The sequence below is a fragment of the Enterobacter cloacae complex sp. P47BA genome (assembly GCF_014930485.1).
In the GTDB taxonomy this organism is placed as follows: domain Bacteria; phylum Pseudomonadota; class Gammaproteobacteria; order Enterobacterales; family Enterobacteriaceae; genus Enterobacter; species Enterobacter bugandensis.
On sequence record NZ_JADBRF010000002.1, the window covers coordinates 229,922 to 277,595 of the forward strand.

The window sequence follows — 47,674 nt, forward strand, 5'->3', positions numbered from 1 at the left end:
CGTGAAATCGGCCATCGCGCGCCACGGCTATGAGCCGGTGGTGAGCCGCGATCCGGACATTGTATTGCGCGCTGACAAGCTTTTCCTGCCGGGCGTTGGCACCGCACAGGCGGCGATGGACCAGATTCGCGAACGCGATTTGGTCGATTTGATCAAAGCCTGTACCCAGCCGGTGCTGGGGATTTGCCTGGGCATGCAGCTTTTTGGCCGCCGCAGCGAAGAGAGCAACGGCGTTGACCTGCTGGGCATTATCGACGAAGACGTACCGAAAATGACCGACCACGGCCTGCCTCTGCCTCATATGGGCTGGAACCGAGTTTACGCCAAAGCGGGTGACCGGCTGTTTCGCGGCATCGAAGACGGCGCGTACTTTTACTTCGTGCACAGTTACGCTATGCCGGTGAACGTCAATACCATCGCCCAGTGCACTTACGGCGAGGCGTTTACCGCGGCGGTTCAGAAAGAAAATTTCTTCGGCGTACAGTTCCACCCGGAACGCTCAGGCGCCGCGGGCGCGCAGCTGCTGAAAAACTTCCTGGAGATGTGATGATTATTCCCGCTTTAGATTTAATTGACGGCACGGTTGTCCGTCTCCACCAGGGCGATTACGGCCAGCAGCGCGACTACGGAAAGGACCCGCTACCGCGCCTGCAGGATTATGCCGCCCAGGGTGCACAGGTGCTGCATCTGGTGGATTTAACGGGCGCGAAAGATCCGGCGAAGCGCCAGATCCCGCTGCTGAAAAAACTGGTTGCTGGTGTGGACGTGTCCGTGCAGGTTGGCGGCGGCGTACGCACCGAAGACGATGTGGCGGCTCTGCTGGATGCGGGTGTGGCGCGCGTGGTGGTCGGTTCAACCGCCGTGAAAGAGCCTGAGACGGTGAAGGGCTGGTTCCGCCGCTTTGGCGCCGACGCCCTGGTACTGGCGCTGGACGTGCGCATTGACGAGCAGGGTAATAAGCAGGTGGCGGTCAGCGGCTGGCAGGAAAATTCCGGCGTGACGCTGGAAGCGCTGGTCGAGACGTATCTCCCTGTGGGCCTGAAGCACGTGCTGTGCACGGACATCTCGCGCGACGGCACGCTGGCGGGTTCCAACGTTTCTTTATATGAAGAAGTTTGCGCCCGTTATCCGCAGGTGGCATTCCAGTCATCTGGCGGCATCGGTGACTTAGCCGATATCGCCGCGCTGCGCGGAACGGGGGTACAGGGCGTGATTGTGGGCCGGGCCCTGCTGGAAGGTAAATTTACGGTGACGGAGGCGATTCAATGCTGGCAAAACGGATAATTCCTTGTCTTGACGTGCGCGATGGTCAGGTTGTGAAAGGCGTGCAGTTCCGCAACCACGAGATCATTGGCGATATCGTCCCGCTGGCAAAACGCTATGCCGACGAAGGCGCTGACGAACTGGTCTTCTATGATATCACCGCCTCCAGCGATGGCCGCGTGGTCGATAAAAGCTGGGTCGCCCGCGTGGCGGAAGTGATTGATATTCCGTTCTGCGTGGCGGGCGGGATTAAGTCTGCTGATGACGCCGCCAAAATTCTCTCTTTTGGCGCCGACAAGATTTCCATCAACTCCCCTGCTCTGGCCGAGCCGGAACTGATTACCCGCCTGGCCGATCGCTTTGGCGTGCAGTGCATAGTGGTAGGGATTGATACCTGGTTCGACGCCGCGACCGGCAAATATCACGTAAACCAATATACTGGCGATGAAAGCCGGACGCGCGTGACGCAGTGGGAAACGCTCGACTGGGTGCAGGAAGTGCAGAAGCGCGGCGCAGGTGAGATCGTGCTGAACATGATGAACCAGGACGGCGTGCGTAACGGTTACGATCTCGAGCAGCTGAAGAAAGTTCGCGCGGTGTGCCACGTTCCGCTGATTGCCTCCGGCGGCGCGGGCACCATGGAACACTTCCTGGAAGCCTTCCGCGATGCGAACGTGGACGGCGCGCTGGCCGCGTCCGTGTTCCACAAACAGATTATCAATATTGGCGAGTTAAAAACGTACCTGGCCGACCAGGGCGTGGAGATCAGGGTATGTTAACAGAGCAACAACAGGCGCAACTGGACTGGGAAAAAACTGACGGATTATTGCCGGTGGTTGTACAGCATGCCGTCTCAGGCGAAGTTCTGATGCTGGGGTATATGAACCAGGACGCGCTGGCAAAAACGACCGACAGCGGCAAAGTGACGTTTTTCTCGCGCACCAAGCAGCGCCTGTGGACCAAAGGGGAAACCTCGGGGCACTTCCTGAACGTGGTCAGCATGACGCCAGACTGCGATAACGACACCCTGCTGGTGCTGGTGAACCCAATCGGCCCAACCTGCCATAAAGGCACCAGCAGCTGCTTCGGCGAGGCGAGTCACCAGTGGCTGTTCCTGTATCAGCTTGAGCAACTCCTGGCGGAGCGTAAATCTGCGGATCCTGAGAGCTCCTATACCGCGAAGCTGTATGCCAGCGGGACTAAGCGTATTGCGCAGAAGGTGGGTGAAGAAGGCGTTGAGACGGCGCTGGCCGCGACCGTACACGACCGGGAAGAGTTGACGAATGAAGCGTCGGATTTGATGTATCACCTGCTGGTGCTGCTGCAGGATCAGGAACTGGATTTGACGGCGGTGATTGAGAATCTACGAAAGCGTCATAAATAAAAAAACCGGGGATTTTCCCCGGTTTTTTTTAATCTGCAAATCAGGCTTTTGGCTTATAGTTGCGTAATGCGTTACGCCCTAATACCACACCGGAACCAATCATTCCGCCCAGCAGCACGGCAAGAATCAGCACAATGGCTTTTTTCGGGCTATCGCGACGAACGGGCAGATCCGGCTTCATGACGTAACGGTAGACGTGTATTGTGTCCGGCTTAACGTTCAGGTTTTGGATGTCCAGCAGGTTTTGCCTGGTCTGATAGTATGCAGCAGAAAAGACCAGGGGACGAGAGGCTTCGTTTTCAATCATCGATTTCAGCCCTACGCTTCCCAGGAGGAACATAGTTTCCTGGGTCACATCCTGAGTTTGTTGAATCTGTGGCGAGGAGATTTTCGCCGCCTCAGCGTTTTTCAGCGCTTCGGTAATTTGTTTAATACGCAGGTCTTTCTGCTCCTGAGCGACCTTCTCCTGGTTTACCAGAGAATCGTTCAGGGTTTTAATCTGCTCTTTGATGCTGTTTTGCAGGTCAACCGTGAGCTCTTTGGAAGTTTGCTCATCAACCTGCTGGATATATTGCGCAAGCTGCTTCTGCGCCGCTTCTGCGGAAGTACTGGTATAGGAAACACTCAACGGGAGCGATTCCCCTTTAACAGCAGGCTCGATTGTCAGTTTTTCAGGTTCGTCCTGATTTTCCAGTGCCTGTGCCAATGCAGAGAAGGAAGAATTGAAACGACCAATAGCGCGTGTTTGAACATCAAGCATTGAGGGTGCAGCACTACCGTAGAGGATATTCAACGCATTAGAATATGTTGCAATTTGAGCGACATCAGGTTGCGCAATAATTGCGCTTGAGGTCCACTTTTCTTTCGCGAAAGTAAGATAACCGACAGCAAGTGCAATAAAAACAACAACAAACGTTGCTATCATCCACTTCCCACGCCACAGCTGCAGCACTAAATCAAGTAAATCAATTTGCTCAGGGTCATTGCTTCGGATGACCTGGCTATTGTTGTTGTGCGTCATACATTCCCTAACAGATGAAAAAGGGCAAACATAATTGTGTTTTCATAGTTTATCTATTGCTGGGGATTTTTCTATAAGAATCCGATGAGTTATATCGGAAAGATGCGTTATGTAACTCGCCCCCTTCGCGCTATCATAGTCACCATGTGATGCGTTATCGCATCTGTAAGCGTTGGGTATTTGAGGAAAGATATGAAATTTCTGGTAACGGGTGCAGCGGGTTTTATCGGTTCGAATGTCAGCAAACGCCTCATTGAGGGCGGTCATGAGGTTGTCGGTATTGATAACCTGAACGACTATTACGATGTTAATTTAAAGCTGGCACGTCTGGAACGGCTACAATCTGAGCGATTCACCTTCCACAAGATGGAATTAGCTGACCGGGAAGGTATGGCTGCGCTTTTCGCTGGCGAGAAGTTCGATCGCGTTATTCACCTGGCCGCACAGGCAGGCGTACGCTACTCCCTGGAAAACCCGCATGCGTACGCCGATGCCAACCTTATTGGCCACCTCAACGTGCTGGAAGGCTGCCGCCATAACCACGTTCAGCATTTGCTGTATGCCTCATCCAGCTCCGTATATGGCCTCAACCGTAAGATGCCCTTCTCCACTGACGATACCGTAGATCACCCGGTTTCACTCTATGCCGCGACCAAAAAAGCCAATGAGCTGATGTCGCACACCTATTCGCATCTCTACAACCTGCCGACCACCGGACTGCGCTTCTTTACCGTATACGGTCCGTGGGGACGCCCGGACATGGCGCTGTTTAAGTTTACTAAGGCGATGATTGAAGGCAAAAGCATCGATGTCTATAACTACGGCAAGATGAAACGCGATTTCACCTACATCGATGATATCGCTGAAGCAATTATCCGCCTGCAGGATGTTATTCCCCATCCTGACGCAAACTGGACCGTCGAGACTGGCTCACCGGCAACCAGTTCAGCACCTTACCGCGTTTACAACATCGGTAACAGTTCGCCAGTAGAACTGATGGACTACATCACCGCGCTGGAAGAGGCGCTGGGTAAGAAAGCCGAGAAAAATATGTTGCCACTCCAGCCGGGCGACGTCCTGGAAACCAGCGCCGACACGAAAGCGCTCTATGACGTGATCGGTTTCAAACCGCAAACCTCGGTTAAAGACGGCGTGAAGAACTTCGTTGACTGGTACCGCGAGTTTTACAAGGTCTGAAAATAAAAAACCCGGCAAATCAGCCGGGTTTTTTATTTTAACGTAAGAGAATTAGTCGCTACCGAACAGATCGCGGGTATAGACTTTGTCAGCGACGTCAGCCAGCTCTTCGGCCATGCGGTTCGAGATGATGACATCCGCTTCCTTCTTAAAAGCATCCAGATCGCGGATCACGCGGGAATTGAAGAACTGATCTTCCTGCATGGCCGGTTCATAAATAATAACCTCAACGCCTTTCGCCTTGATGCGCTTCATGATCCCCTGAATGGAAGAGGCGCGGAAGTTATCGGAACCGCTCTTCATGATCAGACGGTACACGCCGACCACTTTCGGCTGGCGCGCAAGAATAGAATCGGAGATGAAATCTTTACGCGTACGGTTAGCGTCAACAATCGCCGATATCAGGTTATTCGGCACAGCCTGGTAGTTTGCCAGCAGCTGCTTGGTATCTTTTGGCAGGCAATAGCCACCGTAGCCAAATGACGGGTTGTTGTAGTGGTTACCAATACGCGGGTCGAGGCAAACCCCTTCAATAATCTGGCGGGTATTCAATCCAAGACTTTCTGCGTAGCTGTCGAGCTCATTGAAGTACGCGACTCGCATTGCCAGATAGGTATTCGCGAAAAGCTTAATCGCCTCTGCTTCGGTGGAGTCTGTGAACAGCACCGGAATATCTTTCTTCACCGCGCCTTCCTGAAGCAGCGCAGCGAAACGTTCAGCGCGCTCAGAGCGTTCACCAATAACGATGCGGGAAGGATGCAGGTTATCATAAAGCGCTCTCCCCTCACGCAGGAACTCAGGCGAGAAGAAAATATTATCGATACCAAACTTTTCTTTGATGGATTTGGTAAAGCCGACAGGAATGGTTGATTTAATAACCATCACCGCATCAGGATTGACCGCAATAACATCTTTGATAACCGCTTCTACGGTTGAGGTGTTGAAGTAATTGGTTTTTGGATCGTAGTCAGTAGGCGTCGCAATGATGACGTAATCCGCATCGCGGTATGCATCTTCTTTATCTGTCGTGGCGCGGAAATTCAGCGGTTTGTTGCTGAGATAGTCCTGGATTTCTTTGTCGACAATCGGCGATTTCTTCTGATTGAGCATATCCACTTTGGCCTGCACGATATCCAGCGCAACCACTTCATGGTTCTGAGCAATCAGAATGCCGTTAGAAAGACCGACATACCCTGTTCCGGAAATTGTTATTTTCATTCGCTAATGACTTCTTTTAGTTAACTGTACTGATGGCCGGCAGACCATCGCGATAAACATAACTGATGGGCTTTGTACCTCCTGGCAAACAGCACTGTCAAGGCAAACCAGGAGTAATCACAACGAGGGGGATGAGATTCAGACTACTTCGAATAATGCGCGGCATTTTTTGCATAAAAAAACCCGGAGACAGGCTCCGGGTTTGATGAAAGCGAGTAAGTTAACTTATTCCATCCATTCGGTGTGGAACACGCCTTCTTTATCCGTGCGCTTGTAAGTATGCGCGCCGAAATAGTCACGCTGTGCCTGAATCAGGTTGGCAGGCAGAACGGCAGCGCGGTAGCTATCGTAATACGCCACCGCAGCCGAGAAGGTTGGAACCGGGATACCGTTCTGTACAGCGTAGGCAACCACGTCACGCAGCGCCTGCTGGTACTCGTCTGCAATCTTCTTAAAGTACGGTGCCAGCAGAAGGTTAGCGATACCTGCGTTTTCAGCATAGGCATCGGTGATTTTCTGCAGGAACTGCGCACGAATGATGCAACCCGCGCGGAAGATCTTCGCGATCTCGCCGTAGTTCAGGTCCCAGTTGTTCTCGTCTGACGCCGCACGCAGCTGTGAGAAGCCCTGCGCGTAGGAGACGATTTTACCCAGGTACAGGGCGCGACGAACTTTCTCGACGAACTCAGCTTTGTCACCGGCTGGTTTAGCCTGTGGGCCTGACAGCACTTTAGAAGCCGCAACGCGCTGCTCTTTCAGAGAAGAGATATAACGCGCAAAGACGGATTCGGTGATCAGAGACAGCGGCTCGCCCAGATCCAGAGAGCTCTGGCTGGTCCATTTACCGGTACCTTTGTTCGCTGCTTCATCCAGGATCACATCAACCAGGTATTTTCCTTCTTCATCTTTCTTCGTGAAGATATCTTTGGTGATGTCGATCAGGTAGCTGTTCAGCTCGCCTTTATTCCACTCGGTAAAGGTTTCAGCCAGCTCTTCGTTAGAGAGATTCAGGCCGCCTTTCAGCAGGGAGTATGCTTCTGCAATCAGCTGCATATCGCCGTATTCGATGCCGTTGTGCACCATTTTGACATAGTGACCCGCACCGTCCGGACCGATATAGGTCACACAAGGCTCGCCATCTTCAGCAACGGCTGCAATCTTAGTCAGAATTGGCGCAACCAGCTCGTACGCTTCTTTCTGGCCGCCAGGCATAATAGATGGACCTTTCAGCGCGCCCTCTTCACCACCGGAAACACCGGTACCGATGAAGTTGAAGCCTTCAGCGGACAATTCACGGTTACGACGAATGGTGTCCTGGAAGAAGGTGTTACCGCCATCAATGATGATGTCGCCTTTTTCGAGGTAAGGCTTCAGGGAGTCGATAGCTGCATCGGTACCTGCGCCCGCTTTCACCATTAGCAGGATTCGACGAGGCGTTTCCAGAGACTCAACAAATTCTTTTACCGTATAGAAAGGAACGAGTTTCTTGCCTGGGTTTTCGGCAATCACTTCTTCAGTCTTATCACGGGAGCGGTTGAAAACGGAGACGGTATAACCACGGCTTTCGATGTTGAGCGCCAGGTTGCGCCCCATCACTGCCATACCGACAACGCCGATCTGTTGCTTGGACATTACATACTCCTGTCAGGTGTGGTCACTGTCGGGTAACCCCGACAGATATAATTTGCAAGAATCTTAACTCATAAATCAGGGACAGAGGTAGGCATTTGTGGCCTTGATCACGCCAGACGACACAAAACGGGATATATTAAATCCCTACAAAGCATGTAAGTATATTTTATTTATAAATGAACAAAATCGCAGCAGATAACAAATTCTATTATTTATTATGTTTTTTATTGATTGCTTTTTGATAAAGTTCAACCGTTTTATTATACATTGCATTGAATGAGAAGTTTTCAAGGAAAAATTCATTTCCTGACTTGCCTAATTCAACACGTAAAGCACTATCACTAATTAAGTCAGCGAGTCTGTTTTTAATGGCATCAATATCTGCACGAGGAACGAGATATCCCGTTTTGCCATCAATGACAGATTCAGAAACGCCACCAACGTCTGATGCTAAAACAGGCAAGCCTGCACGCATAGCCTCGAGAATACTGATAGGGAAACCTTCCCAGTTAGAAATTAACAGGAAAATATCACTGTCTGCCAGCAAGGCATCAACGTCTAAACGTTCGCCTGTAAACAGTACATTCTCGCTAATTCCAAGATCCTGTGAAAGCTGTTTCATCTCATCTAACCTGGGGCCTTTTCCTACCAGCGTCAACGCCCAGTTTCTTGTTTCTAATCGACTCAACGCTTTCAATAAGCTTTCATGATCTTTTTGTTCTGAAAAACGAGCTACCGAAATTAACTTCACTACGTCATGAGTATGGTAAACATGAGGAGCAGCACTTTTTAACGGTACGCCATTATGGATCACCGTTTGCTGACTGGCAGACGCAACGTTATGTTCTATTGCAAGTTGTTTATCTTGCGCAGAGACTGTGATTATTTCATCGGTAATTTTACTGAATAATCGTTCAATAACAATGTACAAGCGACGTTTCTTATCATGAACACCATTTGCGAATGACCAACCGTGTACGGTGAAAACAACAGGAATTTTCAGGAAAAGAGCTGCCAATCTTCCTACAATTCCAGCTTTAGAAGAATGAAGTGCAATAACATCCGGAGAAAATTCTTTTATAATTTTGCGTATAATTAAAGCGCATTTAATATCTTTATAAGGCGATATTTCCCTTACCAGCTCAGGGATAATATGAACTTTCACATTTAATACGCGAACTTCATCAACCAGAGCGCCTTGCTCTCCAACGATTAACTCAACTTGATGACCATCCTTTACTAAACCAGATGTCATATCACGCAAATGAGTCTGAGCCCCACCGATTTCATTCGCGCGTGTAATTATATAAAGAATTTTCATAGTTTTTGAAACAGTCCGATAAGTATATCGTTACTAACGCTCATTAACTTGCAACGAGACAGCTACACCTGGTATTAATGTCTTTTGAATGGTCCAAATCTTCCAGAAAGACCATCAGAAATACCGTAAAAGATCATCATCAACGTTTTCTTTTTTTCTTTATTAAGAATTAAAGATATTGCAGCACGAGCAAAATTAAGGAAAACCTCACGAACTTTATAACCCACTGGAATATATGACTTTCTGATCATAAAGAAGCTATTTCTGACCAAAAAGTAACGTCGCATCGGGCTATGAACAGATATTTTACGTCCTAACAGATTCAGCCTTGAATCACCAATCGTGTGAGCCATTGACGCCTGATTAGTCATTGCAACGCGATACCCTAATTTTTTAGCACGCAGGGCCCACTCCACATCAATATAATCCACGAACAATGCTTCTTCCATTTTACCAACTTTCTCGTAAACTTCAGAAGAAAAGAAAGAGCCAGATGCAATAACGTAGGTGACATCTGTTATTTCCTCTATTGGCGTTCGTTTGATAAATGGACCGATGTAGTTTGTGCCCCAATAAAATTCGTTTGTGTGCGGATCATAAAAAGAAGGCCCCAGGATACCAACGTTATTCTGGGTGTACATCTTACTCATGGCGCTGATGAAATTAGCACCTAATACACTGTCTTGATCAAGAAGTAATAAATATTCGGCACCGCGAGATATAGCATTTTCGATACCAATGTTTTGCGCGCAAGAGAGCCCTCGATTAGTATCTAATTTAATCAGATCATATTTAAACTGCTGGCAAAGATCTTCAATGTCAGCTACATTCTTTGAACCATTATCAACTACTACACAGTGATCTAATTGCTGTTGAAGAGATTCAAGTTGCGCCTTAAAACAATCAAGGTCTGGATTATATGTAACAGTGACCGAGCTAATCAATTAAAACTCCTTAAATAAAATCTTTTACCATTGCTTATACTTAACCAGCATACTTCCCGTATCTTTTCAGAATGCCATCTTTCCATCCGCGGAATATATATTTTATATATGTAAGTTTTTTATCCACACAGGCGACAAACATTAAAGTACGAATTGTAGAGAAAATGACCTCTCTAAATTTATAACCAACAGGTACATATGATAATCTCATCATATAAATAGAATTTCTTGCAAGATAATAGCGTCTTAACGGACTATGTATACTAACCTCTCTTCCCAGAAAAACCTTTCGAGCATCTCCAATTGTATGACTCATTTGGGCATTTGGTACAGCATAAAAAGAATACCCCTCTTTTGCGGCCCTCAAACACCACTCAACATCAATATAATCTATAAATAATTCATCTCGCATTAGACCCACATCTTTTAATGTTTGAACAGGTACCAACATACCGGAATTAATAAGGAAAGAAACTTTAAGTGGGTCGCTGGACTCTGGATGAATACTCCTGATACGGCATCCCTGAATCAACGAAAACGGTGTTTTTGTTCCCGTTCTTGGATCATAAAATACAGGCCCAACGGCACCAACTTTATTGCCTTTTGATTTGAGATTAAGTAAGCCTTGAGTAAGGGAAGTAATAAACTCATCAGTCGGTTCTGAATCTTGATCAAAAAAGAGCACTGCATCTGAGTCAGAATTCACGATTTTTCGAAGTAAAATATTTTGTGCTCCAGCTAATCCTATATTTTCCTCGAGAAAAATAAAATCATGCTCAGGCAAATACGTACTCATTAAAGTTTGTGCATTATCACTCGCATTATCGATTAAAAAAATTTTTAATTTAAGTTTTGAGGATTTTAAACGCTCAATAAGTCTGGCGAGTATCTGAACATCAGGATTAAACGTTACTATTAACGCTGCTATTTCTAACATTTTTCTTTCCATACATCATAAGAGAACCAACAAAGGCTAGCAAGATCCAATTCGATAACCAAGTCATGTATTGATCATCAAAAAGCTGCATTAAAATCGCGTAAAGGACTATCGGGTAAATCACATAATAAGCCCGGAGGTTTTTATACTTCCATGTATAAACACGACCGGAGAGGAAACCAAATATTGCTGGGAAAAAAATTGAAAAATAACCAAAATCAAGAAAATAAGGACGTAGATATGTATATATATTTGTTGGGAATGGAACATTTACCCAATCTTGCAAAATACTAGCAATTTTGAACGGATGAAGAAAGCTCAACCATAAATATATATTTCTAAATGAATAATATCCAAATTCTTGAGAAGAAGAGTCATTCAATTGTGAAAATGCCAACACACCACCAGAAACATAATTATATAGATAATAAAATATCAGTTCTAAAGGTGCGTCTGGATAACGTATGCTCATACCAGCAAGGAAACATAGTATAAACCCCACGCCAAAAATCATAACTTTCGACAACTTAAGTCTTTTTGGTGTCAAAATGAGTATCGTTGATAGGTATAGCAGTACTAGAACTTTAGCACCAAGCAGTAAAAGCATTGGTACTGAAAGTACAAAACTCATTAGAAATAATTTTCGATGACCAATAAGTAAAAAACATGATGAAAAAAGTGAGAGTAAAGCTAATCGACCTAAAAGGCCAAAATTAGCACCATCATCCGCAACGAGATAATCACGAAAAGCAGAAATATTCCATAGTGTGCTAATATTAAACTTAACCAGGATAACTGCGTAAAACGAAATTATGAACACAAAAGGTATAATATTTTGCCAAATACGTTGCCGTCCACCATCAATTTTACCCATAATTTTTAGTGAAGTTGTTTCTCCACCAATAATAGCTGCAAGAAAGAAAGCTAAGTTAGCAAAAAGTATGAAATAAACCTTCGGTAAATATTCTTCTTCTGAAAAAGACAATGCCAGAACGGAAGATAGAAGCCATAGTAGCGCATGCACGACTGCGGGATGAATCCACTCAAGCTTGAGATAAAAACATAGCATCAGACCACATGTATAAACTATAATCATCGAGATTATAACATCCATTTCAGCCACCTGCTTTCATACGAATTCCAACTTTCTCAACATAAAATAAGATTAAAAAATCAACAAAAGATCTTATTAAAAATGCTGCTGCAGCCCCAAAGATCGAATAGGTAGTAGTCAAATAATATAAAATCAGCAGATAAGGGAAAAACTCAACAATATGAACAATCCCCGTCCATTTTGCATGTCCTGCGGACTGTATCTTTGCAAAGCAGATCTGCGCCACTGAATTAAAGACAAAACCAACCAATAAAATCCGAAATATTTGTGCTGCATCTCCCATATATTCTTTACCTAACCATAATCCTAAAATATCGCTGGAAAAGATAAAAAAAGGAGTAGCAAGAATTATCGAAAAAAAGAACACCGACCACAACGTGCGACTATAGACTGAATGGGAGTCTTTAGATTTCGAATAACTCAATTTTGGAAATAATGCTCTAGCGACAGCACCGGGGAACAATGCTAATCTAGCGACCATATCTGATGGCCCAGAATAATGAGCTACAATACTTGCACCTGAAAAATGAGAAACGGCAAATCGGTCAACAAACCCCATGAGTGGACCAATTATATTACTTAAGGTAACCCATCCACCGAAACTCATCAGTTCTGAAAAAATATCCTTCCGAAAAATCCGTCGAAATTCTTTAAGGTGGCTTGCACACACTTTCCAACTTATCAGTGCCACAATCCATCTTCCTGCCACTAATCCACATACAGCAGAGGTTAGTGTCGGAGAATAAAGTACTGCAAAAAGAGGGAGTAAGATAATAAATGGGCTTGTTGTGACTTGCTGGATATTAAGACTTGAGAATTTCTCGACACCCTCAAGATAAGCTCTCCAAACTTGAGTAAGCAACAAAGCCGGCACACATAAAACTAACAAACGTAGCGCTAGCGTCAATTCATTGAAAAGATCTGGGGATACATTTAAAAAGTGTGCTAACGAAGGAGCAAAAAAATATGCAAGCAGAACGATAATAATACTAAGCCCGGTCACAGCATAAAGTGATGTTCCAAGAATAGCATTCACTCTTTTTTCATCGTTTCTATGTGTAGAAACAAATCGTATTACAGCTCTTGATAGACCGCCATCAAAAACACTCGCATAGCCCATAAGGGCATATGCGATAGTAAAAAGACCAAAGCGTTCCACTCCGAGTAATCGAGCTAAAATCCCCATAACGGGGATAGCCATTAACAATGGGAGCGCAAGTCCAAATATATTCCAACTGCTGTTCTTAATTAAACTCATATAATTTTACTTTTAATCAAAAAACTCATCAGTGGAGCATCTTTATCCTTTTTAGATAAAATCACATTGTCTTCTTTAGGCCAATTTATACCAATGTCTTCATCATTCCAGAGTATCGAGCCCTCGGCTTCTGGATGATAATAATCCGTTGTTTTATATAAAAATTCAGTATTATCCTCTAAAGTCAGAAAACCATGAGCGAATCCCTCAGGGATCCACAATTGACGTTTATTCTCAGCAGATAAAATAACACCAACCCATTTCCCAAAAGTCGGAGAATTCTTACGAATATCGACTGCGACATCAAAGACAGCTCCTGCGACACAGCGGACCAATTTTCCTTGTGCGTAGGGTTCTTTCTGGTAATGCAAACCACGAAGCACACCTTTAGATGATTTTGAGTGGTTATCTTGAACAAAATCTATTTGTTGCCCTACCGCATCTTCAAACTTTTTTTGATTGAAACTCTCCATGAAAAAACCACGCTCATCACCAAATACTGTGGGTTCAAAGATTAATACCTCTGGGATTTCTGTTTTAATAAAATTCATCAGTTAATAACCTTTAATCATTTTCAGTAAATATTGTCCGTATTGGTTTTTTGACAACGGAGCAGCGAGTTTTTTAACCTGCTCATCATCAATAAATCCTTTGCGGTAAGCAATTTCTTCAGGACAAGCAACTTTCAGCCCCTGGCGCTCTTCAATAGTTGCAATGAAGTTACTCGCTTCAATCAGGCTCTGGTGAGTCCCTGTATCAAGCCAGGCAAAGCCACGGCCCATCATAGCCACGGAAAGCTTTCCTTGCTCCATGTAAATACGGTTAATATCCGTGATTTCCAGTTCACCACGTGCTGACGGTTTTAAATTCTTCGCCATCTCAACGACACTGTTATCGTAGAAATAGAGTCCCGTCACTGCATAATTACTCTTCGGTTCCAGCGGTTTTTCTTCGAGGCTGATGGCGGTACCATTTTTATCAAACTCGACAACACCGTAACGCTCAGGATCGTTCACGTGATAGGCAAAAACCGTTGCACCATTTTCTTTATTAACCGCTGCATCCATCAATTTAGGAAGGTCGTGACCATAGAAAATGTTATCCCCCAACACCAGGGCGCAATCATCGTTACCAATGAATTCTTCGCCAATAATGAAAGCCTGCGCCAGACCATCCGGGCTTGGCTGGACTTTATATTGCAGATTCAGCCCCCACTGGCTTCCATCACCCAGAAGCTGTTCAAAACGCGGTGTATCCTGCGGAGTACTAATAATTAAAATATCTCGAATACCAGCCAGCATCAGCGTTGAAAGCGGATAGTAAATCATCGGCTTATCATAAATAGGCAATAATTGTTTACTAACAGCCATTGTTACTGGATACAGACGAGTACCAGAGCCACCCGCCAGAATAATACCTTTACGCGTTTTCATTTCATCATCTCTATAGTCATAAGATGCCCACTCCCAGGCATCCCGATCATTATTAAATCGCTGTCGCTGTAAACCACTCAGTCAGCATACGCTTAACCCCCGCGTCCCACTGAGGCAGTACGAGGTTGAAATTCTGCTGGAACTTTAACGTATTGAGGCGCGAGTTTGCCGGACGTTTTGCAGGCGTTGGGTACGCACTGGTCGGCACGCCATGAAGCTGCTGTAATGCCAGTTCAATTCCGGCTTTGCGCGCTTCATCAAATACCAGAGAGGCATAGTCGTACCAGGTTGTTGTACCACTGGCAACCAGATGATAAGTTCCCGCCACTTCAGGTTTATTCAGGGCAACCCGAATAGCATGAGCCGTACAGTCTGCTAATAATTCAGCACCCGTAGGGGCCCCGAATTGGTCGTTAATAACAGACAGCTCAGAGCGCTCTTTTGCCAGTCGCAGCATGGTACGCGCAAAATTATTCCCTTTACCGGCATAAACCCAGCTAGTCCGGAAGATCAAATGGCGTGAGCAATTTTCACTTAAGGCTTTTTCACCAGCAAGTTTGGTCTCGCCATACACATTAAGCGGCGCTGTGGCGTCCGTCTCAAGCCACGGCGTATCGCCATTACCCGGGAATACGTAATCAGTAGAGTAGTGAACAACCCAGGCCCCCAATTTTTGGGCCTCTTTGGCAATCGCCTCGACACTCGTGGCATTCAGCAGCTGAGCAAATTCAGGTTCTGACTCGGCCTTATCGACGGCGGTATGCGCAGCCGCGTTGACGATGACATCAGGCTTAATGCGGCGCACCGTTTCTGCAATGCCTTCAGGGTTGCTGAAATCACCGCAATACTCCTGCGAATGGACGTCAACCGCAATCAAATTGCCCAGCGGTGCCAGAGCACGCTGTAGCTCCCAACCCACCTGACCGGTTTTACCGAACAGAAGAATATTCATCAGGCGCGATCTCCATAGTTTTCTTCAATCCAGGACTTGTAGCTGCCGCTTTTCACGTTCTCTACCCATTTTGTGTTCGCCAGGTACCATTCTACGGTTTTACGAATGCCACTTTCGAAAGTTTCCTGAGGCTTCCAGCCCAACTCCTGACCAATTTTCTCTGCATCAATCGCGTAGCGGCGATCGTGACCCGGGCGGTCAGCCACATACGTTATCTGGTCACGATAGGAACCTTCCTTCGGCACGATTTCATCCAGCAATGAGCAGATGGTATTTACCACATCAAGATTCTGCTTCTCATTGTGGCCGCCGATGTTATAGGTTTCGCCAATCTTGCCCTGGGTTACCACGGTGTATAACGCACGGGCGTGATCTTCTACGTACAGCCAGTCGCGGATTTGGTCTCCTTTACCGTAAACAGGCAGGGCTTTACCCTCCAACGCATTGAGAATGACCAGCGGGATAAGTTTTTCCGGGAAGTGATATGGACCGTAATTGTTAGAACAGTTAGTCACAATGGTAGGGAAACCATAGGTACGCAGCCAGGCACGGACCAAATGATCGCTGGATGCTTTAGAAGCAGAATAGGGACTGCTTGGGGCATAGGCCGTTTTTTCAGTAAACAGCGGCAGTTCAGCTCCCTTGGCCATTTCATCCGGATGCGGAAGATCGCCATAGACTTCATCTGTTGAGATATGGTGGAAACGGAAAGACGCTTTTTTATCAGCATCTAACGCTGACCAGTATTGGCGGCTTGCTTCCAGCAGTACATAGGTACCAACAATGTTAGTCTCAATAAAGGCTGCCGGGCCGGTGATCGAGCGATCAACGTGGCTTTCGGCCGCCAGGTGCATCACCGCATCCGGCTGGTGCTCTGCAAAAATACGCGCCATGGCATTGCTGTCGCAGATATCGGCATGTTCAAAATGATAGCGTTCGCTGTGCGAAACTTCGGCCAGCGATTCAAGATTCCCAGCATAAGTCAGTTTATCGACGTTAATAACAGAATCTTGCGTATCATTAATAATGTGTCGTACCACCGCAGACCCAATAAAGCCTGCTCCACCAGTGACCAGAATTTTCACGTTTATTTCGCTCTTAATGTTATCAGAAACAATTAATTAGTTGCTGTCGCCCAGGTAACTATTGATAAGCTTCCAGGGCGGAGAAACTGACAATCTGCTATTTTAACTTACCTTTACATTCCAAAGTAAATCGCAGATACCGTCGGTTGGATTAAATGCTGCAGGTGCCTGTAAAAGTATCTCTCGCACGCGCTCGTAGTCGAACTGACAGCAGGCGTTGTCGAGGTCACGGAGAATAATGCTCATCTCACTCCACGGCAACATCACCTCGTTAGCAGTCCTGATACGCGGGTGCTGCGTAACGGATACATTGTCACCGATAAGCAACTCTTCATACAGTTTCTCACCAGGCCGCAGACCCGTTGTTTTTATCGCGATATCACCATAAGGGTTTTTATCATCGCGAACGGTAAGCCCTTGCAACGTAATCATGCGGTGCGCAAGGTCGATGATCTTGACGGGTTCCCCCATATCCAGAACAAAAACATCGCCGCCCGTGCCCATGGCTCCCGCCTGGATAACCAATTGAGCCGCTTCAGGAATAGTCATAAAGTAACGCGTGATATCTTCGTGAGTCAGCGTCACCGGTCCACCTGCAGCAATCTGTTTTTCAAATAACGGCACAACTGAGCCTGATGAGCCTAACACGTTGCCGAAACGAACCATACTGAAGCAGGTTTTACTGGATTCCTTCGCCAGCGCTTGCAGCACCAGCTCCGCCATGCGCTTGGTCGCCCCCATGGTGTTGGTAGGGCGAACGGCTTTATCAGTCGAAATCAAGACAAAGTTTTCAACACCGCAACTTGCCGCGGCCTGAGCGCAACTCAACGTACCAAAGATATTATTGCGCACGCCATCAAGTACGTTGAACTCGACAAGCGGTACATGCTTGTACGCCGCAGCATGATAAATTGTGTCGACGTTGAATGCTCTGATTAACCTTTCGAGATGCTCTTTATCCTGAACGTTTCCGAGGATTGGATAGATTTTAACTTTAAAATCCTGACCCAGATTCAGGTTACGCAGTTCGGAATCAATGGAATAGAGGGAGAATTCGGACAGTTCGAACAGAATAAGCTGGTTTGGCTTATTTTTAATTATCTGTCGGCATAGTTCAGACCCTATAGACCCCCCTGCCCCGGTAACCATCACTGTTTTCCCGTTGATATTACGGGATATCAGTTCCGGAATGGGTGAGACAGGATCGCGGCCCAGCAGGTCTGTAATAACGACTTTCCGCAAGGAATCAATACTTGCCTTCCCCTCCACCAGATCGACCATTCCCGGGATCGAGAGCACTTCGCACGGCAGACCTTCCAGGGTTTTAATGACTTCGTTTTTTCTGGCCCGGCTTGCGCTTGGCATGGCCAGCAGAATTTTCTTCGCTTCGTATTTCTCAACCAGCCAGGGCAGTTTTTCTGGTGCGAAGACGCTTACTCCGTGAATCACCTGACCTTGCAGGGCGCGATTATCGTCGACAAAAGCAACGGGGTAATATTCGTCCATCTGGCTCAGCGCAGGCAGTAATTGACGACCCGATGCACCTGCACCATAAATAACTACCCGAGTGCCCAGATTCAACCCACGATTCACCAACATCCTCATTCCAAGCCGTGATCCGGCAATAAGCAGCAGACCGAATGAGAAATAGATAAAAGGAATTGTTCTCGGCAAATAGAGGTTGGTATAGAACGCTGCGATAATAAGCAAAATGGACGATATGACCATCCCCATCGTTACTACTAATAATATCTTGGCAGTAATGTAACGGATTACGGCCCGATACAGCCCTAATTTAACAAATATTGCCAGAGTAACTAAAATTATTGAGAAAATAAAAAGCCAATGCTCCGTACTATATATCGGAGTCATTGAATCAATACGCACCCAAAATGCAAACCAAAAAGCGGATAAGAGCAGTATAACATCTATGAAGAGAGTAATAATTCGCTTAATTGGTCTGGGTAAAGATATTAAATAATTTAGCATACTAAAAACTGGTCGCCTCACTAAAGCTTGCATTCAGTTTATAAAATAGTACCAGCAGGACACACTGAGTAATCGTCTACTTTAGTATTATAACCGCCCACTGTCCCCGCCTGGAGAAACGCTGCTTTCCCAATCACAGCGCTGCCCGCAAGATGGACACCAACACCTAAATGAGCGAAATCACCAAGAATGGCATCGTGATCTATTGTCGAGTGGCTATTCACAATCGTCGCCAAACCTAATTTTGCGTTGGCACCCACTACAGCTCCCGCTAACACAACAGTTCCCTCAGCAAGGGTCGCCGATGGACTGACAAATGCAAAGGGATGTATAAGCGTTACAGGATGAATACCTAAGCCGAGCAGTTGCTGATAGAGCTGCTCTCTGACTTTATTGTTTCCGATGCCAATAGCGACATGACTGACCTTACCAATATGTAACTGTAGTTCGGAAATTTTTCCAATAATCAGCTGATTAATTTCCTGGCAGGCAGAGGTATTATCGTCGAGGAAAACGATATCCTTATATCCCAGCAGTCTCGCTGTCTCGTACAGCGTACGGCCATGACCACCCGCGCCCAAAATCAATAAGTCATGCATTGACGTTGCTCTCTTTGTCTTTAACTCCTGCACCATATTTCAGTGCAACAACGAGAAGCGGGAACCAGGCGATGAGCAGCCCCACAACACCATCAATTTTGCCTGAGGCAATAAAAAAGGCGAAGGGGAAAAGCCACAGCAGATTGACGGCAATTGCCAATGATGTCACCGGAACGTGGCTGCCATATTTTCTTGCTAGGATTTGGTAGCCATGGCTGGCATGTGCTTCATAGACCTTTTTACCTGCTACGAGCCTCCTCAATAGCGTTGTCGTGGCATCGACGATAAATATGCCCAGCAAGCATAATTCTGCAATAAAGAAGTGCGAGTCAACTTTCGCAATATGCAGGATCATCAGTCCGATTGTTATACCAAGAAAACCACTTCCGGCATCGCCCATGAAGATTTTCGCGACCGGGAAGTTCCAGACAAGAAAGCCAGCTCCGGCACCAATAAGGGCAAGCGTGAGAGGATAAAGAGAGCCTGGCGCGTCTGTATACGGGTTGATAGCCATCAATACCGCACTACATGCAGCAAAGGTGATGGCCTCCGAGCTAGCTAAGCCATTAATCCCATCCATAAAATTATATAAGTTAAGCATCCAGACCAGATAAACGCAGCCCAGAATCATACCAACCCAGGATAAGGAAACGTCATAACCAAACAGCGTAATGACAGGGAAAGAACCTAAGAAATAGATGCCGATTGCTGCCGCAAGGAAATGCATCAACAGACGCCAGCGTGCCGCGATATGGCCGTGATCGTCAAGGAAACCGATGATGGCAACAATCAATCCTGGAATAAATAAACCCAGGAAGCTATCCAGCGTCAGCGCGCGGCTGAAATAAAACCAGACTAACGCCGCCAGGAGCGTCAGAACGATAGCCACTCCGCCCCCTCGTGGGGTTGGTACCGAATGCGAACTTCGCTGGTTTGGACGGTCAATAACGTTATGCTTAATGGCATAACCACGTAGCCCCCAGGTCAGCGCGCATGATACTAAAAAAGCGAATATCACAATCCCAAAACTCATCATTATTTATTACCTTCGATATAATATTTCGCCGTTTTTTTCATCGTTTCAAAAAGGGTTATCGGGGGCGTCCAGTTTAAATGTTTCCGGGATTTAGAGGCATCGACTTCCAGATCGCCAAACAGCTGATCGTAAATACCTCGTTTACCAACTGAAGAAAGCAATAACCTGAAGATACCCGTTGGAAATGAGACCAGTTTCGCTTTAATGCCCATTCCTGAGGCAAAGGCATTAATCATATCTTCGGTTGAAGGACGTTCTGCATCGGCGAGTAAATAGAGTTGATTTTTGGATTTCTCATTTACCACGCATTCGCTGATGAAACTGACGACATTATCCAGAGACACCAGCGCTCGCTTGTTCCTGACATTTTTAAATGGCAACGGTAGGTTTTTAGAAACCAGTTTTAAAAGGCGCTGTATATTACCCGGTGCATTTTCACCACAAATCAATGCCGGGCGAACAATGGTGATCGCCATATCGCTTTCTGCAAATTGATTAAGCAGACTCTGCTCGGCTTCTCGCTTGGAAATGGCGTAATCAGAGGAGGGTTGTGGCTCCGAGGCCTCAGTAAATGGGATCCCTGAGGTGACATTACCGTTAACGCCGATTGAGCTTACAAAGATAAAATGTTTAACTCCGCTGGTCGCAGCATCGCTCGCTAATTTCATCGTTGCGTCGTGATTGACACGGCGAAATTCCGCTAAAGCGTCCTGAGCATCATCATTAAGGATATGCGCCCTTCCTGCGGTATGAATGACAGTGTCGCATCCTTGCAGGAGATTTAACCAGTTGGTATTGGCTGAGATATCACCCAGGTTGTAAATGCCCTGTTCAGGGTTCTCCTGCTTGCGCGTTGTTAATATCACCTCGTGTCCTGATGACTTCAACGCCTGGACTAAAGCAGTTCCAAGAAACCCGGTCCCGCCCGTCACCATTACTTTCATTGACATCCCCTATCGGCTCAATCTGATATTTACGCCCGCACGTAGTGCAGATTTGCGTGAGACTGTCTCGTTCACAACTGTTCGTTTAAAATTCAATTGTAAATGCCAGGCACGCTACCGCCCCTGGCTTAACAGCTACCAGTGCACTGAGCGATGTTTGATTAAATGATTTTGCTTGTCTGGTTACAGACAAAAACTGGCGTTAATTGTCGTCCTAAACGACCGCAGAAACAAGCACAAATCGCTACAAAGCTGCTGAGATTTGAATCAGATAACCCTATGTAATCATTAAAATTAATAACAAAAAACGGCAGTTATCATTTTGGTTATGTCTCAACACCAAAAATGATAACTGCCGTTTGTTCTGGACGCGGAAGGAATATCAGTCGTTAGCCAACAGCTTCTCAATCCGGTTTCTGAACTTCGCCCCTTCCTTCAGGTTGCGCAGCCCATAGTTTACAAACGCCTGCATGTATCCCAGCTTCTTACCGCAGTCGTAGCTGTCACCTGTCATCAGCATCGCGTCAACGGACTGTTTTTTCGCCAGTGCTGCAATTGCATCGGTCAACTGGATACGATCCCAGGCGCCTGGCTCAGTTTTTTCCAGCTCCGCCCAGATATCGGCATTCAGAACATAACGGCCAACCGCCATCAGATCCGAATCCAGCGTCTGCGGCTGATCGGGTTTTTCGATGAACTCAACGATGCGGCTCACCTGCCCTTCCGTCTCCAGCGCTTCTTTTGTCTGGATAACGGAGTACTCGGAGAGATCGCCCTTCATGCGTTTCGCCAGCACCTGACTACGGCCGGTTTCATTGAAACGCGCCACCATTGCCGCCAGGTTGTAACGCAGCGGATCGGCTGAAGCGGTATCGATAATAATGTCCGGAAGAACAACGATAAACGGATTGTCACCCACAACCGGACGGGCACACAGAATCGAGTGACCCAGACCCAGCGGCTGCGCCTGACGCACGTTCATAATGGTTACGCCTGGCGGACAGATAGACTGCACTTCTGCCAGTAGCTGGCGTTTGACGCGCTGCTCCAGCAGCGCTTCGAGTTCGTAAGAGGTGTCGAAGTGGTTCTCAACCGCATTCTTGGACGAATGGGTAACCAGGACGATTTCTTTGATCCCTGCAGCAACAATCTCGTCGACGATATATTGAATCATCGGTTTGTCGACGATCGGCAGCATCTCTTTAGGAATGGCTTTAGTGGCTGGCAGCATATGCATGCCCAGGCCTGCTACCGGAATGACTGCTTTCAAATTAATCATTATTTCTTCCACCTTAAAATGGTTGACGAATTATAGCTCTTAAACCTGTTTTCGCCAGCATGATTTGCCGTAATCCTCTGACAATGTTACGCCTTAGCCCCACAAATTTCTGTAGTTGTAATCTGAATAGATCACACTTCTGTGCCAGGAATAGTCTCAAAAAAGAAAGTTGTCGATTATCTGTGCGGAAGCGCAAAATTCAGCCTTTCCACATTCACTACCTGCTGATCCACCCGGTCAATATCCACCGAACTCTGCCCCTTCTCATTCACCGCTTTAATGTTCGCCAGCGACAGCAAGGTTTCGTCTTTGGCCATAAATTTACCCCGCACATCTTTACGCAGGTCGAAGTTGATCTTCAGCGCGGGGCCAATAGCTGCCTCCTGCATCACGTTGATATTACGTAAGAAAAGATGCTGCGGCTTATTGTGCAGCTCAAGCGTCGCCCGCTTCATCTCCACGTTGGTGATCGCTACAAAGGAGGTCGCATTACCGGATGAAATTTGAATTCCGCGCAGCTTATACGCAAGCTGGCGATTATCCAGGTGGATATTGTTAAGCTTGAAGTTCTGCGGGATGGACAAATAATCGCCTTTAATTACGCCATAGCCGATTAACATTCCGGCACTGTTGACCATGTCGACATTATCAATAATGAAATTATCACAGCCATAAATGGCGACCGTCGCATTGTCTATACCCGCCTTTTTACTGAAATCGGGGGTAATATTTTTGGCCTTTATATTGCGGATAACAAAGTGTTTCCCGTTCTCAACGTGCACCAGCTGGCGACAGTTGCTGCCGGTGATATTTGCCACCACGAAGTTCTTCACGGTTTGCTTTTCCGGGTAGTCGTTATCGTAGGTGCTGCCGGCGAGGCCGATGCCGATGCCCCAGTTGATCTTGCCGTTGGTGCAGTTGATGTTATCGATCACATGATCGGAGATCAGAATATTGCGGTCATTGATGGCAACGTTCCACTCGATCGCATCGCCCTGCAGATGGCTGAATTTGCTGTTGGTGATCCGGGCGCCATCAACCTGATTGTGAAAGCCCTGGCGCAGGATGGCGTAGTTAGCCTGGCTCACGCTGATGTTATCAATCACCAGATTGCGCATCACGCGAGGTTTCTTGCCGCCAATGTAAATCTGCGTCACCGGCCCAAATCCGCTCATTGCCAGCCCTTTGATCGCGCAGTCCGAGCCGCGAACATCGAGCGTGATGTTCTCCGTGCGCCCGCTGCCTTCACCGATCACTTTGCAGCCTTCCTGCAGCACAAAACGCCCACGTCCGTTGCCGGTCAACGCTCCGCGGATCAGCAGCGTTTTACCGTCGGGAATGAAAATGCCCGTATTGATGTTTTCGCAGGTAAGTCCGGCCGGGACAACGACGGTGTCACCGTCCTTAAACGCCTGCTTAAAAGCGGCGATCCAGTCGTTGTTATTGTACTGATTAATGGAGACCGTCTTTCCGCTTGCCGCCCGCGCCATGCGGGACGACAGCAGCGGCGAGGCCGCCAGAACAGACAGAGAAGAGACAAAGGTGCGTCGGGTAATCTTTTTCAGCATACAACCTCGGCGTTACAGCGTTTGCAGCAGGCTCGCTAACTGGCGATTGATTACCTGCTGGTTAAAATCGGTTTCAACTTTTTGTCGGGCATTCTGGAGCACAGGCTCCAGCGCCTGCTGGTCGATGTCGCTGAAGGCAGCCAATCGATCCGCAAGAGCCATCGCGTTATTCTCCGGCACCAGCCAGCCGGAATGATCAGATTTGATCAGCTCCGGGATCCCGCTGTGCAGCGTCGATACCACCGGGATCCCAACGGCCATCGCCTCCATCAGCGCCACCGGAATGCCTTCCATATCGCCATCGGCGCCCGTTACCGAAGGCAGCAGGAACACGTCAGCCTCATCGAGCATGGCTTTAACCTCATGGCTCGGCTTGAAGCCCGGCATCTCCACGACATCGTCCAGCTGATACTGTTCGATAAGCGTGCGCAGACGACGTTCCCACGGGCCAATGCCGAGAATGCGATAGTGGAACGCCACCCCGCGTGCCTTCAGCTGTCGGCAGGCTTCGATGGCCACGTGCAGACCTTTCTTCTCGGTCAGACGGGCTACGGAGATGATCTGCAGCGGTTTTCCCGGCACCTTAACCGGGCGGCGAGTGAAGCGCGTTAAATCCACGCCCATACGCGACACGGCAATTTTCTCCGCCGGACAGCCCATGCTTTTCAGTCGTCCGGCCCACAGGTCGCTGATGGGCAGCATCATGTCGCCGCGGCGGAAAAGCTCCTGATACTCCGGCGTGTAGTGGTTCAGCACCTCGCGGCTGGAAATATCGATACCGTGGAAGATGGTCGCAATTTTGCCATCAATTACGCCAAGCTCACGCAGTTTCGCGGCGGTGACCCCCGCCGGGCCAAAGTGGGCGATAAACACGTCGGCACGATACGGCTGCGCCGTTTGCCCGCAGATGGCCGACAGAATTAAATTGCGAGATTCCGATCCATAGCGGGAAACGTTCAGCGCGCGCCACGTCGACGCGCGGTGGATCCCGCGTAACGTCTGGCTGGCCCGGTAGCGCAGCTTGCTCAGCTTCCCGGCCGGTTCGTCCTGCAGCCAGCGGGTCTTGGCCTCCAGCCCATACTGGGTATACGCCGCATGGGTATTTTTGGTGTCGCCCTTTTGCAGGGCGACGATCTCGACGTCATATCCCATATCGATAAACGCGGTAATTTGGTTCAGTACAAAGGTCTCAGACGACAGCGGAAATTTCAGTAAGAAGAAACCAACCTTCATTTCCCCTCCCGCACGCGGTCAAGTACCGACTTCACCATGTCAATGCCCTTCTCGCGCTCGGCTTTCACCGCCACCGCCAGGCGTTCATTGATCGCGGGCAGTTGACCCAGGGTGTCCCCCACCATTGCACCGAGCGATCCGTCCAGCAGATGACGAATATCCACGGCCATTTCCGGCATGCCAAGCTGCTGCATAATCCCGGCGGACTTGTGCTCATAGTTAATGGCGATGGCCGGCGTGCCAAAGTTCATGGAGATAATCGCCGAGTGCAGACGGGTGCCCACGGTCAGGTCGCAGGCTGCGAGCAGTTTGCCCATCTCCAGGTCGTTCAGCTCGTCCATCACCACGTGGTAGCGGGACGGGTCGTTCACCAGGTTGCGCAGGTTCAGCGCCACCATGCGGTCATCTTTGTTGTAGCTGTCGATGCCGGTACAGGTTGAGAGCGCCAGCACCTGATAACCGCTGTCCAGCACGCGATTCACCACGTCGGCGAACGCTTTCTCATAGGCTGCCTGGGTGGTGCCAAGACGCTTATCGAACGGGGCGAGTTCACGCAGGGTAATCGCAACGGTTTTCTGTTTCGCCGTCACGTCGAGCCAGTGCTGCACCGCGTAACTCGGCTGGAAGTTATCGTCCTGGTGATCCACCAGCCAGGCGGTATCCACGCCGTGTTCTACTTTAGAGGTGTCAATTTCGCTACGCTTCATCATGTCGAGGCTGACCGATTCGCGCAGGATCAGCGCGTCGCAGTGGCCAAACACATAATTCGCGAGCTGGTTAAACTGCGGATCCTGGAACGGCCCGACGCTGTGGCCGATCATAAACAGCGGCTTTTTCGCCATGAACGTGCACAGCGCATGCTCAAACTGCGGCACGCCGTAGAGATCGACGAAGAACGAGCCGCCGACCTGAATAATGGCGTCATAGCCGGAAAGCAGACGCACGAAGTCCGTAAAGCCCTGCGCGATCGCGATGTTGCGCAGCCTGCCGGTGTCGGTGACGCGGGAAAGCAGCACCTGATGCTGGTAGCGACGGCGCAGCACTTTCTTCACGCGCCCCATCACGCCCGCGGCGTTGTTGTGCTGTTTCATCTGGCTGTAGAGCGGGTCGCCCATCACCGGGCGGTTCAGTAACCAGGATGAGCTGACCGGATAACGGCTCATCACGTCCACTTCAGTCTCAGGCTTAAGGGTGTTAATTGCATCCAGTAAACCACGCAGGATGGCGCTGTCGCCACGGTTGCCGCAGGTATGGTTGCCAAGAATTAATAATTTCATAATGGCCTCTTAAAGAACTAGCCTGCGCGAAGCAGCGTTTTCATTTTTTCGTTACGGCAAAACTGGCGCTTCATCTCTACCACCAGCGCGTTGCGCGACAGCACAATCATCACGCCAAACGCCAGCGCGCCCGCGGCAACCTGCACCGCCAGCAGCGCGGCCAGCGGCAGATGCCCGCTGAGGATAATGCCCAGACCGTAGCTCACCGCCAGGGTCGGCAATGAGAGATAGAACGGCAGCCACAGGCTCAGGATGTACTGACGGTAGCTGGAGCCCAGCACCGGTTTGATCATGATGAAGTAGCTCAGAACGGTATTGACGATCTGCACCAGCAGGAAGCCCAGCGTGACGCCGATGGCGCCCGCCATATGCCCGCCGACGATAATCGCCGGAATAAACAGGAAGGTTTTGAACACGTTGAATTTAAAGCTGATATCCACGCGCGCCTTCGCCATCAGCAGAGAACCAATCGGATTGCCCACGGAGCGTAGCAGCCCCACCACGCACAGCAGCTGCAGGATCGGGATAATGCCGTTCCACTTCTCGCCAAACACCAGTGGCACGAAGTTGCTGGAAACCACCATCAGCCCCAGCAGCACCGGGAAGTTGATAATCCCCACCACGGAAAGCAGCTTGTAAAAGTTGACGCGCAGCTTCTCGGTGTCGTCCTGAATCTTGGCGAACGCCGGGAACAGCACGCGAGTGATAATGGGGTTCAGCTTCATAGGAGGAACAACCGCAACGTTATAGGCCAGGTTGTAGCCCCCCGCCACGCTCGCGCCCAGGATGCGCGCCAGCACCAGCGTCGAGAGATTGGTATTCACATAGTTAATAATGCTGTCCGCCGTCAGCCACGCGCCAAAGCGCAGGTTGGACGAGACGGACGCGAGAGAGAAGTGCAGCCCCGGACGATAAATCTTGCGGCCAAAGTAGCCGAACAGCAGCGTACGCACGGCAGAGTTAACCAGGTAACCGAGGATGGCGGTCATCGCCAGCGGCCAGAAATGGGCGCTCACCACGGTAAAGGTAAAGCCCGCCAGCACCGCGCTGGTTTCAATCATGCCGATTTTATTGAACTCCAGCTCTTTCTGCATCAGCGCGCGGAACTGCTGCCCGTGGGGGATCACCACAAAGGCAAACGACAGCGTGCGCATCAGCGGGGCGAGATCCGGGTTGTGCAGCACGCTGGCGATGGTGTCGCTCAGCAGGAACACCAGCACGAAGACGAAAATCCCCAGCCCCACGTTCAGCCAGTAGAGCGTGGTCAGCTCAAGATGGCTGATCTCTTTGCGCTGGATAATCGAGTTGGCGATACCGAAGTCAGACAGCGTGTCGGCCAGCGCGATAATCACCAGCGAGACGGTCAGCAGGCCGAACTGGTGGTTATCGATAATGCGCGCCAGCACCGTCATCTGCACCAGGCCGAGGCCAATGATGACGATGGTCGCCATCGCTGACCACTTGGCGCCGCTGATGGTTTTTTCACGTAAGCTCATCTTAGTACGCCGCTTTGTTCACGAAACCTTTGAAGATGGTCAGAAAAACAATCTTGATATCGAACCAGAGGCTCCACTCGCGGATGTACTCCAGATCGAACTCGATGCGTTTTTCCATTTTTTCCAGCGTGTCGGTCTCGCCGCGCCAGCCGTTGATCTGCGCCCAGCCGGTGATGCCCGGCTTCACCTTATGGCGCAGCATGTAGCCTTCAATCAGCGAACGGTACTGCTCGTTATGCGCCACCGCGTGCGGACGCGGGCCAACAATCGACATGCCGCCGGTAAAGACGTTGATGAACTGCGGCAGCTCGTCAAGCGAAGTGCGACGCAGGAAGTTCCCCACGCGGGTGACGCGCGGATCGTTCTGCGTCGCCTGGGTCACCACCTTGTCGTTCTCCATCACCTTCATGGAGCGGAATTTCCACACCATGATCGGCTTACCGTCCATGCCGTAGCGGGTCTGACGGAAGATAACCGGGCCGGGAGAGCTCAGCTTCACCGCCAGAGCGATGCAGCACAGCACCGGGGAAATGAGCAGTAAAATCAGGGAAGAGAGTACGATATCTTCCACACGCTTGAGCACGCGGTTAATACCCGACAGCGGCGTGTCGTACAGCGGTACCACCGGCACGCCGTTCACCTCTTCAATGCGGGAGTGCAGAATGTTGAAGGTAAAGACGTCCGGGATCAGGATCACCGAACAGGTGGTGTCCGCCAGCTCGCGCATCAGCTGCTTGATGCGGGTTTCGTCTTTCATCTGCATGGCGATATAGACGTTATGAATTTTTCCGGCCTTCGCGTCTTCAATCAGCTGCGCGTAATTGCCCGCCCAGTCCGCAGGCACGCCGCCCGGCTTCGCGTCGTGGTAAATCCCCACCACTTCAAACCCTAACCACGGCTCTTTGCGGAAGCTGTCGAGCAGCACTCTCCCGACCGGTAAATCACCCGCTACGGCGACGAAACGACGGTTATAGCCGCGGTTACGCAGCCAGCCCGCGCCAAAGCGGATCAGGGAACGGCACACTACCATGCCGACGCTGGTTAGCAGGTACCAGCAGAGATAGGTCACGAAGCGGTTGTCAAAATCATGGCTGAACGCCACCAGACCGGCGCTGAAGATCAGGCTCAGAGTCCAGTTCTGCAGCAGCAGCATCAGTTCGGTGGTCATTTTCACGCCGCGCCACGAGCGGTAGAAATCGGTCATCCCGCCGATCATCTGAAACACAACCAGCGCAATCAGGGCCATCAGAAGATGCATATATAAGAACGGCAGCCCGCTGATCCGACACACCGCCCACAATCCACCGACCATGATGGTGATATCAGAAAAACGCTGCACCATAGAGATTAACGATGCATTCGTTCTCGCTCGTTCGCGTTTTTTTAGATTCGTCATCGTTGTTCCTGTATTCGGTTCCCCCTCCCGCCGGGAGGGGCAATTGTTACTGATTCAACAGCGCCAGAATGTCCTTCGTTCGGGCTTCCATCAGCGCCGTATCAGCGCGGGATTCCACGTTCAGGCGCACCACCGGCTCGGTGTTGGACGAACGCAGGTTAAAGCGCCACTGCGGGAACGCCATGCTGATGCCGTCCGTACGGTCAATCTCCAGCGCGTGAATGGCAAAGTGCTGTTCAACGCGGGCAATCGCCTCGGCCGGCTGCGCCAGCTTGCTGTTGATCTCCCCGCTCGCCGGGAATGCCGCCATGCGGTCGCGCACCAGCTCGCCCAGGCTCTGTCCTTTCAGGCACAGCAGCTCGGTCACCAGCAGCCACGGGATCATCCCGCTGTCGCAGTAGGCAAAATCACGGAAATAGTGGTGCGCGCTCATCTCGCCGCCGTAGATGGCGTCTTCTTCGCGCATGCGCTCTTTGATGAAGGCATGGCCGGTTTTAGACATCACCGGCTCGCCGCCCGCGGCCTTCACCACGTCGACGGTGTTCCAGGAAAGACGCGGATCGTGAATGATCTTCGCGCCCGGGTTTTTCTCCAGGAACGCTTCCGCCAGCAGGCCAACGATGTAGTAGCCTTCGATAAACTGCCCTTTCTCGTCAAACAGGAAGCAGCGGTCGAAGTCGCCGTCGAAGGCGATGCCCATATCGGCACCGTGCTCAATCACCGCGTTACGGGTGTCGTCGCGGCACTCCGGCAGCAGCGGGTTAGGAATACCGTTCGGGAAGTTACCGTCCGGCGTGTTGTGTACCTTGACGAAGGTCACCGGCACGTTCAGCGCCTTAAAACGGGCTTCCAGCGCATCGACAACCGGGCCTGCCGCGCCGTTGCCGGAGTTGATGACCAGCTTCAGCGGCTTGAGGTTCGCCACGTTGATGTAGCCCAGCAGGTGGTCGATGTACTCTTTCTGCAGGTTAATCTGCTTGTAGCTGCCGCGCTTCGCGTCGTTCACCGGCGGGAAGTCGTTGGCTTCCGCAAGGCGCTGCACGTCGCGCAGACCGGTGTCGCCGCTAATCGGGCGCGCGCCCTTGCGCACCAGCTTCATGCCGTTGTAGTCCATCGGGTTGTGGCTGGCCGTCACTTCGATACCGCCGTCCACGCCGAGGTGGAAGGTGGCAAAATAGATCTCTTCGGTACCGGACAGGCCGATGTCCAGCACGTCCACGCCCGCGTCCTGCAGCCCTTTTGCCAGCGCCAGCTTCAGGGATTCGCTGGTCAGACGCACGTCGCCGCCCAGCACGATGGTCTTAGGTTTTAAATATTCGCCGTACGCGCGACCGATGCGCCACGCGATGTCTTCATTCAGCTCTTCGCCCAGCTTGCCGCGAATATCGTAGGCTTTAAAACAGGTTAATTTTTCCATGATGACCCCTTTTTCAGGCAACAGTTGGCCCTGACCACTTAATGGCCAAATTTATTTTTGTCATTCGTAGGCCCGGCAGGCGCAGCGCCGCCGGGCATGATGCTGCGTGCTACACGCGGCCGTAGCGATCCTGGAAGCGCACAATATCGTCCTCTTCCAGATACGAGCCGGAGCGCACCTCAATTAAATCGAGAGGAATTTTTCCCGGGTTTTCCAGACAGTGCGTGGCGCCCAGCGGAATATAAATGGACTCGTTTTCTCCCAGCAGCTTCACTTCGCCGTCGATGGTGACTTTGGCCGTACCCGCCACCACCACCCAGTGTTCAGCGCGGTGATGGTGCATCTGCACCGACAGCCCCTCGCCCGGCTTCACGGTGATGCGCTTCACCTGATAGCGGTCGCCCGCGTCGATGGAGTCATATTTGCCCCACGGACGGTACACTTCACGGTGGATGTGGTGTTCGTGACGGCCATCGGCCTTGATCTTCTCAACCACTTTTTTAACGTCCTGCACGGCATTACGGTCGGCAATCAGCACGGCGTCTTTGGTCTGGACCACAACAAGATCTTTTACCCCAACCGTGGTGACCAGGCCGGACTCGGCGTAGACGTAGCTGTTTTCCGTTTTGTGGCTAATAACATCGCCGTGATGGACGTTACCCTCCGGGGTATGGGCGCTGATCTCCCACAGGGAGGACCAGGATCCAACATCGCTCCAGCCCGCATCCATCGGTACCACGACGGCGTCAGCCGTGCGTTCCATTACCGCATAGTCAATGGACTCTTCCGGACAGGCGAGGAACGCCTCTTCATCCACGCGGATAAAGTCGAGATCCGGGTCCACCACCGCCATCGCTTTTTCGCAGGCGTTCAGAATATCCGGGCGGTATTTACGCAGCTCTTCGAGATAGCGTCCGGCGCGGAACAGGAACATCCCGCTGTTCCAGTAATATTCACCGCTGGCGACATAGGCCTGGGCGGTTTCGAGATTCGGTTTTTCGACAAACTGCGCCACGTCAAACGCCACGCTATCGCCCTCACCCGGCGTTACGCTGCCGCGACGGATGTAACCGTAGCCGGTTTCCGGCAGATCCGGCACGATGCCGAAGGTCACCAGCTTGCCGCTCTCGGCGTAAGGGATCGCGGCACGCACCGCGTCGCGGAATGCGTCTTCCTGCTGGATAACGTGATCTGCCGCCAGGACCAGCATCAGCGGGTCACAGTCAGGGCTGCTGCGTTTTGCCGCCAGCGCCGCCAGGGCGATCGCGGGCGCGGTATTACGTCCGGCAGGCTCCAGGATGATGTTTTCCGTGAGCTTATTCAGCTGGCGCAGCTGCTCGGCAACGATAAAGCGGTGCTGTTCGTTACAAATCACCACCGGGCTTTCACACTCCACGCCGTGCAGACGGTTTACCGTCGTCTGCAGCATGGTGAGATCCCCTTTCAGGCAGAGGAACTGTTTTGGATAGAGCACGCGGGACAGCGGCCACAACCGGCTACCAGAGCCACCAGCCATCACAACCGGATACAAAGTGGTTTGACTCATGATTTATCCCCGTATATCTGCAATAAATTGGCTCAGCACGTTCTCTTTCTCGAGCGTGCGTTCGGCATATTCACGTGCCACCGTGTTCACTTTTGGCATGGCGAGTGCCTGTTCAATGCCGGTGACCAGCGCGGGAACGGATTCCGGCTCCACGCACACGGCAATCCCCGGATAGCTGCCACACAGCTGGCCTAATTCAGTTTCGGCTTCCGCCGTAATCACCGCGTTACCGCCCACTGCCAGAATGTTGGTCAGCTTGGACGGCAGCACCGCATCCGCCGCGCCGCGTTTTTGCACGACCAGATGGCAATCCGCCATTTTCAGCAGCGCGGGCAGCGCATCGTACGATTGCAGCGGGAAAAACTTCACGTTGGTCAGGCCGCGTTCACTGGCCATCTTCTCCAGCCGCGCTTTTCCCCCGCCCTGTCCGACAATCACAAACGTCCACGGCTGTTCGATCAGCAGACGGGCCGCTTCAATAACGCTCTCAAGCCCCTGCTTTTCGCCGATGTTGCCTGAGTAAAGAATGATTTTTTGGTCTTCAGGCAAACCGAGCCGGGCGCGCAGCGCCTGAGCCTCTTGCTCCGTCACGTCGCGAAAACGCGCCACTTCGGACCAGTTCGGGAAGAAGATCACCTTCTCCGCCGGGACGCCCTTCTCCTGCGCTTTGTTCATCATCGAGCGCGAGATCGTTGAGACGTAATCCACGTTATGCAGGCCGCTGCGCTCAAAGGCGCTGGCGAGCTTCGCCACCTTGCCGCCCTTGCCTTTCCCGGCCATACCCAGACCGAGCATGGCGTCCACTTCATAATCCTGAATGTGCAGCAGGGTGCGCGCGCCGGAGAGTTTTCCCAGCAGGCGCATGCCCGGCGTGCAGAACAGCGTCGGCACCACGCCAATGATGCGATCCGGCTTCCAGCGACGCTGCGCCATCAGCGGGAAGAAACTGCTGAGGGCAAAGCTGCCCAGATGAATTAAACGTTTCAGCGTCGAGGGCTGCTTCGGCACGTAGAGCGGGCAGCGCCAGACGGTCGCGGCCCCCTCTTCACGGCGATAGCGCCAGCTGGAATAGCGTTCGCCTACCTTCCACTCCGGGTAGTACGGCGGGGCAGTAATCACCCGCACGTCATGTCCCTGGCTCGCCATCCACTCGACCATCTCGCCGGTGTATTTCCCGATGCCGGTTAATTCCGGCGAATAGTTAATGCCATACACAAGGATCTTCATAAACCCGGCACCCCGGACTGACGTTCTGCGAGGAAGTACGCTCGACTGTTATCGTGAACGTTATCGCTCGCCAGCAGCGCCTCTGGCGTCTGCCAGCGGTAGTCGTCATGCTGAGAATCAGGCAGACGCAGGTCTGCCTCACTCACCTTCAGGCGGAACCCCAGCACGATGTAGTGCGTGGAGAACCCGGTGCCTGAAAAGTTATCGTCATAGAAGTGCTGCCAGACCCCGTAAAACTGGCCTGCCGCCATTGGCAGCTGCAGACCCAGCTCCGCCAGAGTGAGACGCTCAAACGCATCGGTAAGCCGCTCATCCTTCTGCACGCGCCCGCCGGGCACGAACCAAAAGCCCTGTGCAGGACGATTGGTTCGTTTCCCCAGCAAGAACTCGCCGCGTTCGTTCTCCACGATCAGATCAATTGAGATCAGCGGAGTAGAACGCACTACCGTGGCAAAATCTTCCTGACTTAAAAACATCATTACCCCCGGAAGCGGTGCTGGTTTTCCAGGAACCACTGGTAGGTGCTGGCCAGCCCCTGCTCCAGTGACACCTCGTGATACCAGCCCAGCTGGTGCAGGCGGGTCACGTCCAGCAGTTTGCGCGGCGTGCCGTCCGGTTTGGTCGCGTCAAACACCACGCGGCCCTTGTAGCCCACCACCTGCGCGATGGTCTGCGCCAGCTCGCGGATGGTGCAGTCCACGCCGGTACCCACGTTAATGTGCGACAGCATCGGCTCGGTGTTTTCCTGCCACACCTCGCGATCCAGCTCCATCACGTGAATGCTGGCAGCCGCCATGTCGTCCACGTGCAGGAACTCGCGCATTGGCGTTCCGCTGCCCCACACCACCACGTCCGGGGCGTTTTCGGCAGTCGCCTCGTGGAAGCGACGCAGCAGCGCCGGGATCACGTGCGAGTTGCTCGGGTGGAAGTTGTCGTGCGGTCCGTACAGGTTGGTCGGCATCACCGAGCGATAGTCGCGGTTGTACTGACGGTTGTAGGATTCACACAGCTTGATCCCGGCAATTTTGGCAATCGCATACGGCTCGTTAGTGGCTTCCAGCGTGCCCTGCAACAGCTCGCTCTCGGCAATCGGCTGCTTCGCCATCTTCGGGTAGATACAGGATGAACCGAGGAACAGCAGCTTGTTCACGTTGTGCAGATGCGCCGCATGAATGATGTTGCTCTCGATCATCATGTTCTCGTAGATGAAATCCGCCGGGTAGGTGTTGTTAGCGACAATGCCGCCCACCTTCGCCGCCGCCAGATACACCTGGTCAATGCGTTCGTTCGCAAAGAAGTCCTGTACCGCACGGTTGTCGAGCAGGTTCAGCTCGTCACGGGTGCGGACAATCACCTCTACGTCACCGCGCTGTTCCAGCTGGCGGACAATCGCGGAACCCACCATTCCGCGATGACCGGCGACAAAAATACGTTGTTTTGTCATTCTCAGGACTCCAGCGCGATGGCAACCTCGTAGCCATGAGACTTGAGCAGGGAGTGTTTTTTCGCTGCTTCAAGGTCTTTGGCCACCATCTCGGAAACCATCTCCTGCAGAGTGGTTTCTGGTTTCCAGCCCAGCTTCTCGTGCGCTTTGGTTGGGTCGCCCAGCAGGGTTTCTACTTCAGCAGGACGGAAGTAGCGCGGATCAACCTGGACAATCACGTCGCCTGGCTTCACGCCTGGCGCGTCGTGGCCGGTCACGGACACAACGATACCCTTCTCTTCCACACCCGTGCCTTCGAAGCGCAGTTTGATGCCCAGCTGCGCCGCAGCCATCTCAACGAACTGACGCACGGAGTACTGCACGCCGGTCGCGATAACGAAGTCTTCTGGCTGTTCCTGCTGCAGCATCATCCACTGCATTTTCACGTAGTCTTTGGCATGGCCCCAGTCACGCAGGGAGTCCATGTTGCCGAGGTGCAGGCAAGATTCCAGACCCTGAGCAATGTTGGCGATCGCGCGGGTGATTTTACGAGTCACGAAGGTTTCGCCGCGGCGAGGGGATTCGTGGTTGAACAGAATGCCGTTACAGGCGTACATACCGTAGGATTCACGGTAGTTCACGGTGATCCAGTAGGCGTACAGTTTTGCTACCGCATACGGAGAGCGCGGGTAGAACGGCGTGGTCTCTTTCTGTGGAATTTCCTGCACCAGGCCGTACAGCTCGGAGGTAGATGCCTGGTAGAAGCGAGTTTTCTTCTCGAGACCGAGGAAGCGAATCGCCTCCAGCAGACGCAGGGTACCCATGGCGTCAACGTCAGCGGTGTATTCCGGGGACTCGAAGGAGACCGCTACGTGGCTCATCGCCCCCAGGTTGTACACTTCATCCGGCTGTACTTCCTGCAGGATACGAGTCAGGTTGGAGGTATCGGTCAGGTCGCCGTAGTGCAGGTGGAATTTCGGGTTCGCCGCGTGAGGATCCTGATAGATGTGATCCACACGTTCGGTGTTGAAAGAAGACGCACGACGTTTAATACCATGCACTTCATACCCTTTCTCCAGCAGCAGTTCTGCCAGGTAAGAACCATCCTGCCCGGTAACGCCGGTGATGAGAGCGACTTTAGACATGTTTATATTCCTCTACTTATGAATTTAATCAGTTTCAACGCGTTCGCGTATCACCACTGCGGGGTTGCCACGGCAAACTTTATTTGCCGGTAGCGATTTAAAAACGCTGCTGCGGGCACCGACTACCGTGCCATCGCCAACAGAAATACCTGGTGCAACAAAAACATCCGTTGCCAGCCAGCACTTCTCACCGATCACAATAGGCGAAGCGGTAATATCAAAATGCGGGCTCATAAAGTCGTGGCTGCCGGTGCACAAATAACACTTCTGTGAAACCACCGAATTTGCGCCAATCGTAATCTCGCCCAGGGTATATAACACCGCGTCATCCCCTACCCAGGCGTAATCTCCGAGGGTTAATTTCCAGGGGTAGGTAATCTTTACCGAAGGTCGAATAACTACGTTTTTTCCGATTTTTGCGCCAAACAGGCGCAATAAAAAGGCTCGCCAGCGGTACAGTATTTGCGGCGACCAGGCAAATAAGGTTGCCTGAACCGCCCACCACAGCTGTACCTTAATACCGTTCCCGCCCCGAAAACCTTTCGGTACGGAGAAACCTTTTAAATCCTGCATTGCGTTTCCTTATATTCAGGCTTTGTTATATAAGGTTTTTGTTTTACCTGTCGTACGCAGGCGTAATAAATAAGACAATTCCGCCCAGAATCCCGGCACGCGTAATATTTGACGCTGCACCTTTTTTGCATCCTGGCATAATTCCAGATTATTAGACGTTGACACGCCACCCATCGAAAATTCAGACACCAGCCCTTTAATTCGACGGAATGGGTAACCTGATTTATACAGGCTGGCGGCCAGCGCATAATCGGATGACACCTTGTACTGCAAATCGTAAGGCTGTTTTTTCAGACCGTTTACCGGGAAGAAAATGGCCTGATGGCTGGCCGGCAGGCTGTGGTAGATATACCAGCCTGGCTTGGCGCTGCGGCAGACTTTATGCCCGTCGCCAAAATCGAGCAGCGCATCGCCAATATACATGGCATCCTCTTTCTGGCGCGCCAGCTGACGAGCAAACAACGCCACGTCGTCGTGGAAAATATCGCCGGAGTTGAGGAAGATGGCATAACGGCCCTGGGCCATAGAAATGCCCTTGTTCATCGCATCGTAGATGCCTTTATCTTTCTCGCTGATGTAGCGTAAGTTGAACTCACCGTTGAGTTTTTCCAGAAACTCCGCCGTGCCATCGTTCGAGCCGCCGTCGACCACGATCCACTCAAAGGTGAGGCTTGGATCGCGCGCCAGGTTGCGCAGCGAGCGCCAGGTTTTTACCACCCCTTCGTAATTACGAAAAGCGACAGTAATGACGCTAAGAAACATAAATCACCTCATTTCGTCATACGTTCGTAATATTAAGCGCCTTACGCAAAATAAACGGACAGACAATCAAGAAAGCATATTCCGGGCTAAATATTGACCCGGTAAAAAACAGCGACACCGGCGTAAAAAGATAAAGCTGCACGCGGAAGTTCTGGTTATCACCAAACGCGTTGATCATCATTTTGAAAACTTTAAACAGATACCACAGCGTCAACAGTACGGCGAACCACGAAAAATAAATAATTAACAGATACAGACCATTGTCTATGGTTTTACCGACATCCGCACCGTTAAAGATTCCGAATGATGCAACATATTCGTAAAGTGAGCCGAATCTTACTACACCATCGATATGGGTTAAGGAATAACCCACCATCACCAGCGGACCAATGATGCGATAATAGGACGATGACCCTTCCGTTCCCAAATCACCCAGACGTTCTGAAATGTACGGAAACGCGAATATGACGCCCACTAAAAATACCGTCAGAGAGATTATCGCCAGCGGCAGTTTTTTCTTAATCGCATCTTTGTTCAGGTACTGGAACGCCCACTCCAGCAGGTAAAACAGGATAAATGTCATTACCCCTGAGAACGATCCAGACAGAACGATTCCTGCAAGAATCATAGCATCGGTCTTAGGCGTTTTGATACCAAACTGTTTGATGCTGAGCCAAATTGAGATTAACGCCAGAGCGAAAAACGCCGGTTCAAAATAGAGCGCCGTTGTACGCTTCCCACCAAACTTAATGAAGTTCAGTACATAGCTGTTACTGTAAATGAGATATTTCGAAATTATCTCCATCAGGCTGCTGCCACCGGTCAAAATAATCTGCGCCATTTCCAGTGCGGCAAGCACAACAATTAACGCAACGGCAATATAAAAGAACCTGAGGATTTTCCGATAATTGTGCAGCGAAATAGTTTTGAAGCGAATACTCCAGACCATGCCAATAATAATAACGATATAAACAAACAGCATGGTTGAAGTGACGTATTTACTGGCATCCAGCGACTGGCCAAAGATGTAGTTAAACAGCGTCAGGCCCGTGCCCAGCCCCAGGGCAATCATCAGCTTCTTCAGGTTGATTTTATCGACATACAGCAGAAGCAGAACGGGCAAAAAAGTTACGATGGTTATCGGGAAGCTTTCGCCGAGCTGGGCAATTTTGACGTTGACCAGCAGGTAGATCAGCGGCAGCAGCAGATAACTACAGATTCTGATAGAACGAGACATACTCCTCCAGCATCTGTTGTCCACTGTAGGCCTTGCGGCTGCGGTTGCGGAACGATTCCAGGTCAGTGCCAAAAACGGCCTCGGCGATCTGCGCCTTCGGCAACTGCACCAGAGGCAGGACCTCGTGCCCGGCGAAGGTTTTTCCGCCAGATTTTTCCAACACTTCGCGCGCTGCATCGCTGTGGGTGGCAATCACCGGCACGCCGATGGAGAGCGCCTCGCAGAGGATCAGCGGGTAATTATCCACACGAGAGCTGAACACCAGCGCGTCCATACCATTCAGGGCACTCATCAGCTTGCGCTTGTCGGTTTCAAACCCGTGATTCACCACGTTAGCGCCTTCGAACGGCGAGAATTTGCCAAAGGTATGCAGTTCAATTTTGTCGCCGAGCGCCATCATGTCGCGCACCAGCTGCTGGTTAGTTTTGCCGTCGTAGCGCAGATCGTGCGCAACGATGGCAATTTTCGGTTTGCCCGCGGTTTCCGCCACCGGCGTCAGCTCGGCCAGGATGGCTTCCGTCGCCACGTCGATACCGTTGTTGATAATCTGACAGCGCCCTGCCCCATACAGGCTGTTGAAGGCGTCGGCCACGTGCTGGCTCGGGGAGATAAACGTGCAGCCGAGCGAAAGCATGTCGCGGAACAACTGACGCTTTCCGTCTACCAGCTGATGCGCGCGATCCACCTTCACCGGCGGATAGTTGCTCAACGTCGGGCATTTCTGGCAGCTATCTTTCCAGCCTTCGCAGCCGTCGGTAAACGCGCAGCGTCCGGTTACGCTCCAGTGATCGTGCAGCGTCCAGACGAAGCGGGTGTCGGGCTTGTGGGCCTGCACCTTCTGACAAAACGCCACCACCTCTTCCAGATTCAGCCAGTAACTGTGAAGGACGTGAAAATGCAGCACAACCGGGCCGCTGGTGCGGGTCACGGTGCGATATAGACTGTTCAGGTTGCCAAACAGATCGCGGTTAAACAGGCGGAACAGCGCAATGTTGGCAACAGAGGTCAGACGCGGCGTGTGCTTGTGCACCTGCGGGAAGTTATCATGGCTGACGCTTTTCTTGCCGCCCTTGCCATAGCCGTAAATAAACCGGGACTGAAGTCCTTTTTGCAGGGCACGCTGGTGCAGATCCAGCGCCACGCCAGCCGCTCCGCCTTCTGCGAGGCGTACGTTAAATTGCAGAATGTTCATTTAATCACCTTCACGCGGGCTTTCTCACCCACCACCAGCGCGTTATCCGGAATGCTGTCCAGCACCACGCTGCCCGCCCCGATCGTCACGTTGTTACCAATCGTAATGTCGCCAATCATCACCACGTTCGCCCCCAGCTCGACGTTATTGCCGATCACCGGGCAGGCCAGGCTGTCCGGCCCGCGGTTGCCGATCGTCACCCCGTGGCGAATGGTGAAATCATCGCCCGCAACCACGAACTTGTTGATCACCACCGCATAGCCGTGGTGGATGGTAAAGCGGCGGCCAATGGTGGCAGCGGCCTGGATTTCATAGCCAAAAAAGCATTCGGTGATGATGCGGTACAGCACCAGAATCGGCGCCGCCCAGATATTGTTCAGTACGTTTTTCTTGCGCCACACCGAGCAAAAGTGCGCGATGCGGTACGCCAGAACCATGCAGCACGGGCGCAGGCTCCAGCTGTTTGCGCGGCAATCTTCCAGAAACATTATTTCCCCCGAAGCCCGTCAGCCAGACGCTTGCCGTTACGCACCGACAGCAGCGTCAGCAGGGTGCGCCAGTTCATGCGCTTATTGCGGATCTGATACAGGGTAAAGAGCTGATACTTGCGGCTGGCACGGTCAAACTTGTCCTTGTGCTTGCGGTAAAAATGGAAGTAGCCTGAAAACTTCTTCGGTGAGGAGGTGATCTGCATCTCCCCGTGGTTGATGTGCAGGATCTGCGTGGCCTCTTCCACTTTCCACGGCTCGCCGTACTCCACCACCATCCGCAAGAAGATGTCGTAATCCTGCGCGGCCTTCAGTTCGGTATCGAACAGGCACTCTTTAAAGCGCCACGCCCAGGTAAAGACCTGATTACCGATAATGTTGCGCTTGTAGAACAGGCGACGGGAGTACGGTGATTTCGGGTACAGCGGCAGGCTCGCGGGCTGCGAGTAAACCTCGCCCTGGCAGACATAGTCGTTGGCATACAGAAAAGCGTGCGTGACCAGCTGCTCTTTATGCGAAAGGAAGACGGACAGGCGGTTCGGCGTCCATTCGTCGTCATCGTCGATGCCGGTCAGATACTGCCCTTTGGCCTGCATAATCGCCTGATTACGCACCGCGCACGCCCCGGAGTTAATCGGGTTATGGGTATACATCACGCGTGGATCGTTGAGTTCGGTGACAAATTTTTGCAGCTGTTCATACGAGGAAGAGCAGTCATCAACGATGATCAGCTCCCAGTTATCGTAATCCTGACGTAACACCGACTTGATTGCGCGGATCGCCAGCTGCTGACGATTCCATGTCGGCATATAGATTGAAACTAAAGGGCGTTGTGTGGTCATCTTTTCCTCCTACCCCTCACCCCGGCCCTCTCCCCTGAGGGGAGAGGGTGAAAGGCGGCACCGGACAGTTCCCTCTCCCCTCTGGGGAGAGGGTTAGGGTAAGGGGGGGTGTTTTGTTATTTGCTGTCAGACTTGTATTCGTACTCGTAATAACCGTAATCCTGGTACCCGGTCGCACGACGGAAGATGGAGTTCAGGATGACCCCTTTCACCTCAATGCCGTTCTGCTCGAAGCGGCTCAGGCTGGTTTCCACTTCCTTCAGGGTATTCACCGCATAGCGTGCCACCATCAGCGTGGTACCCGCATGACGGCCAACCACGGCGGCATCGGTCACGGCCAGAATTGGCGGCGTATCGATCAGCACCAGGTCATAGTTTTTGCTCGCCCACTCAATCAGCTGGGTGAAGCGTTCGCTCATCAGCAGTTCAGACGGGTTCGGCGGCACCTGACCACGCGGGATCAGGTCGAATTTCGGAATCGAGGTCGGCTTGGCGCTCTGGCTAATCTCTCCCTGACCCAGCAGGATTTCCGACAGACCGTTCACATTGTTGGTACCCAGCAGTTCGTGGGTATAACCCTTACGCATATCACAGTCGATCAGCAGCACGCGCTTGTTGGTCTGGCTCACCACGGCCGCCAGGTTGGCACAGACAAAGGTCTTACCGATTGACGGGCTGACGCCGGTTAACATCAGGACGTTGTTTTTAGCCTGCATCATGGCGAAGTGCAGACTGGTACGCAGGCTGCGTATCGCTTCAATCGCCAGGTCGGTTGGGTTACCCACGGCCAGCAACTGGCTCTGTTTGTAACGCTTAACGCCCTTGATGGTCTTGACGCTGTCACGGGATTTTTGCCACTCAGACAGCGGAATGCTGGCATAGACGTTGATACCACTCTCTTCCAGCACCTGCGGGCTTTCGATGCCGCGGTTGAACAGCGAGCGCAGCAGGACGCCAACGATAGAGAGCATCAGGCCAAGAATAATGCTGCCAAGAATAATCAGCGCTTTCTTCGGCTTCAGCACGCCAGGCTGGGTAATGGCCGGGTCGACGATGCGCACGTCACCCACGGTGCTGGCCTCGGTGATTTTCAGCTCCTGCTGTTTGTTCAGCAGCTGCATGTAAACCTGCTGTCCGGACTCCACGTCGCGGGTCAGACGCACGATCTCCTGCTGCGTTTTCGGCATCGCGGTCACGCGGTCGTTCAGCTTCGCCTTCTCCTCTTCGAGAGTGCGGCGCTTCTCCAGCAGCGTGCGGTAGGCCGGGTGGCGTTTGGTGTAAAGCTTGGAAATCTCTGCCTCTTTGAAGGTCAGCTCGTTGAGCTGCGCATCAATATTCACCATCGAGTCGAGAACCGATTTCGCCTCCAGCGGCAGGTCGACGGAGTCTTTATCCTGACGGTAGGCGTTCAGCTTGTTCTCGGCATCGTCCAGACGGGCACGCACTTCCGGGAGCTGTTTAGCGAGGAACGCCAGGCTTTTCGCCGCTTCCGCCGACTTGCGCTCGACGTTCTGCTCAAGGTAGTTGCGGGTAATGCTGTTCAGGATGTCGCGAATTTGATCTTTATCTTCACCGGTAAAGGTCATGCTCAGCACGCCGGTGTCCTTACCGTTTTCGGTGACGGTCAGGTTGTTCTGCAGATTGTTGATCATCCCCAGCGTGGAGAATTTGGTGACGGTGAATTCACCGCCCTCCTGGGCGTGGATCGCGCTAACCATCATGCTAACGCCGTCTTTGTTCAGCATCTGCCCCACTTCGCCGCGTGCGCTAAAGCCCGCATCGCTGGTCAGCTGATACTGTTTCGGGCCCAGCACCGTCAGGGTAAAGGTTTGATCCCCCGCCCCTTTCGGCAGCACAAAGTCAGTGACTTTTACGGTGTCATTGTTGCGCCCCATCAGACGGTCCCAGCCGGCACCGAAGATCGGGAACGTATTTTTGGTGACGGAGATGTCGAGTCCGAGGTCGTGAACCGTTTTACCCAGCACCAGACGCGACTGGATCAGCTGAATTTCAGCGTCGGATGCTGGCGGTTTGTTCGCCAGCGCGGAGCCGATATCCTGCACCAGCGAGTTGCCGGTATTCTGCTCGATCTGCACCAGCGCGTCGGCGCTGTAGATAGGTGTGGCGAACAGCGTATACACGACGGCCGCTGCGGCAAACACGGCAGTAATGCCAAGCACCCACCACTTTGCCTCGATAACCGTGCCGACCAGGCGACCAATATCAATTTCATCACTGCCCGAAGTCGGGGCGGCAGAAGGTCTTGTTTTTTCTGTCATTGTTATCCCTGCTGAGCTTTCAGTGCCTGCGCCCACTGTTGGGCAGACTGGTCAAGTAAGGTGTAAACCGCCTCGAAGGCTTCATGGCTCTTGCGATACGGATCGGGGATTTCGCGTTCGTTGTCCCAGTGACCAAACAGCATCACCTTGCCGCGCATCTCCGGAGCGATATCGCATAGCGCATGAATATGCCGTTTTTCCATTGCCAGAATCAGGTCATACTCCCGGCACATGCGGCCGGTGACCTGGCGGGCGATATGCCCGTCAAGAGAGAGGTTGTGATCGCGGGCCACGCTCGCGGCGCGCTCGTCGGCACCTTTGCCCACCAGCGCGCCCAGCCCTGCGGACTCGACCGTTAACTCGGGCTGGTACTGTTTCAACAGCCGTTCAGCCGTGGGGGAACGGCAAATGTTCCCCACGCATACCACCAGAATTTTGTTAAACATCGCGGATTACCAGGTATGAATGTCGCGCGCCGTATCCGTCATGTAGCGAACGCCACTGATGGTTGGCAGCAACTGGTTGATCAGACGGTTCCAGCGGGCAACCGGCGCGGTGGTGACGTAAACCACATCGTATGGCTGGAGACGGAACTCCGTCGCCATCACCAGAGACGTCGCATCGGACATATCCAGCTGGTAGATGTTGGCAATCTTGCCCTTCGCGCTGCCTTCACCCTTCAGCGGACGGATGACGAAGATACCGGTCGCGTTAGAGGTGGTCAGATCGATACCTTCAGCATTGCCCAGCGCTTCGGTCAGGGTCATGCCGCTGAAGTCCATTTTGAGGGTGCTCTGTTTCTTCACTTCACCCATCACGAAGACTTTCAGATCGTCGTTGCGCGGTACGTAGAGAATATCGCCCGGATAGAGCAGGCGGTTCTGGGTCAGGTCGCCGTTTTGCATCAGCGCCTGCAGCGAAATGCGCTGCTCTTTGCCGTTGTGGGTCAGCACCACGTTGCGCCAGTCGGCGCCGTCAGTTAAGCCGCCCGCGGCGTTAATGGCGTCCAGAACGGTGAGCGGAACGTTGGTGATGGCCTGCTGGCCGGATTTGTTCACCTGACCGGAGATATAGGCTTTTTGCGAGCGGAATGCGGCGATATTAACGTCCACCTGCGGGTCGGCGATGTACTGCGCTAAGCGGCCGGTAATATCACTACGGATCTCGGCAAGCGTTTTCCCGGCGACATGTACTTTACCAATGTACGGATAGAACATGGTGCCATCTGACTGTACCCAGTTCCCGGTGTCGCTTGAGCTACGGTACTGGCCCGCTGGCGTGGTCAGTTCAGGGTGGTCCCAGACGGTCACGTTGATCACGTCGCCCGGCCCCACGCGATACTGATAGGAGGCAATTTCCTGGTCCAGAGACATATTCGGCTGGGCAACATTCGGACGTGGACGTAATTGTTCGACCAGACGTGGCGTAAGTGGATAAACATTCACCATTTTGTCGAGATCAAAATCGGCATCCTGTTGCTTGATCACATCCTTACCCATTGTTGACATATTGCTGCCGGGAAAGACCGTGCAACCACTCATCAAGGTCACAGACACCAATAATGGCATCAATTTCATTTTGGATTTCATCATTGATTATTTATCACTTTGGCAGAGTAATTATCCTGTGCAATTTAAATAAGCCTGAGACGTATTGGGTTTCAGCATGCAGTTAATCAAATAGAAATATAACTGGCATCAGTCCTAAAAAAAGCTTATTCATCCATTGGCTATTGACAGAATAATCGAGGCTGATTCACACGCTTTCAGGCACGCTACCGCCCTTGGCTTTCAGTTACCAATCCACTGACTAAACAATGTGTTATGGATAGACACCCTCTTGAGTAAGGTCTTCTGGAAATATATCAGCCGCTTGAAATACACAACGGATAATGAATGACCATTCCGAAGACCAAGACAATAATAGCAACAACAAGATTTAACATTTGATGCTGGGAGAATTGTTGCAGCTAACCTAATAGCAGGCAAGGAGACAACTGTCCTAATATCTGTTTTTAAGATTAATATTAAGAGCAAAGTTTTGACCTTTTAGGATTTTCTTTATATTGACAAAGAGAGAGTAAAAACCATTATCTGCGATATATCCTAAAAAGCACTCAGAATAATAAAATATACGTATTTTGCTTATTTACACTCACCTGAGACTGCTCTCTTTTTTACGCATCGTATTAAGAGAAATCTCAGCCCGACATTGCATTTTCCCCCAGCTTTATCCATGATCGAAGTGTGACATTCGTCATATAACAGAAGGTATTGCTATTACTATGGAATGGATTGCCGATCCATCAATCTGGGCCGGGCTGGTGACGCTGGTCGTCATCGAATTAGTGCTCGGTATTGATAATCTGGTGTTTATCGCCATCCTCGCTGAAAAACTGCCCCCTTCCCAGCGCGACCGCGCGCGCGTGACGGGTCTGCTGCTGGCGATGGTGATGCGTTTACTGCTGCTGGCCTCTATCTCCTGGATGGTCACGCTCACTCAGCCTCTGTTCTCCGTTCGCGGCCTGAGCTTTAGCGCGCGCGATCTGATCATGCTCTTCGGCGGGCTGTTCCTGCTGTTCAAAGCCACGGTGGAGCTTAACGAGCGGCTCGAAGGCAAGGACAGCGAGAACCCGACCCAGCGACGCGGGGCGAGATTCTGGCCGGTGGTGGCGCAAATTGTGGTGCTCGATGCAGTCTTCTCCCTGGATTCGGTGATTACCGCCGTCGGGATGGTGGACCATCTCGCCGTCATGATGGCCGCGGTAATCATCGCCATCACGCTGATGGTGATGGCGAGCAAAGCACTGACCCGCTTTGTGAACAGCCACCCGACAATCGTGATCCTCTGCCTCAGCTTCCTTCTGATGATTGGCTTCAGCCTGGTCGCCGACGGTTTCGGCTTCCACATTCCGAAAGGCTACCTGTACGCCGCCATTGGCTTCTCCGTCATGATCGAAGCGCTCAACCAGCTGGCGATATTTAACCGCCGCCGGTTTCTCTCCGCGAATCAGACCCTGCGCCAGCGCACGGCCGACACCGTGATGCGCCTGTTGAGCGGCAGGAAAGAGGATGCCGAGCTGGACGCCGAATCCTCTGCCCTGCTGGCCGATCACAGCGACGGGCAAATCTTTAACCCGCAGGAGCGGCTGATGATCGAGCGCGTGCTTAACCTGAATCAGCGCACGGTCAGCAGCATCATGACCTCCCGGCATGACATTGAGCATATTGACCTCACGGCACCAGAAGAGCAGATCCGCGCCCTGCTGGATAAAAACCAGCACACCCGCGTGGTGGTCACCGGCGGTGAAGAGGAAGAGGAGCTGCTGGGGGTGGTACACGTGATTGACCTGCTCCAGCAGCAGCTGCACGGCGAGCCGCTCAACCTGCGCGCGCTGGTACGCCAGCCGCTGGTCTTCCCGGAAGCGCTTCCGCTGCTCTCCGCGCTGGAGCAGTTCCGCAACGCGCGCACCCACTTCGCGTTTGTGGTGGATGAATTTGGTTCGGTGGAAGGGCTGGTCACGCTCAGCGACGTAATGGAAACCATCGCCGGTAATCTGCCAAACGAGGTGGATGAGATTGATGCCCGCCACGACATTCAGAAAAACGCTGACGGCTCGTGGACGGCCAACGGCCACATGCCGCTGGAAGACCTTGTGCAGTACGTGCCGCTACCGCTGGATGAAAAACGGGAATACCACACCATTGCCGGTCTGCTGATGGAGTATTTGCAGCGTATCCCGCAGCCGGGAGAAGAGGTTCAGGTGGGCGACTATCTGCTTAAAACCCTGCAGATTGAAAACCATCGCGTGCAGAAAGTGCAGCTTATTCCACTGCGGGATGAGGAAGAGCTGGATTTTGAGGTCTAGGTAAACCAAAACGGCAACCCCGTTGTAATGCCGATCAGTTAAGGATCGGTTGACCGATCCAGTGGCTGTGTAAGAATCCGGAAATGTTTACCCGTTTCC

General features: G+C 51.5%; 43 protein-coding genes (1 of these 43 only partly in view). 6 read left to right on the forward strand and 37 right to left on the reverse strand.

The features are described 5' to 3' along the window. The 4 genes in view from hisH to hisIE are tightly spaced (each overlapping or abutting the next) and all read left to right on the forward strand, a layout consistent with a single transcriptional unit that may run on beyond the window. On the forward strand, window positions 1–547 hold the 3' portion of the coding sequence (gene hisH, locus IM299_RS04555; RefSeq protein WP_048957555.1) for an imidazole glycerol phosphate synthase subunit HisH. 44 nt of this gene lie to the left of the window's left edge; the window shows 547 of its 591 coding nt (coding positions 45–591); its start codon lies off the left edge, out of view; the stop codon is at window positions 545–547. After that, a complete protein-coding gene (gene hisA / locus IM299_RS04560; RefSeq protein ID WP_048957554.1) occupies window positions 547–1,284 on the forward strand; it encodes a 1-(5-phosphoribosyl)-5-[(5-phosphoribosylamino)methylideneamino]imidazole-4-carboxamide isomerase in 738 nt (245 codons plus the stop codon). Before hisH ends, hisA begins: the two co-directional genes overlap by 1 nt. Continuing rightward, the gene (gene hisF / locus IM299_RS04565) at window positions 1,266–2,042 is read left to right on the forward strand and encodes an imidazole glycerol phosphate synthase subunit HisF (RefSeq protein ID WP_045260395.1); all 777 of its coding nucleotides are present in this window, start codon (window positions 1,266–1,268) and stop codon (window positions 2,040–2,042) included. The genes hisA and hisF overlap by 19 nt, the downstream gene beginning before the upstream one ends. Then, on the forward strand, window positions 2,036–2,647 hold the full coding sequence (gene hisIE, locus IM299_RS04570; RefSeq protein ID WP_193357102.1) for a bifunctional phosphoribosyl-AMP cyclohydrolase/phosphoribosyl-ATP diphosphatase HisIE: 612 nt from the start codon (window positions 2,036–2,038) through the stop codon (window positions 2,645–2,647). The genes hisF and hisIE overlap by 7 nt, the downstream gene beginning before the upstream one ends. Window positions 2,648–2,687: 40 nt before the next feature. Here hisIE and wzzB read toward each other — a convergent pair whose 3' ends face one another. Continuing rightward, a complete protein-coding gene (gene wzzB, locus IM299_RS04575) occupies window positions 2,688–3,668 on the reverse strand; it encodes an LPS O-antigen chain length determinant protein WzzB (RefSeq protein ID WP_045629815.1) in 981 nt (326 codons plus the stop codon). Window positions 3,669–3,860: 192 nt separating this feature from the next. Here wzzB and IM299_RS04580 point away from each other — a divergent pair, with 192 nt between their 5' ends. After that, the gene (locus tag IM299_RS04580) at window positions 3,861–4,865 is read left to right on the forward strand and encodes an NAD-dependent epimerase (RefSeq protein WP_193357103.1); all 1,005 of its coding nucleotides are present in this window, start codon (window positions 3,861–3,863) and stop codon (window positions 4,863–4,865) included. Window positions 4,866–4,916: 51 nt separating this feature from the next. Here IM299_RS04580 and ugd read toward each other — a convergent pair whose 3' ends face one another. The 36 genes from ugd to IM299_RS04760 all read right to left on the reverse strand — a co-directional run bounded on the left by ugd (window position 4,917) and on the right by IM299_RS04760 (window position 45,299). Continuing rightward, entirely contained in the window at window positions 4,917–6,083 is a 1,167-nt protein-coding gene (gene ugd, locus IM299_RS04585; protein WP_041909161.1) for a UDP-glucose 6-dehydrogenase, read from the reverse strand. 225 nt (window positions 6,084–6,308) lie between these two features. After that, the gene (gndA, locus tag IM299_RS04590) at window positions 6,309–7,715 is read right to left on the reverse strand and encodes an NADP-dependent phosphogluconate dehydrogenase (protein WP_028013772.1); all 1,407 of its coding nucleotides are present in this window, start codon (window positions 7,713–7,715) and stop codon (window positions 6,309–6,311) included. 208 nt (window positions 7,716–7,923) lie between these two features. Further along, entirely contained in the window at window positions 7,924–9,036 is a 1,113-nt protein-coding gene (locus tag IM299_RS04595; RefSeq protein WP_059354943.1) for a glycosyltransferase family 4 protein, read from the reverse strand. Window positions 9,037–9,110: 74 nt separating this feature from the next. Continuing rightward, window positions 9,111–9,980, reverse strand: a complete 870-nt coding sequence (locus IM299_RS04600; protein ID WP_045629817.1) for a rhamnosyltransferase — start codon at window positions 9,978–9,980, stop codon at window positions 9,111–9,113. A 40-nt stretch (window positions 9,981–10,020) separates the two neighbouring features. Then, on the reverse strand, window positions 10,021–10,917 hold the full coding sequence (locus tag IM299_RS04605) for a glycosyltransferase family 2 protein (protein WP_048957551.1): 897 nt from the start codon (window positions 10,915–10,917) through the stop codon (window positions 10,021–10,023). Further along, complete coding sequence (locus IM299_RS04610) at window positions 10,883–12,031, reverse strand: O-antigen polymerase (protein WP_045629819.1); 1,149 nt, start codon at window positions 12,029–12,031, stop codon at window positions 10,883–10,885. The genes IM299_RS04605 and IM299_RS04610 overlap by 35 nt, the downstream gene beginning before the upstream one ends. Before the next feature lies 1 nt (window position 12,032). Then, a complete protein-coding gene (locus tag IM299_RS04615; RefSeq protein ID WP_048957550.1) occupies window positions 12,033–13,289 on the reverse strand; it encodes a flippase in 1,257 nt (418 codons plus the stop codon). Further along, window positions 13,286–13,840 (reverse strand): dTDP-4-dehydrorhamnose 3,5-epimerase, encoded by a 555-nt coding sequence (gene rfbC / locus IM299_RS04620; RefSeq protein WP_048957549.1) that lies wholly within the window; start codon window positions 13,838–13,840, stop codon window positions 13,286–13,288. The genes IM299_RS04615 and rfbC overlap by 4 nt, the downstream gene beginning before the upstream one ends. A 3-nt stretch (window positions 13,841–13,843) precedes the next feature. Further along, window positions 13,844–14,722 carry a glucose-1-phosphate thymidylyltransferase RfbA gene (gene rfbA, locus IM299_RS04625; protein WP_041909149.1) on the reverse strand — a complete coding sequence of 293 codons (879 nt, stop codon included), beginning with the start codon at window positions 14,720–14,722 and terminating at the stop codon, window positions 13,844–13,846. Window positions 14,723–14,774: 52 nt separating this feature from the next. Beyond that, window positions 14,775–15,674, reverse strand: coding sequence for a dTDP-4-dehydrorhamnose reductase (gene rfbD, locus IM299_RS04630; protein ID WP_041909148.1), 900 nt, complete (start codon window positions 15,672–15,674; stop codon window positions 14,775–14,777). After that, window positions 15,674–16,759 (reverse strand): dTDP-glucose 4,6-dehydratase, encoded by a 1,086-nt coding sequence (gene rfbB, locus IM299_RS04635; protein WP_045355505.1) that lies wholly within the window; start codon window positions 16,757–16,759, stop codon window positions 15,674–15,676. Before rfbB ends, rfbD begins: the two co-directional genes overlap by 1 nt. 102 nt (window positions 16,760–16,861) lie before the next feature. Beyond that, window positions 16,862–18,748 (reverse strand): nucleoside-diphosphate sugar epimerase/dehydratase, encoded by a 1,887-nt coding sequence (locus IM299_RS04640; protein WP_041909144.1) that lies wholly within the window; start codon window positions 18,746–18,748, stop codon window positions 16,862–16,864. Window positions 18,749–18,786: 38 nt separating this feature from the next. After that, on the reverse strand, window positions 18,787–19,347 hold the full coding sequence (locus IM299_RS04645; RefSeq protein WP_022648623.1) for a hypothetical protein: 561 nt from the start codon (window positions 19,345–19,347) through the stop codon (window positions 18,787–18,789). After that, window positions 19,340–20,383 carry a glycosyltransferase family 4 protein gene (locus IM299_RS04650; RefSeq protein ID WP_163332518.1) on the reverse strand — a complete coding sequence of 348 codons (1,044 nt, stop codon included), beginning with the start codon at window positions 20,381–20,383 and terminating at the stop codon, window positions 19,340–19,342. The genes IM299_RS04645 and IM299_RS04650 overlap by 8 nt, the downstream gene beginning before the upstream one ends. Next, window positions 20,383–21,327 (reverse strand): NAD-dependent epimerase/dehydratase family protein, encoded by a 945-nt coding sequence (locus IM299_RS04655; RefSeq protein WP_045629900.1) that lies wholly within the window; start codon window positions 21,325–21,327, stop codon window positions 20,383–20,385. The genes IM299_RS04650 and IM299_RS04655 overlap by 1 nt, the downstream gene beginning before the upstream one ends. Window positions 21,328–21,709: 382 nt before the next feature. Beyond that, entirely contained in the window at window positions 21,710–22,606 is an 897-nt protein-coding gene (gene galF / locus IM299_RS04660; RefSeq protein ID WP_048957548.1) for a GalU regulator GalF, read from the reverse strand. Between the two features lie 176 nt (window positions 22,607–22,782). Further along, on the reverse strand, window positions 22,783–24,174 hold the full coding sequence (gene wcaM, locus IM299_RS04665; RefSeq protein ID WP_041909137.1) for a colanic acid biosynthesis protein WcaM: 1,392 nt from the start codon (window positions 24,172–24,174) through the stop codon (window positions 22,783–22,785). Between the two features lie 12 nt (window positions 24,175–24,186). Next, the gene (wcaL, locus tag IM299_RS04670; RefSeq protein ID WP_193357104.1) at window positions 24,187–25,407 is read right to left on the reverse strand and encodes a colanic acid biosynthesis glycosyltransferase WcaL; all 1,221 of its coding nucleotides are present in this window, start codon (window positions 25,405–25,407) and stop codon (window positions 24,187–24,189) included. Beyond that, entirely contained in the window at window positions 25,404–26,684 is a 1,281-nt protein-coding gene (gene wcaK / locus IM299_RS04675) for a colanic acid biosynthesis pyruvyl transferase WcaK (RefSeq protein ID WP_063942178.1), read from the reverse strand. The genes wcaL and wcaK overlap by 4 nt, the downstream gene beginning before the upstream one ends. Before the next feature lie 17 nt (window positions 26,685–26,701). Continuing rightward, window positions 26,702–28,180 carry a colanic acid undecaprenyl disphosphate flippase WzxC gene (gene wzxC, locus IM299_RS04680; protein WP_044596701.1) on the reverse strand — a complete coding sequence of 493 codons (1,479 nt, stop codon included), beginning with the start codon at window positions 28,178–28,180 and terminating at the stop codon, window positions 26,702–26,704. A gap of 1 nt (window position 28,181) precedes the next feature. Further along, window positions 28,182–29,576 (reverse strand): undecaprenyl-phosphate glucose phosphotransferase, encoded by a 1,395-nt coding sequence (gene wcaJ / locus IM299_RS04685; RefSeq protein ID WP_041909129.1) that lies wholly within the window; start codon window positions 29,574–29,576, stop codon window positions 28,182–28,184. Window positions 29,577–29,622: 46 nt separating this feature from the next. Then, on the reverse strand, window positions 29,623–30,993 hold the full coding sequence (gene cpsG, locus IM299_RS04690) for a colanic acid biosynthesis phosphomannomutase CpsG (RefSeq protein WP_041909126.1): 1,371 nt from the start codon (window positions 30,991–30,993) through the stop codon (window positions 29,623–29,625). A gap of 109 nt (window positions 30,994–31,102) precedes the next feature. Then, the gene (cpsB, locus tag IM299_RS04695) at window positions 31,103–32,539 is read right to left on the reverse strand and encodes a mannose-1-phosphate guanyltransferase (protein ID WP_028013792.1); all 1,437 of its coding nucleotides are present in this window, start codon (window positions 32,537–32,539) and stop codon (window positions 31,103–31,105) included. A 3-nt stretch (window positions 32,540–32,542) separates the two neighbouring features. After that, window positions 32,543–33,766: a colanic acid biosynthesis fucosyltransferase WcaI gene (gene wcaI, locus IM299_RS04700; protein ID WP_193357105.1), complete on the reverse strand. Its 1,224-nt coding sequence runs from the start codon at window positions 33,764–33,766 to the stop codon at window positions 32,543–32,545. Beyond that, window positions 33,763–34,242 carry a GDP-mannose mannosyl hydrolase gene (locus IM299_RS04705; RefSeq protein WP_126546248.1) on the reverse strand — a complete coding sequence of 160 codons (480 nt, stop codon included), beginning with the start codon at window positions 34,240–34,242 and terminating at the stop codon, window positions 33,763–33,765. Before IM299_RS04705 ends, wcaI begins: the two co-directional genes overlap by 4 nt. Window positions 34,243–34,244: 2 nt before the next feature. After that, window positions 34,245–35,210, reverse strand: a complete 966-nt coding sequence (locus IM299_RS04710; RefSeq protein ID WP_193357106.1) for a GDP-L-fucose synthase — start codon at window positions 35,208–35,210, stop codon at window positions 34,245–34,247. A gap of 2 nt (window positions 35,211–35,212) precedes the next feature. After that, window positions 35,213–36,334, reverse strand: a complete 1,122-nt coding sequence (gene gmd, locus IM299_RS04715; RefSeq protein ID WP_003863514.1) for a GDP-mannose 4,6-dehydratase — start codon at window positions 36,332–36,334, stop codon at window positions 35,213–35,215. Window positions 36,335–36,358: 24 nt separating this feature from the next. Continuing rightward, window positions 36,359–36,907, reverse strand: a complete 549-nt coding sequence (gene wcaF / locus IM299_RS04720) for a colanic acid biosynthesis acetyltransferase WcaF (protein WP_045260414.1) — start codon at window positions 36,905–36,907, stop codon at window positions 36,359–36,361. A gap of 15 nt (window positions 36,908–36,922) precedes the next feature. Next, window positions 36,923–37,669 (reverse strand): colanic acid biosynthesis glycosyltransferase WcaE, encoded by a 747-nt coding sequence (wcaE, locus tag IM299_RS04725; protein ID WP_041909116.1) that lies wholly within the window; start codon window positions 37,667–37,669, stop codon window positions 36,923–36,925. A 16-nt stretch (window positions 37,670–37,685) separates the two neighbouring features. Then, the gene (gene wcaD / locus IM299_RS04730; RefSeq protein WP_193357107.1) at window positions 37,686–38,906 is read right to left on the reverse strand and encodes a colanic acid polymerase WcaD; all 1,221 of its coding nucleotides are present in this window, start codon (window positions 38,904–38,906) and stop codon (window positions 37,686–37,688) included. Continuing rightward, window positions 38,881–40,098, reverse strand: coding sequence for a colanic acid biosynthesis glycosyltransferase WcaC (gene wcaC, locus IM299_RS04735; RefSeq protein WP_126345314.1), 1,218 nt, complete (start codon window positions 40,096–40,098; stop codon window positions 38,881–38,883). Before wcaC ends, wcaD begins: the two co-directional genes overlap by 26 nt. After that, the gene (gene wcaB, locus IM299_RS04740) at window positions 40,095–40,586 is read right to left on the reverse strand and encodes a colanic acid biosynthesis acetyltransferase WcaB (protein ID WP_045260418.1); all 492 of its coding nucleotides are present in this window, start codon (window positions 40,584–40,586) and stop codon (window positions 40,095–40,097) included. Before wcaB ends, wcaC begins: the two co-directional genes overlap by 4 nt. Further along, a complete protein-coding gene (gene wcaA / locus IM299_RS04745; protein WP_028013800.1) occupies window positions 40,586–41,428 on the reverse strand; it encodes a colanic acid biosynthesis glycosyltransferase WcaA in 843 nt (280 codons plus the stop codon). The genes wcaB and wcaA overlap by 1 nt, the downstream gene beginning before the upstream one ends. A 116-nt stretch (window positions 41,429–41,544) precedes the next feature. Next, window positions 41,545–43,707, reverse strand: coding sequence for a tyrosine-protein kinase Wzc (gene wzc, locus IM299_RS04750; protein ID WP_193357108.1), 2,163 nt, complete (start codon window positions 43,705–43,707; stop codon window positions 41,545–41,547). 2 nt (window positions 43,708–43,709) lie between these two features. Continuing rightward, a complete protein-coding gene (gene wzb / locus IM299_RS04755) occupies window positions 43,710–44,153 on the reverse strand; it encodes a low molecular weight protein-tyrosine-phosphatase Wzb (protein WP_041909108.1) in 444 nt (147 codons plus the stop codon). 6 nt (window positions 44,154–44,159) lie between these two features. Further along, a complete protein-coding gene (locus tag IM299_RS04760) occupies window positions 44,160–45,299 on the reverse strand; it encodes a polysaccharide export protein (protein ID WP_014170829.1) in 1,140 nt (379 codons plus the stop codon). A gap of 692 nt (window positions 45,300–45,991) precedes the next feature. Between IM299_RS04760 and IM299_RS04765 the strand changes: the two genes are divergently transcribed. Beyond that, the gene (locus IM299_RS04765; protein ID WP_047363153.1) at window positions 45,992–47,575 is read left to right on the forward strand and encodes a TerC family protein; all 1,584 of its coding nucleotides are present in this window, start codon (window positions 45,992–45,994) and stop codon (window positions 47,573–47,575) included. Window positions 47,576–47,674: the final 99 nt, after the last annotated feature.

Bases quoted from the DNA above. Each gene is read 5' to 3' on its own strand.
- hisA (WP_048957554.1), top strand. From the start codon at position 547: ATGATTATTCCCGCTTTAGATTTAATTGACGGCACGGTTGTCCGTCTC.
- hisF (WP_045260395.1), top strand. From the start codon at position 1,266: ATGCTGGCAAAACGGATAATTCCTTGTCTTGACGTGCGCGATGGTCAG.
- hisIE (WP_193357102.1), top strand. From the start codon at position 2,036: ATGTTAACAGAGCAACAACAGGCGCAACTGGACTGGGAAAAAACTGAC.
- wzzB (WP_045629815.1), bottom strand. From the start codon at position 3,668: ATGACGCACAACAACAATAGCCAGGTCATCCGAAGCAATGACCCTGAG.
- IM299_RS04580 (WP_193357103.1), top strand. From the start codon at position 3,861: ATGAAATTTCTGGTAACGGGTGCAGCGGGTTTTATCGGTTCGAATGTC.
- ugd (WP_041909161.1), bottom strand. From the start codon at position 6,083: ATGAAAATAACAATTTCCGGAACAGGGTATGTCGGTCTTTCTAACGGC.
- gndA (WP_028013772.1), bottom strand. From the start codon at position 7,715: ATGTCCAAGCAACAGATCGGCGTTGTCGGTATGGCAGTGATGGGGCGC.
- IM299_RS04595 (WP_059354943.1), bottom strand. From the start codon at position 9,036: ATGAAAATTCTTTATATAATTACACGCGCGAATGAAATCGGTGGGGCT.
- IM299_RS04605 (WP_048957551.1), bottom strand. From the start codon at position 10,917: ATGTTAGAAATAGCAGCGTTAATAGTAACGTTTAATCCTGATGTTCAG.
- IM299_RS04610 (WP_045629819.1), bottom strand. From the start codon at position 12,031: ATGGATGTTATAATCTCGATGATTATAGTTTATACATGTGGTCTGATG.
- IM299_RS04615 (WP_048957550.1), bottom strand. From the start codon at position 13,289: ATGAGTTTAATTAAGAACAGCAGTTGGAATATATTTGGACTTGCGCTC.
- rfbC (WP_048957549.1), bottom strand. From the start codon at position 13,840: ATGAATTTTATTAAAACAGAAATCCCAGAGGTATTAATCTTTGAACCC.
- rfbA (WP_041909149.1), bottom strand. From the start codon at position 14,722: ATGAAAACGCGTAAAGGTATTATTCTGGCGGGTGGCTCTGGTACTCGT.
- rfbD (WP_041909148.1), bottom strand. From the start codon at position 15,674: ATGAATATTCTTCTGTTCGGTAAAACCGGTCAGGTGGGTTGGGAGCTA.
- IM299_RS04640 (WP_041909144.1), bottom strand. From the start codon at position 18,748: ATGCTAAATTATTTAATATCTTTACCCAGACCAATTAAGCGAATTATT.
- IM299_RS04645 (WP_022648623.1), bottom strand. From the start codon at position 19,347: ATGCATGACTTATTGATTTTGGGCGCGGGTGGTCATGGCCGTACGCTG.
- IM299_RS04650 (WP_163332518.1), bottom strand. From the start codon at position 20,383: ATGATGAGTTTTGGGATTGTGATATTCGCTTTTTTAGTATCATGCGCG.
- IM299_RS04655 (WP_045629900.1), bottom strand. From the start codon at position 21,327: ATGAAAGTAATGGTGACGGGCGGGACCGGGTTTCTTGGAACTGCTTTA.
- galF (WP_048957548.1), bottom strand. From the start codon at position 22,606: ATGATTAATTTGAAAGCAGTCATTCCGGTAGCAGGCCTGGGCATGCAT.
- wcaM (WP_041909137.1), bottom strand. From the start codon at position 24,174: ATGCTGAAAAAGATTACCCGACGCACCTTTGTCTCTTCTCTGTCTGTT.
- wcaL (WP_193357104.1), bottom strand. From the start codon at position 25,407: ATGAAGGTTGGTTTCTTCTTACTGAAATTTCCGCTGTCGTCTGAGACC.
- wcaK (WP_063942178.1), bottom strand. From the start codon at position 26,684: ATGAAATTATTAATTCTTGGCAACCATACCTGCGGCAACCGTGGCGAC.
- wzxC (WP_044596701.1), bottom strand. From the start codon at position 28,180: ATGAGCTTACGTGAAAAAACCATCAGCGGCGCCAAGTGGTCAGCGATG.
- wcaJ (WP_041909129.1), bottom strand. From the start codon at position 29,576: ATGACGAATCTAAAAAAACGCGAACGAGCGAGAACGAATGCATCGTTA.
- cpsG (WP_041909126.1), bottom strand. From the start codon at position 30,993: ATGGAAAAATTAACCTGTTTTAAAGCCTACGATATTCGCGGCAAGCTG.
- cpsB (WP_028013792.1), bottom strand. From the start codon at position 32,539: ATGAGTCAAACCACTTTGTATCCGGTTGTGATGGCTGGTGGCTCTGGT.
- wcaI (WP_193357105.1), bottom strand. From the start codon at position 33,766: ATGAAGATCCTTGTGTATGGCATTAACTATTCGCCGGAATTAACCGGC.
- IM299_RS04705 (WP_126546248.1), bottom strand. From the start codon at position 34,242: ATGTTTTTAAGTCAGGAAGATTTTGCCACGGTAGTGCGTTCTACTCCG.
- IM299_RS04710 (WP_193357106.1), bottom strand. From the start codon at position 35,210: ATGACAAAACAACGTATTTTTGTCGCCGGTCATCGCGGAATGGTGGGT.
- gmd (WP_003863514.1), bottom strand. From the start codon at position 36,334: ATGTCTAAAGTCGCTCTCATCACCGGCGTTACCGGGCAGGATGGTTCT.
- wcaF (WP_045260414.1), bottom strand. From the start codon at position 36,907: ATGCAGGATTTAAAAGGTTTCTCCGTACCGAAAGGTTTTCGGGGCGGG.
- wcaE (WP_041909116.1), bottom strand. From the start codon at position 37,669: ATGTTTCTTAGCGTCATTACTGTCGCTTTTCGTAATTACGAAGGGGTG.
- wcaD (WP_193357107.1), bottom strand. From the start codon at position 38,906: ATGTCTCGTTCTATCAGAATCTGTAGTTATCTGCTGCTGCCGCTGATC.
- wcaC (WP_126345314.1), bottom strand. From the start codon at position 40,098: ATGAACATTCTGCAATTTAACGTACGCCTCGCAGAAGGCGGAGCGGCT.
- wcaB (WP_045260418.1), bottom strand. From the start codon at position 40,586: ATGTTTCTGGAAGATTGCCGCGCAAACAGCTGGAGCCTGCGCCCGTGC.
- wcaA (WP_028013800.1), bottom strand. From the start codon at position 41,428: ATGACCACACAACGCCCTTTAGTTTCAATCTATATGCCGACATGGAAT.
- wzc (WP_193357108.1), bottom strand. From the start codon at position 43,707: ATGACAGAAAAAACAAGACCTTCTGCCGCCCCGACTTCGGGCAGTGAT.
- wzb (WP_041909108.1), bottom strand. From the start codon at position 44,153: ATGTTTAACAAAATTCTGGTGGTATGCGTGGGGAACATTTGCCGTTCC.
- IM299_RS04760 (WP_014170829.1), bottom strand. From the start codon at position 45,299: ATGATGAAATCCAAAATGAAATTGATGCCATTATTGGTGTCTGTGACC.
- IM299_RS04765 (WP_047363153.1), top strand. From the start codon at position 45,992: ATGGAATGGATTGCCGATCCATCAATCTGGGCCGGGCTGGTGACGCTG.